A 54,741-nucleotide genomic window follows, 5' to 3' on the forward strand; every position below is an offset into this window, starting at 1 on the left:
TGATCGGTAGCCTGCTCGTCGGCTGGGGGCTGTTCAACCTCGTCGAAGGGCTGATCGACCACCAGTGGCTCGGCGTTCACCACGTCAACGAGCGGGTCGACCGCGCGCACTGGCTCGCCTGGGATCTCGGCTTCCTCGCCTGGGGCCTCGCCATGCTGCTGGGCGGCGTCGGGCTGCTGCGGACCGGGCGAGGGACGGTCGCGGACCCGCCCGCGGCGCTGCGGCGATGAGGCGGGCAGGGGAGGGCGGGCCGCAGCCGGTCCTGCTGCGGCAGGCCGCTCTTCAGGGTGCGCGTCGGGGCTTGCCCTGGCTTGTCCTCGCCATGGGCCTCGGTCTCGCGACGATGCCGGCCTGGCGCGTGCTGGCCTTCGGCGTCCAGGCGAGCGTGGAGGATCTGCTGCAGATCCGCTGCCTGCCGTGGTGAGGGCGCCCGCGCGACGCTGGCTCACGTCGTCGATTGTGCCCCGCGCTCCGCCTCCTTCGTGCCCGGCACCGGCCCCTTCGCCGCGACGTGCCGCACGAAAGCATCGACCCAGGCGTCGAAGCGGGCCATCGCCGCCGCCTCAAGGGCCATGTCGTCGGCCTGGTCGTCGGCGTAAGGGCGGCCGATCCCCGTCGCGGCATGGCTCCAGAGGGGGTCCGGCACCTCGATCCCGCTGTAGCGGCACTGCCAGACGAGGCCCTGATAGGCGAGGCGCTGGTCGCCGCCATAGGGTTCCCGATCCGGATCGAACCAATCCTTGTGTCGCAGGATCCTGGGACGTCCCGCCGCGTCGAGTTCGTTGCCGCCCTCGTTGCCGTAGCAGAAGAAGGCGGCGCTGCGCCCTTCCAGGTGATTTCTCGTCAGCTCGGGCCAGAGGGCGGAGCGCTCCAGCGCCTGCGCCTTGAGCGTACTCTTCTTGTCGATCAGGTCGGGCCGCGGATTGCCGCCGCTCATGCAGACGAGCCGGTCGAACAGCGCCTTGAGGTTCGTGGTCGGCCCGTACCACCAGACCGGACCGATGAAGGCCCAGGCATCCGCCCGGGCGAGCCGCGGATAGAGCCGCTCGTTCCACATCAGGTCGGGCTGGTGGTCGCTGTCCGGACCGTAGCAGTTGCAGGGCCAGACGCAGAGCGCCATCGAGGTGCCGACGCAGCCGTTGCAGCCCTGGATCTTCGGCTTGCCGTGCTCGTTGCCGAGATCGACGTGGTCGGCCTGCCATGCCGGCGGCAGCCGCGCCAGCATCCGGTGCATCAGGAAGCGCGCCTTGCCGTCGAGTCCGGGGCAGCCGTCGAGCCGCCGGGCGGAGCCCGCCACCAAGAGCACCTTGAGCGGGCGCTCTTCGAGCACGAGCGCTTCCGCGGCGGCGGCGAGATCATCCAAGGGGCGCCGGTCCTCTGGCCTGGGACATTGCGTCGAGGGTCAGGTGAGGGGTCGAACCTCGGTCGCCCGGCGCAGTTCCCGGCTGCGTGCATCCGCGCCGCCCTTCGCGCCCGGCGTCCGATCGGCTAAACGAGCCGTTGATCAGTGTCTCTCACGGGACTCGACTTCGCCGTCGCGGCCGACCGGCAGAGGGGCATCTCGTGAGACATTCCCGGACGGCAGGAAGCGGATCTCGATGACGGCAGGCGCGAATCAGGCGGCGCAGGCACAAGGGGCGCAGAGCGGCTTCACCGCGATCGTGCTCGCGGCGGGCAAGGGGACGCGGATGCGCTCCGACCGGCCCAAGGTGCTCCACGAACTCGCTCACCGCTCCATGCTCGGACACGTGCTGGCCGCCGTGCAGGAGGCCGGTGCCTCCCGCCTCGCCGTGGTGGTCGAGCCTGGCCGGGAGGACGTCGCGCGCGAGATCGAGCGCATGGCGCCCGGCGCCGGCGTCCATCCCCAGGCCGAGCGCCTCGGCACGGCGCATGCCGTACTCGCCGCCCGTGCGGCGCTGGAGGGCGGGCAGGACGTGATCGTCGCCTTCGGCGACACGCCGCTGATCACCGCCGAGACCTACGCGCGGTTGCGTGCGCCCTTGCGCGAGGGCGCGGCGGTGGCGGTGCTGGCCTTCGAGGCCGCCGACCCGACCGGCTACGGGCGGGTGCTGACGCGAGGGGGCCGCGTGCTGGCGATCCGCGAGGAGAAGGACGCCTCGGAGGCCGAGCGGACGGTGCGCCTGTCCAATGCCGGGCTGATGGCGCTCTCGGGTGCCCACGCCCTCGGCCTCTTGGAGCGGATCGGCAACGACAACGCCAACCGCGAGTACTACCTCACCGACGCGGTGGCGCTGGCCGTCGCAGACGGACTTTCCGTCGCCGTGGTGCCGGTGGCCGAGGCGGAGGCGCAGGGCGTCAACGACCGGGTGCAGCTCAGCCAGGCCGAGGCCACGATCCAGGCCCGCCTGCGCCGGGCGGCCCAACTCGGCGGGGCGACGCTGATCGCGCCCGAGACGGTGTTCCTGAGCGTCGATACGGTTCTCGGGCGCGACGTCGTCGTCGAGCCGCACTGCGTGTTCGGCCCCGGCGTGGTCGTCGGCGACGGCTGCACCATCCGCGCCTTCTCGCACCTGCACGACGCCCGGCTGATGGAGGGCGCCGATATCGGCCCGCACGTGCGCCTGCGCGCCGGCGCGGTGCTGGAGGCGGGCGTGCATCTCGGCAACTTCGTCGAGGTCAAGAACGCGACCCTGCACGCGGGCGCCAAGGCCTCGCACCTGAGCTATCTCGGCGATGCCGAGGTGGGGGCGGGCGCCAATATCGGGGCGGGTACCATCACCTGCAACTACGACGGCGTGTCGAAGCACCGCACGTTCATCGGCGCGGGTGCCTTCATCGGCTCGAACTCCGCCCTTGTGGCGCCGGTGAGCGTCGGCGCGGGGGCGCTGGTCGGGGCCGGTTCGGTCATCACCCGCGACGTGCCGGCGGACGCCCTCGCCGTGGCGCGGGGGCGGCAGGTCACCCGCGAAGGGGCGGCCAGGACGCTGCGCGAGACGCGGAAGGCGGCCAAGGCCGCCCGCGACGCTCGGACGAGCTGAGCGGCGGAGCGTCGAGACACGACGCGGCAGGCGCTGGTCTTCTCGCGCCGCGATCCGTACAAGCCCTTCCATCCGCGCCACGCTTCGGGCCGGGCTCTTGCATCGCAGGGCGCCGGCCCGGGCGGCCATCCCATCGTGGGATGGATCGGCGCATCTTCGATCGGGCGGCTTCAGGATCGGCCATGTGCGGAATCGTCGGCATCGTCGGGCGTGAGTCGGTCGCGGACGCGTTGATCGAGTCGCTGCGGCGACTTGAATATCGCGGCTACGACTCGGCCGGCGTCGCCACCCTGGAGCGGGGCCGGCTCGACCGCCGCCGTGCGGAGGGCAAGCTCTCGAACCTGCAGCGCAAACTCGTCCAATCGCCGCTGCCGGGCGCCATCGGGATCGGCCATACCCGCTGGGCGACGCACGGGCGCCCGAACGAGACCAACGCCCACCCGCACGCCACCGCGCGGCTGGCCGTAGTCCATAACGGCATCATCGAGAATTTCCGGGCGCTGAAGGGCGAGCTCGAGGCCGCGGGCGTACGCTTCGAGAGCGAGACCGACACCGAGGTCGTGGCGCAGCTCGTCACCCGGCTGATGGAGCAGGGGCTCGGGCCCGTGGCCGCCGTCGAGGCGGCGCTGCCCCGCCTGCACGGCGCCTTCGCCCTGGCCTTCCTGTTCGCGGGCGAGGAGGACTTCCTGATCGGCGCCCGCCACGGCGCGCCGCTGGCCATCGGCTACGGGCAGGGCGAGACCTATCTCGGCTCGGATGCCCTGGCCCTGGCGCCGTTCACCGACGAGATCACCTATCTCGAAGAGGGCGACTGGGCGATCCTGACCCGTGACGGCGCCGAGATCTGGGACCGGAGCGGCACCGTCGTCCGCCGGCCGCGCCAGAGAATCGCGACGCAAGCCTTCCTCGTCGACAAGGGCAATCATCGCCACTTCATGGCGAAGGAGATCCACGAGCAGCCGGAAGTCGTCGGCCGCACGCTCGCCCACTACATCGACATGGCGCGCGGTCAGGTGGTCCTGCAGGAGACCCTGCCCTTCGATTTCGCCCGGCTCTCGCGCCTCTCGATCACCGCCTGCGGCACCGCCTACTACGCCGGCCTGGTGGCCAAGTACTGGTTCGAGACCCTGGCGCGGCTGCCGGTCGAGATCGACGTCGCCTCCGAGACCCGCTACCGCGAGCCGCCGCTGGAGCGGGACGGGCTGACGCTGGTGATCTCGCAATCGGGCGAGACCGCCGACACGCTCGCCTCCCTGCGCTACGCCAAGGCGCAGGGCCAGCACACGCTGGCGGTGGTCAACGTGCCGACCTCGACCATCGCCCGGGAATCCTCGGCGGTGATGCCGACCTTCGCCGGTCCCGAGATCGGCGTGGCGTCCACGAAGGCCTTCTCCTGCCAGCTCACGGTGCTGCTCTGTCTCGCGCTCGCCGCGGGACGGGCCCGCGGCACGCTGGATGCGGAGCGCGAGCGCGCCATCGTCGATGCGCTCGTCACCGCCCCGGGCCTGATGGCCGAGGCGGTGAAGATGGAGGCTGAGGTGGAGACGCTCGCCCGCGAGATCGCCAGGGCCCGCGACGTGCTCTATCTCGGACGCGGCACGAGCTATCCGATGGCGCTGGAGGGCGCCCTGAAGCTGAAGGAGATCAGCTACATCCACGCGGAGGGGTATGCGGCGGGCGAACTCAAGCACGGGCCGATCGCCCTGATTGACGAGAGCGTGCCGGTGATCGTGATCGCCCCGCACGACGCGATCTTCGAGAAGACGGTGTCGAACATGCAGGAGGTCGCCGCCCGCGGCGGCCGGATCATCCTCATCGGCGACGCGAAGGGCGCGGCCGCCGCCGGGCTCGACATGATGGCGACGCTGACCATGCCGGACGTCGATCCGGTGATCGCGCCGATCGTCTACGCGGTGCCGATCCAGCTCATCGCCTACCACACCGCCGTCTTCATGGGCAAAGACGTCGATCAGCCGCGCAACTTGGCGAAGTCGGTGACGGTCGAGTGATTCGGTCGCGGTCTCGATCGGCCGCGGATCCCTGCCTTCGCGCGGCGCGCGCGGCAGGGAATGCCACTCGGCGCATCGATCCGGGATCCGGATCGATGCGCTTTTGAAAAAATCAGGTGCGCCAGGGGTGATCGGGCAGCTCGGTGTCGCCGATCGCGCTGGCGCCCGCGAGCGCCACCGCATCGTCGTTCTCCACCGACGAGCCGCTGACGCCGATGGCGCCCGACATCTCGCCGTCCGCATCGACGATCGGGATGCCGCCGGGGAAGGTGATCAGGCCCTGGTTGGAGTGCTCGATGCCGTAGAGCGAGCCGCCGGGCTGCGATAGCGAGCCGATCTGCCCCGTCTTCATGCCGAAAAAGACGGACGTCTTGGCTTTCTTCTGGGCAATGTCGATGGAGCCGACCCAGGCGCCGTCCATACGATGGAAGGCCTTCAGGTTGCCGCCGGAATCGACCACGGCGATACACATCTGCGTGCCGAGTTCGACCGCCTTGGCGCGCGCGGCTTGAATCGCTTTTTCCGCCTGCTCGATGGTGACGTGCATCGCGTCCACTCCTTGAAACTTGGCCACAACGGGCTGCATCGAGGTAAGTTTTCGCCGCCCTCGATCAAGTTGCCTCGCGCACCACTGATCCGAAACGGCGCGATCCCGTCGGGATGGCGGATTCGGACCCCGCGCAAATGGGACTTGCGCACCGGCCGCTCTTGAGCCGTTCGAGCGCAGCCGCTAGGTCTCTGCCCGGAGAGCCGGAGGCCGGGATGCGCCGTCCGCCCGCTCGTTCCGCCTCCCCGAGGTGCATGCGTGGCGCCGACCCTCTCGCCGATTCCGGACGCTCCGGAACCCGCCTCGTCCAAGACGCGCGTCAGCGCCCGCGGCCGGCTGCGGACCTACTTCCTCACCGGCGTGATCGTCGCGGGGCCGCTCGCGATCACGATCTACATCACGTGGTGGTTCATCGCCCTGATCGACGGCTGGGTGAAGCCGCTGGTGCCGGCGAGCTACCTGCCCGACCATTACCTGCCGTTCTCGATTCCGGGGCTGGGGCTCCTCATCGCCTTCGTGGCGGTGACCCTGCTCGGCTTTCTCACCGCCAATCTCGTCGGACGCTCGGTGGTCGAGTTCGGCGAGGTGCTGCTCGCCCGGACGCCCGTGATCTCCGGTCTCTATCGCGGCCTGCGCCAGATCTTCGAGACCCTGTTCTCGGCCAACGGCACCTCGTTCCGCACCGTCGGGCTCGTCGAGTTCCCGGTGAAGGGGACGTGGTCGGTGGTGTTCCTCTCGGCCCCCGCGGCGAACGAGGTGCAGGGGGCGCTCCAGGCCAAGGAGGGCGGCGCGCACGACTATGTCGGCGTCTTCCTGCCCTGCGCGCCCAATCCCACCACGGGGTTCTTCTTCTACCTGCCGCGGGCGGAGATCGTGGAGATCAATATCAGCGTCGACGACGCGGCCAAGCTCGTGATGTCGGCGGGCGTGATCCAGCCGGAGGATCCACGCGCCGGCTTCCACGCCATGGCCGCCTCCCTGCGGCAGGCCCAGATGGCGGAGGCCGACGTGGCCCCCGAAACGGAAAAAGCGCGCCGGGAACCGGCGCGCTCGGATCTCTGAGGCCGTTCTCGAGGCGCTCTCGCCTCAGTGGTGCAGCGAGGCCTTCTCGACCGGCAACGTCGGCGGGGTCGCGTCGGCGACCTGATGTCCGGTCACGGGCCGGGCGACCGGCGAGGACCAGTCGGTCGCGATCTGAGCGGTCAGCAGCAGCGCGAGACCCGCGCACAGCGCGTTGGCCGCGAGCCAGAGCCGGCGCGAGGATTGCCGCACGGCGCTGACGAGCGCGTCGGTCGTGGTCTCGTCGCGCGTCTCGCGATCCGTGATCGGCATGAGCCAGGGTTCGACGGAGAGCGCGTCGGCTCCCCAATTCTCGGAGGAACCCGGCAGGCGTTGGAACGGCGCGATCGACATCGCGATCCTCCTTTTTTCCAGTGACACCCCGGTCTACGAGGCCGTTTGTTCATCTCCAGTTAAGCGGCAATTGGGGCAGATACAAGGTATTTTCGACCACTCTGCCTGGCTCAGACCTCAAGTCTTGGCTCGGGTTCGGCTCTTAAGGTGTTGATTTTTCTGGCAAAACGCTGCGTCCTCGCGCAGCGTTGCCGCAGCCGTTCACCGTTTCGTGCCAAGGCGGGGTTTCTGAACGGGCCGTTCAGATTCGCGCCGTTCTCGAACGGAAATCTGAACGACCCGGTTTACCCCGCCTCGATCAGCCGGATCGCCGCCTCGCGCTCGAACAGGTAGAGCAGCACCCGGAGCGCCCGGCCGCGCTCGCTCTGGAGGCGCGGGTCACGCTCCACGATCAGCCGCGCATCGTCGCGGGCAGCCTCCAAGAGATCGCCGTCGCTCTCCAGCCGTGCGAGGCGGAAGGCGGCCATGCCGGATTGACGCGTGCCGAGCACCTCGCCCTCGCCGCGCAGGCGCAAGTCATCCTCGGCGATGCGAAAGCCGTCCTCGCTCGATCGCATCATCTCGAGCCGCGCCTTGGCGACCTGTCCCAGCGGACCGCGATAGAGGAGCAGGCAGGAGGAGGCCTTCGAGCCGCGGCCGACCCGGCCGCGGAGCTGATGCAGCTGGGCCAGCCCGAAGCGCTCGGCATGCTCGATCACCATGATGGTGGCCTCCGGCACGTCGACGCCGACCTCCACCACCGTCGTGGAGACGAGCACGCGGGTGCGGCCGGCGGCGAAGGCTTCCATCGCCGCATCCTTCTCCGGTCCCGGCATCTTGCCGTGGATCAGGCCGACCTCGTCCCCGAAATGCTTCTTGAGATCCTCGAAGCGCTCGCCCGCCGCGGCGAGATCGACATATTCCGACTCCGCCACCAGCGGACAGATCCAGTAGACCCGGTCGCCCGCCGCCAGCGCCCGGTGCAAACCCTCGACCACCTCGTCGATGCGCTCCACCGGTACGGTGATGGTCTTGATCGGCTGGCGCCCTGCGGGCTTCTCGTCGAGCACCGAGACGTCCATGTCGCCGAAGAAGGTGAGCGCGAGCGTGCGCGGGATCGGGGTCGCGGTCATCACGAGGATGTCGACCGCCTCGCCCTTGGCGCCGAGCGCGAGGCGCTGGTGCACGCCGAAGCGGTGCTGCTCGTCCACCACCGCGAGGCCGAGGTCGCGGAAGGCTACCGCTTCCTGAAACAGGGCGTGGGTGCCGACCACGATGTCGATCTCGCCCGCGGCGAGATTCGCCAGCGTCGCCCGGCGCTCGGCGGCCTTGTCCCGGCCGGTGAGCAGGCGCAGGCGCATGGCACCGGCCAGCGGCACCAGCCGCTCGTAGTGCTGGCGCGCCAGGATCTCGGTCGGCGCCATCAGCGCGGCCTGCCGCCCGGCTTCCACGGCGGAAGCCATGGCGAGCAGCGCCACCGCCGTCTTGCCGGAGCCGACATCGCCCTGGAGCAGCCGCAGCATCCGCCGCTCGGAGGCCATGTCGGCGCGGATCTCCTCCACCGCCCGCGCCTGCGCTCCCGTGAGCGCGAAGGGCAAAGCCGCCTCGACGCGCTCCTTCAGGTGCCCGTCGCCGGCATTGACCCGGCCGGGCTTGCGCCGCTGGCGGGCCCGCACCAGGGCGAGGGCGAGCTGCGAGGCCAGGAGTTCGTCGTAGGCGAGCCGCTTGCGCGCGGGGCTGGCGGGGGGCGCCTGACCCTCGACCGGGGGAGGGGGAGCCTCCTCCGGCCGGTGCTCGATGCGCAGGGCCTCGGCGAAGGGCGGGAAGCGGTTGCGGGTGAGATAGGACGTGTCCTGCCACTCCGGCAGGACGGGGAGCCGGTCGAGGGCGCCGTGGACGATGCGGCTGATCACCCGCGAGGTCAGTCCCTCGGTGGCGCCGTAGATCGGCTCGACCGCAGGCAAGCTGGCAAGCCCCGCCTCGTCGAGGATGCGCGAGGGATGCACCATCTGCCGATAGCCGTCCCATAGGTCGATCCGGCCCGAGACGTAGCGGTGGCTGCCGATCGGCAGCATCTTCTCGATGCGCCCCCGCGGCATGCCGAAGAAGACGAGGCTGATATCGCCGGTCCCGTCCTCGACCAGCACCCGGAAGGCGCGCTTGCCGAGCATCGGCGGCCGGTGGGCCACCACGGTGACGCCCAGCGTGACGGGCTCGCCCGTCGGCGCGTCGCGGATCGAGCCGCAGAGCGGCCGGGCGACGCCGCTTTGAGGTAAGTGGAACAGCAGGTCGGCGACGCGGGCCGGCCGCTCCTCGGAGCCGAGCAGTTTTTCGATGAGCGGCGCGATCTTCGGCCCGACCCCGGGCAGGCCGCGGGCGGGGGCGAAGAGCGGGTCGAGGATGCTGGGGCGAAGGCCGGGGGCGTCGTCCGCGCCGGAGCGGGGAGGGGCCGCATCGGCAGGGTGCCCGAGGGTCTGGCTGGTGTCCGAGGTCATGTGACCGGAAGCTTGGGCCTCAGAAGCGTGAGCGATACGCGGACACCGTATACCCCGCTTCACCCCTCGCCCACATCTGCGCATATGGCATCATGCGCGTGCTTCTCACCGGTTCCTCCGGCTGGCTCGGCCGGTTTCTCGCGCCGCAATTGCGGGCGGCGGGCCATGCCGTTACCGGCCTCGACGTGGCGCCCGGCGCCGAAACGCAGGTGATCGGCTCGGTGGCCGATACGGGCCTCGTGGCGAAGGTCTTCGACGCGCACGGCATCGAGGCGGTGATCCATGCCGGCGCCCTGCACAAGCCGGACATCGCCCGGTATCCGGCGCAACGATTCATCGACGTGAACGTGACCGGCACGCTCAACCTGCTGGAGGCGGCGGCGAGGGCCCGGCACGACCGCTTCGTCTTCACCTCCACGACCTCGCTGATGATCTCGCAGGCGATCCGCGACGAGACCGCCGACCATGCGGTCTGGCTCGACGAGGACTCGGGCCCGCTCGCCCCGCGCAACATCTACGGCGTGACCAAGCGCGCGGCCGAGGATCTGTGCCGGCTCTTCCATCTTGAGCACGGGCTCGCCTGTCTCAGCCTGCGCACCGCTCGCTTCTTCCCCGAGGAGGACGACACCCACCGCGACCTGTCGGGCGAGAACCGGAAGGCCAACGAATTCCTGCACCGCCGCCTCACCGTGGAGGATGCCGCCCGCGCCCACGTCGTCGCCCTGGAGCGGGCGCCGGCGATCGGCGCCGACACCTTCGTGCTCTCGGCTCCATCTCCCTTCGCGCGCGCGGACGCGCGGGCTTTGAAGGGGGATGCGGCCGGGGTGATCGCCCGGCTCTTTCCCGATGCGCCCGAACTCTACGCCCGGCGCGGCTGGCACCTGCCGAGGAGCATCGGCCGGGTCTACGACGCGTCGCGCGCCGAGCGGGTCCTGGGCTTCCGCTGCGAGACCGACTTCTCGCGCGTGCTCGATGCGCTGCGCACCGGTGCCCCGCTGCCCTTCGCTCACGACGCGGACTACGTTTCGCCGCAGGTGCGGGCCGGGGCGGGCGCTATGCGCTGACGCCGTTTGCCCGCGGCCGCACGCCCCTCTACATGCGGGTGCAGGATTACCAGGGGAAAGCCCATGTCCGGCACCACCCGCACCAGCGCCGATCTCGATCCGCGCCGCCGCCGTACGCTGTTCCGCGCGTGGCACCGCGGCATCCGCGAGATGGACCTGATCATGGGCCGCTTCGCCGATGCCGAGATCGGCGCGCTGTCCGAGGAGGAGCTGACGCAGTTCGAGGCGCTGATCGAGGTGCCCGACCGCGACCTGTTCCGCTGGCTCACCGGCGAGGACGCGACGCCGGAGAACTACGACACCGCCGTCTATCGCCGGCTCAAGGCGTTTCATCGCCACGACGCGCCGATTCATAACTGAACATCGTCGGCGAAATCCGACTTCCTTGAGCGCCGCGCCAGTTCCCTCTCCCCTCCTCAGGGGAGGGCATTCTTCCCTCGCCGCAAAAAACCGATGGCCAAGCCCCAGCCCAAGCCGCCCGCCCCCGCGCCGAAGCCGCAGACCGCCCGCTTCGCCCTGCCGAAATCGGCGCCGCTGACCAAGGCGCTCGACGCGATCCGCCGCGGCGACAGCCCGACGCTGGCCTCCGTGCCCGACGGATTCGACGCCCTGGTGGCGGCCGACCTCGCTCGCGCCCTGTCGGGCACCTTCGAGGGGCCGGCGGTGCTGGTCCACGTCGCCCGCGATTCCGGACGCTCCAACGCCTTCCAGAATGCGCTGAAATTCGTCGCCCCCGAGATCGAGGCGATGAGCTTCCCAGCCTGGGACTGCCAGCCCTACGACCGCGTCTCGCCCAACGCCGCCATCGCCGCGCAACGCATGACCGCGCTCTCGCGGCTGACCCGATCGCGCTCGTCCGAGGAGAAGCCGCGCATCCTCTGCACCACGGTGAACGCCCTGGTGCAGCGGGTGCCGCCCCGCGCCCGGGTCGCGGTCGAGACCTTCTCGGCGGCGATCGGCAACGTGGTGCCGATGGACAAGGTCGTGGCCTGGGTCGAGGCCAACGGCTTCCTACGCACGGGAACGGTGCGGGATACCGGCGAGTACGCCGTGCGCGGCGGCATTCTGGATCTCTCGCCGCCCGGCCTGCCGAACCCGATCCGCCTCGACTTCTTCGGCGACACCCTCGAATCGATCCGTGCCTTCGATCCCGAGACGCAGCGCACGGTGGGATCGCTCCGCTCCCTCGATCTCGTGCCGATGAGCGAGGTGCAGCTCACCACCGAGACGATCCGGCGCTTCCGCCAGGGCTACCTGTCGAGCTTCGGCGCGGCGACCCGCGACGATCGGCTTTACGAGACCGTGAGCGAGGGCCGCCGCTATGCCGGCCTCGAGCACTGGATGCCGCTGTTCTACGACGGCCTCGACACCCTGTTCGATTATCTCGGCGACGTGCCGATGCTGTTCGACCCGCAGGTCGAGGAGGCGGCGACCGAGCGGCTCTCCCTGATCCAGGATTACTTCCAGGCCCGCGAGGCGGCGCTGAAAAATCCGCAATCGGGTGTGGCGCCCTACAAGCCGCTGCCGCCGCGGGCGCTCTACCTCACGCCGAACGAGTGGAAGGGGAAGGTCGAGGCCGGCACGGTCGCCCGGCTCACCCCCTTCGCCCAGCCGGATTCGGATGAGCGCGCCGTCATCGATTGCGGCGCGAGGGCCGGCCGCAACTTCGCGCCCGAGCGGGCGGACGAAGCGGCCAGCGTGTTCGACGCCGCGGTGGCGCATATCCGCGACCTGCAGGCCTCCGGTCATCACGTGATCCTGGGATCCTGGTCCGACGGCTCGCGCGACCGGCTCTGCGGCGTGCTGACCGATCACGGCCTGAAAAAACCGATCGAGATCAACACCTTCGCCGCCGTGAACGCGCTCAAGCGCGGCACCGACGTGGCGGTCGCCGTCTGGGGCCTGGAATCCGGCTTCACCCTCGACAAGCTCGCGGTGGTGGCCGAGGGCGACATCCTCGGCGACCGGCTGGTGCGCCAGAAGCGCAAATCCAAGCGCCCGCAGGACATCATCCTCGAGGTCCAGGCGCTCCAGCCCGGCGACCTCGTGGTCCATGCCGACCACGGCATCGGCCGCTTCGTCGGCCTCAAGACGGTCACGGCGGCCGGCGCTCCGCACGATTGCCTGGAGCTGCAATATGCCGGCGGCCTGCTGCTGCTGCCGGTGGAGAATATCGAGCTTCTGACCCGCTACGGCTCGGAGGATTCGGAGGTCGCGCTCGACCGCCTCGGCGGCGGGGCGTGGCAGGCCCGCAAGGCCAAGATGAAGCGCCGCATCCTCGAGATGGCGGGCGAACTCATCAAGGTCGCCGCCGCGCGCTTCGTGAAGCCCGCCCCGAGTCTCAAGGCGCCGGAGGGGCTCTACGAGGAGTTCGCCGCGCGCTTCGCCTTCCAGGAGACCGAGGATCAGGCCAACGCCATCGACGCCGTGCTCGACGACCTCAATGCCGGGCGGCCGATGGACCGCCTCGTCTGCGGCGATGTCGGCTTCGGCAAGACCGAGGTGGCGCTGCGCGCCGCCTTCGCCGCGGCGATCTCCGGCAAGCAGGTGGCGGTGGTGGTGCCCACCACCCTGCTCGCCCGCCAACACTACCGGACGTTTGCCGAGCGCTTCAAAGGACTGCCGATCAACGTCGCCCAGCTCTCGCGCTTCGTCTCCGCCGGCGATCAGCGCCAGACCCGGGCGGGGCTCGCCGAGGGCAAGGTCGATATCGTGGTGGGCACCCACGCGCTGCTGGCGAAAAACGTCGCGTTCAAGGATCTCGGCCTCATCATCGTCGACGAGGAGCAGCATTTCGGTGTGGCCCACAAGGAGCGGCTGAAGGCGCTCCAGGCCGACGTCCACGTGCTGACGCTCTCGGCCACGCCGATCCCGCGCACGCTGCAGCTCGCCATGACGGGGGTGCGCGAACTCTCGATCATCGCCACGCCGCCGGTGGATCGGCTCGCCGTGCGCACCTTCGTGACGCCGTTCGACCCGCTGCTGATCCGCGAGGCGCTGCTGCGCGAGCGCTACCGCGGGGGGCAGGCGTTCTACGTCGTCCCGCGGATCGAAGACCTCGCTGAAGTCAAACGGTTCCTCGACCAAGAGATGCCTGAAGTCACCGTCGCGGTCGCCCACGGCCAGATGGCGGCGGGCCAGCTCGAAGACGTCATGACGGCCTTCTACGAGGGCAAGTACGACGTGCTGCTCTCGACCACGATCGTCGAATCCGGCCTCGACATCCCGACCGCCAACACGCTGATCGTGCACCGGGCCGACATGTTCGGTCTGGCCGCGCTCTACCAGCTCAGGGGCCGCGTCGGCCGCTCCAAGGCGCGGGCCTACGCCCTGTTCACGACGCCGGCCAACCGCCAGCTCACGGCGCAGGCCGAGCAGCGCCTCAAGGTGCTCCAGAGCCTCGACACGCTGGGCGCGGGCTTCCAGCTCGCCTCGCACGACCTCGACATCCGCGGCGCCGGCAACCTCCTGGGCGACGCCCAGTCCGGCCATATCAAGGAAGTGGGCTACGAACTCTACCAGCAGATGCTGGAGGACGCCGTCACCGCGCTCAAGGCCGGGATCGAGGAGCCGGTGGAGGAGGCGTGGTCGCCGACCATCGCCCTCGGCGCCCCCGTCACGATCCCGGAGGACTATGTCGAGGATCTCACCGTCCGCCTCGGCCTCTACCGGCGCCTCTCGACGCTGGAGAACGATGCCGAGATGGAGAGCTTCGGCGCCGAGCTGATCGACCGCTTCGGCCCGCTGCCGCCGGAGGTGGAGCAACTCCTCAAGATCGTCACCATCAAGATCCTGTGCCGCGAGGCGAATGTCGAGAAGGTGGAGGCGGGCCCCAAGGGCGTCGTCGTCCACTTCCGCGAAAAGTCCTTCGCCAACCCGCAGGGGCTCGCCGCCATGGTCGTGGAGCAGGGCTCCTTCGCCAAGGTGCGGCCGGACATGAGCCTCGTGTTCGTCCGCGAGCTCGACAGCATCCCGAAGCGCCTGAAGGAGACCACGCAGATCATGCGCGGGCTCGTCACCATCGCCAAGCGGGCGAAGAAGGCGGCGTGACAGGGCGCGAGAATCGGGTTCAACCCGCGACATCCCCTGAGCGAGGGCGCGTATCGGCAGGTCATCGCACGTGACCTGCCGATACGCCCGATGTCGCGAAAATAAATCCCTGCCTTGATAAAGCTGCGATGGAACTGCATATTGGTCTTCATCGATGCGAGGCCGGATTTTCTGGGCCGTGACGCCTCCGCAGGGCGGTTCCCATTTTCCTTCGTGATCGGTTGAACGACAAAGTCCCGTGCCGCGCGGCACAGGGCTTTTGACCTGTATCCTGCGGAGACAAGGACTTTTCATGAGCACCGGCACCGTCAAGTGGTTCAACGAGACCAAGGGCTACGGCTTCATCCAGCCCGAGGACGGCTCCAAGGACGTGTTCGTCCACATCTCCGCCGTCGAGCGCGCCGGCCTGCGCGGCCTCGCCGAGGGCCAGAAGGTGTCCTACGAACTCGAGACCGACCGCCGCTCCGGCAAGCAGTCGGCCGGACAGCTTCAGGTCGCGTGATCCGCGCCTGAGACCGACATGTCGAAGCCGCTCCCGTCGGAGCGGCTTTGCGCTTTTCCAAAGGCCGATGGCTCGCCCTTGAGCCCGGCACGATCAAGGATCCTCAGTGAGCTTCAGCAAACACAATTCCTTCGACGACCGTCGCCAGGATTCCGCCTCCGCCCGGGAGGCCATGCTCGCCCGCTTCCGCGCCCGTCCTTCCAATGATGATCCGGCCGTGCTGGCCCGCCAGGCGGAGCGCCGCGCGATCATCGTGGCCCGCGAGGAGCGGGCCAAGGAGCGCGAATTGCAGCGGCGTCTCGAGGCCGAGCGTCTGGCCGCGATCGCCGCCGCCGAGCGTGCGGCGGAGGCGGCGCGCAAGGCCGCCGAACTCGAGGCTGCCGCCGAGCGCGCCCGCCTCGCCCAGGCCAAGCAGAAGGAGGAGCGGGACGCCCGCTACGCCGCCCGCAAGGCCAAGATCAAGCTGCGCCGCTGATGTGACCCTGACCGCGAACCGGGCCGCCCGGTTCGCGCCTGCCCCGGCGCCGCGGTAGAATCGCTCTCGATCGGCTTCGTGACCGAGACCGTCTCACCCGTTGTCCTGAAGGGGCTATTTCTGCGCCGGAGCGGCATCTCGCTTCGGCGGACAGCGTTCGAGAAGACACCGACGATGCACAAGTTCAAGCTCGGCCAGCGCGTTCGCCGCGCTCAATCCTCGGCCCTCGATGAGCGCCTGGGTTTCGGCGCAGTCAGCGAGATCGTGCGCCTGATGCCCGACGATCCCACCGGCGAACCCTCCTACCGCATCCGCTCGGGCTCGGCGGAGCGCGCCGTCCGCGAGAGCGAGATCGTTGCGGCAGCCTAGCGTTCGACCGCGCACACGAAAAAAGGCGGACCTCTCGGCCCGCCGTCATTGTCCCGTTACGGGAAAGCCCTAAAGCTCGGGCTCGTTGAGGACGTAGGGTCCGATCCGGCTCTTGAGGTCGACGGGTGCACCGGCGCGGGGTCCCGCATCGTCCATCTCGATCACCGGGATGCCGCCGACCCGCATCTGCTCGCGCAGGCGATTGGCGAGCGCCGCGATGTGGGGATTCGGGCTGGCGGACAGCTGGAGGACGATCGCCGCGGGGCGGGCGATCACGGCGAGAACGTCGTCGGCCGCCTCGATCGAAGCGGTGACGCTCGCATAACCGAGCCCGGCAAGGTCGGCGGCGAGGGAGCGATCGACGGCACGGCGGCCATCGTCGACGACGAGCACTTGTTGCAGCGCACCCATAGGCTTAAGCGTTACCCCATGTCGCGCCTCGTGTGAAGAGGCACCCCGGATAACCCGCACGGCCAGGATTGGTTCGCCGGCCATGCAGATCAATCGAACATGGAATCGCGTGTCTGAAGGTGTGATGAACTGCGCTGCACCGAGTGTGGGCAGACGCGCCCCGCTGCACAGATATTCCGATTGATCCTTGATATTGCTACTGTTTTTCCTGCGGCGATGAGCGCGTGCGCGCCGCTGATGCCCGGCGCCGAGAGCCGGATTACGCAGGTGCAAAAATTTCCGGGAGAACGGCGGGTTCGGACCGCTCCACCGCCTCGATCGCGGTGGCGAGACCCGCGAACAGCACCGGCGCGTAGAAAGTCTCCTGCCAGCTTCCGTCCGGCGCCGCCGGCCGGCTTCCGCGCTGCAGCGTCGTCGCGGCGCAGGCCTGGCCGCGAAAGGCGAGGCGCCCATCCGCCTCGTGCCGCAGGGCCATCAGCGAGGCGGGGAGGGAGAGGCGCTCCGGCTTGCCGAGCACCAGCGAGATGTCGGCCGCGGTCCCGCGCCGGCCGGAGAGAAGCGCCGTCTCGTCGAAGACGACCGTGTCGATCACCGTCTCGAGCCGCAGGCTCTGCGGCCGGCCCGCGGCGCGGCTGCGGCCGGGGAGGCGCGTCGGTGCCCGGTGGATCAGAGCGACGGAGCGCAGATCCGCCGGCAGGTCGCGGCCGGCGAGATTCTTTTCGAGGAAGGCGGGAGCGACAAGGTGGGTCGGCTCCGGCCGACGCAGGGCGGCCGCGAAGGCGGCGCCGTCGAACAGGGGCATCGTCTCCAGGCTCGCGCCCGCCACGAGGGCGGCGGCGAGCCCGGTGGCGAGGCCGCGCAGGTCGTGCGGTCCGATCAGGCTGAGGATGCGCTCGCCGGGCGCGACCCGCATGGCCACGAGATGCGCGGCGGCGGCGGCCACCACCGATTCGCCGCTGCGGTAGACCGGCCGCTCGGGATCGCCGTCGACGAAGCTGACGATGCCGGCGGAAGCGGGCGCCGGTTCGGCCGGCTCCCCGGCGGGTCCGTCGAGAACGAACCGGTCGAGGTTGATCACCCCGTCCGGCACGTCGGGGCCGAAGGCGGCGAGGTAGCGCAGGCCGAAATAGCGCGCGGCGACGTTGCAGAGGCGCTGTGCCGGGGCGGCGGAGCCGACCCGCGCCTGGGTCAGCACCGCGCTGAGCGCCACGCCCTGCGCCGCGGCGAGCAGGCGCTCCTCGTCCCAGGAGACCGGCAGCAGGCAGGCGACGTGGCCGGCGGCCTCGACGGCGAGGATCGCCAGCGCGCTCTCGGCCGAGCCCGGCAGGCACAGGCCGATGCGGCTTCCCGGAGGCAGGCGCCAGCTCCGTAGGCCGCGGGCGAGGCGCTCGACGATCTCGGCGGCGGCGGCATAGGTCCAGGTGATGGCGGGTCGGTCGCTCCAGTCCGGCTTGTCGGCGGGATCGACCACCGCGATTCGGTCGGGATGGCGCCGGGCCGTGGCGGCCAGAAGACTGCCGAGGCTGATACGCCTCTGGGGAGCGGTGGCCGGGGCCGGATGCGAAGTCGTGTCGGGGAGCCCGTCGGGAGCGTCGTGCCGAATCTCGTCCCGAGCCTCGTCCCGAACCTCGTGCGACGGGTCCTTCTGAGCCTCTTGCAAAGCGCCTTGCAACGCTCCCTGCAAGGCCCGTTGCAGTGCCCCTTGCAGAGCGTCCTGCAAGGCCTGCGGCGAAGCCTCAGCCTGCGTGATAGCCCGTTGCGCCGACACTCGCGCCCGCCCTCGAAAACCACTCCGTTTGATGAACGAATAGGGTTAAGCAAGACTTAACGTTTGGTGGCCGCGGATGTCTCGCGGGGAGAGCCGGAGCCCGGAACGCCGCATGCGTCGGGGTGCCCGATTCCTGTTGAGCGCGTGGCCGCACGGTCTGTAGAATCGCGGACAGATGGGTCGGGGCCGAAGCGATGCTCGAACTTCTGCGGCGGCTGTGGGAGGTCGAGAATCTCTCACCCCACGGCATCTGTCTGCTCTGGCGCCCGGAACTGATCTGGACCCACGTCGTCTCCGACAGCCTGATCGCCTTCGCCTACTTCTCGATTCCCGTCGGGCTCGCCTACTTCGTATCCCGTCGCCGGGACGTGGTGTTCGGCTGGATGTTCTGGTCGTTCGCGGTCTTCATCACCGCCTGCGGCGCGACCCACCTCATGGCGATCTGGACGCTCTGGGTGCCGGATTACGGGCTGGAGGCGGCGGTCAAGCTCCTCACCGGCGCGGCCTCGATCGGCACGGCGGTGGCGCTCTGGGTCCTGATGCCGAAGGCGCTCACGCTGCCGTCGCCGACCCAGCTGCGCCAGGCCAACGAGGCGCTGCAGGCGCGCATCCGGGAGCGCGACGCGGCGCTCGCGGCCCTGAAAGCCGCCCATGCCGAGCGTCAACGCACCGAGGAATTGCTGCGTCAGAGCCAGAAGATGGAGGCGATCGGGCAACTCACCGGGGGCGTGGCCCACGACTTCAACAACCTGCTCAATGTGGTGCTGCTCAATCTCGACCGGGTCGAGCGCGGCCTTCCCGAGGAGAGCCCCCTGCGCAAGCGCCTGCGCGACGCGGTGAAGGGCGCCGAGCGGGCGGCGACGATGACGCACAAGCTGCTGGCCTTCGCCCGCCGCCAGCCGCTCTCGCCGGTGAGCACCGACGTCAACGCGCAGATCGCCGCCTTCGCCGAGTTCCTGCGCGGCACGATCGGCTCGCGGATCCGGCTCGAGACCGATCTCGCCCCGGACCTGCCGCGGGTAAACATCGATCCCAACCAGCTCGAGAACGCGATTCTCAACCTCGCGGTCAATGCCCGCGACGCGATGCCCGAGGGCGGGACCCTGACGCTTGCCACTCGTTCGCTGCCGGGGGGGAGGGGCTCGCCGTCGAGGTCTCGGATACCGGAACCGGGATGACGCCGGAGGTCGAGGCCCGGGCCTTCGAGCCCTTCTTCACCACGAAGCCTCTGGGCCAGGGGACCGGCCTGGGGCTCAGCCAGGTGTTCGGCTTCGCCCAGCAATCGGGCGGCAACGCCACCTTCGTGCGCGGCGACCGGGGCGGAACCACCGTGCGCCTGTCCTTCCCGGCACAGGGGCCGGCCGCGGAGCGTCCGGTGCCGACGCGCCCGTCCCCGGCCGCCGAGTCGGGCTTCGCCCCGCCGCGGCTGCCGCCGGTGGCGGTCGCGGGCTAGGGCCTCGTTGAAAAAAATCGCGGTGGCCGAGCTTTGGAGCGAGGCGAGGGGCTAAGGATATCTTCGCGGTTTTCGGCGCCTTCTGACTCTGGGCGCACGGCGACTGGCAGGACGACGAGAAGGGGGGAGCGGGGAGGAATGACCGACAAGCGGACGGTGCTCGTCGTCGAGGACGAAGAGATGCTGCTCAATGCCGTAACCATGGAGTTCGAGGATGCCGGCTTCGCCGTGCTCAGCGCGGGCACCGCGGAGGAGGCCTACGGCCTGCTTCAGGGGGCCCAGCGGGTCGATCTCCTGTTCACCGATATCCGTCTGCCGGGCCAGCTCGACGGCTGGGACCTTGCCGAGCGCGCCCGCCTGCTCCATCCGGCTCTGCCGGTGATTTACGTGACCGGCTACAGCACCGAGCAGCCCCGGCAGGTGAGCGAGAGCCTGCTGGTGATGAAGCCCTACCGCATGACCGCGATCATGAGCGCAGCGCAGCAATTGGGGGTGGCGTGAGCCGGCCGGCTCACTCCTCCCGTGCCTTCTCCCTCAACAGAAACTTCTGCACCTTGCCCGTCGAGGTCTTGGGAAGCTCGCCGAACACCACGTGGCGCGGCAGCTTGTAGGGGGCGAGGCGCTCGCGGCACCACGCCACCAGCTCCTCGGGCGTGACCTCCTTGCCCTCCTTCAGCTCGACGAAGGCGCAGGGCGTCTCCCCCCACTTCGCGTCGGGCTTGGCCACCACGGCGGCGGCCGCGACCGAGGGGTGCTTGAACAGGGCGTCCTCCACCTCGATCGAGGAGATGTTCTCGCCCCCTGAGATGATGATGTCCTTCGAGCGGTCCTTCAGCTGGATGTAGCCGTCGGGGTGCTTCACCCCGAGATCGCCGGAGCGGAACCAGCCGCCCTTGAAGGCGGCCTCCGTCGAGGCCGGATTCTTCAGGTACCCGCGCATCACCACGTTGCCGCGGAACATCACCTCGCCGAGGCTCGCGCCGTCGGCGGGCAGCGACTCCATCGTCTCGGGATCGCGCACGTCGAGCCCTTCCAGCACGGGGTAGCGCACGCCCTGGCGGGCCTTCTTCCGCGCACGCTCGTCCGGCGGCAGCGCGTCCCATTCCTCGTGCCACGCATTGACCACCGCCGGGCCGTAAGTCTCGGTCAGGCCGTAGAGGTGCGTGACGTCGAAGCCGGCCTCGCCCATGGCGGCGAGCACCGCCTCGGGCGGCGGCGCGGCGGCGGTAAGGAAGTGGACCCGGCGGGGGAGGGGACGTTTCTGTGCGTCGGGAGCGTTGAGCAGCGTCGACATCACGATCGGCGCCCCCGACAGATGGGTGACGCCGTGCTCGGCGAGCGCCGCGTACATCGCGGGCGCCCGCACCTGCCGCAGGCAGACATGGGTGCCGGCGACGACCGAGAGCGTCCAGGGGAAGCACCAGCCGTTGCAGTGGAACATCGGCAGGGTCCAGAGATAGACCGCGTGCTGCGGCAGCCCGGCGGTAATGACGTTGCCGAGCGAGAGCAGGGCCGCGCCGCGGTGGTGGTAGACCACGCCCTTCGGATCGCCGGTGGTGCCGGAGGTGTAGTTGAGCGAGATCGCGTCCCACTCGTCCGCCGGCATCGCCCAAGCGTAGTCGGGATCGCCGCCGGCGAGGAATGCCTCGTAGTCAATCTCGCCCAGGGCCGTGCCCTCGCCGGCGAAGTCCGGATCGTCGTAATCGATGACGAGAGGCGAGACGCCCGCCTTGTCGAGCGCCTCGCGGCCGATCTTCGCGAATTCGCGGTCGACGATGAACACCTTGGCCTCGCCGTGGTCGAGGCAGAAGGCCAGAGCCGCCGCGTCGAGCCGGGTGTTGAGGGTGTTGAGCACCGCTCCCGTCATCGGCACGCCGTAGTGGCACTCGATCATCGCCGGCGTGTTGGCCAACAGCACCGCCACGGTGTCGCCGCGGCCGATGCCGCGCGCCGACAGGGCCGCACCGAGACGGCGGCAGCGGGCATAGAGTTCGGCATAGGGCCGGCGCAGGGACCCGTGGATCACCGCGACCCGGTCCGGGAAGGTTCGGGCGGCGCGGTCGAGATAGGTCAGCGGCGTGAGCGGCTGGAAGTTCGCGGGATTCCGGTCGAGATCCCGATCGTACATCGTCGCGCGCGCCATCGCCCTCGTCTCCGTTTCCGCGACGAGATTAGCTGAGCCCGGCGGGCGATCAACGGCATCAAAAAGGCCCCGCGGGCGCGTGCCCGGGAGCCTTGTCTGTTCGAGGAGTGGAGGGCGAGAGCAGCCGGCGGCGGCTGATCAGCGCTCCCGGCCGCTGAGGAGCTTCTCCAGGGCGGCGAGCCCGCTGCGCTCGGCTGCCTCTTCCGTGGTCTGCACCCGGTCGGCGCGCTGGAAGAGCTTGCCGTTCCGGCGGATGGCCCAGGTGAAGTGCCCGGCGGGGCGCTCGCAGGCTTCGATTTCGAGGGTGTAGGGATTTGCGCTGTTGTTTGCCATGAGCGGGATATAGGGTCGCCCTCCCGGTCCGGCTACCCACCTCGCGCATGGTTGCGTTGCTTTCGGCGTGCGCCCCCGCGTCCGGCGGGGCTTCGCGGCGAAGCCCGGCCGGAGCCGTCGCGCAGGGCCCGGCCGCATTTGACAATCCGGGCGGGATCACCGACACGGCGCCCCGGCCGGATGCGGGCCGTCCACCGGCCTGAATCGTCCCGCGCGCCCGAGCCGCCGATGCCCGTACCCTCCCGCCCGAGCCAGACCGTGCCGAAAGCGGGCAGTCCCCACCGATGACGAGCCTCAGCGTCGGCCCGTCCGCTGCGCCGCGGACGGATTTTTTCCGGCCGCTTGCCGGTGCGCTGAGCCTTGCGGACCGGGTGCTGTCCTTCGGGGCGGCGAGCCATGTCCGGGCCTGCCTCCTGCTCCTGTGTCTCGGGCTCGCGAGCTTCCTGCCGGGCTTCGCCTCGCTCCAGCCGATGGACCGGGACGAGCCGCGCTTCGCGCAAGCCTCCAAGCAGATGCTGGAGACCGGCGATTTCGTCGATATCCGCTTCCAGGCCGAGGCGCGCCACAAGAAGCCGGTCGGGATCTACTGGGTGCAGGCCGCCGCTGTGGCGGTCGGCGAAGCGCTCGGGGTGCCGGCGGCCCGCACGCAGATCGGGCTCTACCGGATCCCCTCGCTCGTCGGCGCGCTGGCGGCGATCCTGCTGACCTACTGGGCGGGCTTGGCCCTGCTCGACCGGCGCCGGGCGCTGCTCGCCGCGGCGCTCTTCGGCGCCTGCATCATGCTCTCGGCCGAAGCCCGGCTCGCCAAGACCGACGCGCTCCTCACCGCCTGTTCGGTCGCCGCCCTCGGTGCGCTCGCCCGCGCCTGGCTCGGGCGGGCCCGGCTGGAGCGGCGGCGCGGCCCCGCCTCGCTCGGAACGGCGCTCGTCTTCTGGCTCGGTTTGGCGCTCGGTATCCTCGTGAAGGGGCCGATGGTGCCGCTGTTTGCCGGCCTCACCGCCCTCGTCCTCTGCCTGCGCGAGGGCTCGGTCCGCTGGCTCCTCGACCTGCGCCCGCGCCTGGGCCTCGTCCTCACCCTCGCCGTCGTGGCGCCCTGGTTCCTGGCGATCGCCTGGAAGAGCGGCGGCGCCTTCTTCGGCGAGGCGGTGGGGCGCGACATGCTCGGCAAGGTCGGCTCCGGCGCCGAGAAGCACTGGGGCCCGCCCGGCGCCTACGCGCTCGCCTTCTTCGCCACCTTCTGGCCCGGTGCCGCCTTCGCTGCCCTGGCCATTCCCTTCGCCTGGGCGCGGCGGGGGGAAGAGGCGGTGGCGCTGCTGCTCGCCTGGATCGTGCCGATGTGGCTGATCTTCGAGGCGGTGCCGACCAAGCTGCCGCACTACGTGCTGCCCCTGATGCCGGCGGTGGCGATCCTCACCGTACTGGCCCTGTCGCGCGGCGCGCTCGATCCGCGCCGTCCGGGGGCGCGCTGGGTGGCGGGTCTCGTGGTGCTGATTCCGGTGGGACTGACGCTGGGCCTGAGCCTCGCCGCGTGGCGCCTCGATCACGTGCTGCCGCTGGCCGCCCTGCCGCTGCTGCTGATCGCCTGCGCCCTCGCCGCCCTGGCCTGGGCCGCCTTCGCCCGCGGCGCCGGGGAGGGCGCTCTGGTCCTCGGCGTCGCCGCCTCGGTGCTGCTGTCGGGCGCCGTGTTCGGCCTGGCCCAGCCGGTGCTGCAGAGCCTCAAGGTCTCGCCGCGGCTCGCCGCGATCCGCGACGCCCTGCCCTGCGCGGAGGCGCGGGTGGCGAGCCTGGGGCTTCGCGAGCCGAGCCTCGTCTTCACCATCGGCACGGATCTGGCCATGCTGAATTCCGGCGCGGAGGCCGCCGCCTTCCTGCGTGAGGGCGGCTGCCGCCTCGTGCTGGTCGAGGACCGGTTCGCCGCCGAATTCACCGCCGCGCAAGGCGGGCAGCCGCTGAGCCCCGCCGGCCGGGTCACCGGCTTCAACATCAACGGCGGCAAGCCGGTCGGGGTCTCCGCCTACGCCGCGCGGCCGGGCGTCACACCATGAGCATGATCAGCGAGACCGAGCCGCCGCGCCTCAGCGTGGTGGTGCCGGTGAAGAACGAGGCCGGCAACATCGAGGCCCTGGTGGCCGAGATCGGCCATGCCTGCCAGAGCCTCGCGCCCTTCGAGGTCATCTACGTCGATGACGGCTCGACGGACGACACCCTGGCCACGCTCCAGGGATTGCGGCGAAAGCACCCCTGGCTCCGGGTGGTGCGCCATGACCGCAGCGGCGGCCAGAGCGGGGCGGTACGCAGCGGCGTGCTGCGCGCCCGAGCCCCCGTCATCGCGACCCTCGACGGCGACGGCCAGAACGACCCGTCCTTCATCCCCGTCCTCTACGCCGCCCTCGAACAGGGCGGCGCGGGCGTCGGCCTCGCGCAGGGCCAGAGGGTTGGCCGGAAAGGCGCCTGGAAGCAGTTCCAGTCGCGCATCGCCAACGGCGTGCGCGGAAAGATCCTGAAGGACGCCACCCGCGACACCGGTTGCGGGCTCAAGGTGTTCCGCCGCGAGGTCTACCTCGCGCTGCCCTATTTCGACGCGCTCCACCGCTTCATGCCGGCCCTCGTCACCCGCGAGGGGTTCGGCGTGGTCCACCGCGACGTGGTCGACCGGCCGCGCTTCACCGGCCGCTCGAATTACGGGATGTTCGACCGGCTCTGGGTCGGCATCCTCGATCTGGCCGGCGTCTGGTGGCTGATCCGGCGGAGGCGCCCGGCCCCGCGGGCCGAAGACGTGCCGCAGAGCGAGACCCGGTGACCCCATGCTGATCCAGCTCGCCGAGGATCTCCCGGCCTATTTCTACGACGTGTTCGTCACCCGCTTCGATTTCTGGCTGGTGTTCGGCATCGCGGCGCAACTCGTGTTCGGCTCGCGCTTCATCCTGCAGTGGATCGCCAGCGAGCGGGCGGGCAAGAGCGTGATGCCGCTCTCGTTCTGGTTCCTGTCGATCGCGGGCGGGCTGATGACCCTGGTCTACGGCTTCGTGCGCCGCGAGCCGGTGATCATCATCGGGCAGGGGCTGTCGACCTTCATCTACCTGCGCAACCTCGCCCTGATCTTCCGCGAGCGCCGCCGCGCCCGCAGGGCCTGAGGCGGTCCGACGGCATGTTCCAGACCGCGGCGGGCGATCCGGACAGCATCGCCCACATCATCCAGGTGGCGCTCGCCCCCGCCTTCCTGCTCTCGGCGCTGGCGACCCTGCTCAACGTGTTCTCGACCCGCCTCGGCCGCGTCGCTGACAAGGTCGATGCCCTCTCGGCCACCCTGCCCGGGGCGAACGGGGAGGGGCGGGCGGTGCTCGACCGGCGTCTCGCCTACCTGCGGCGGCGCTCGCTCCTGCTCGACCTCGCCGTGGTGCTGGCGAGCTTGGGCGGCGTGATGACGGGCGCCGCGGTGCTGACGCTGTTCGTCGGCGCGCTCAGGGATGCCTCCGCCGCCTCGGTGCTGTTCGCCTGCTTCGGCCTCGCGCTCGTCTGCACCATCCTGGCGATCCTGGCCTTCCTCGCCGAGATCCTTCTGGCCGGAAGGGGCGTGCGCCTGGAGGTCGAGCGCAAGCAGGATCGGGCGGGATAATCAGGGTTTCGAAAGGGCAAGCCCTTTCGCGGGTCCAGGGTGGAGCCCTGGAGGACCGACGAAGTCGTAATCCTCCGCCCGCAGCCGCTCGGTGCCGCGCACGTAATCGCCCACCGTCCCGGGCCAGAGCGTGCGGTTGCGGCCCGCACGGTCGAGATACCAGCTGCCGCAGCCGCCCCGCGTCCAGATACTGTCCCGCATCCGCGCATCGACCTCGGCGCGGAAGCGCGCCTGTGCCTGCGGGCGCACCTCCAGCACGCCGCCGGAATGGCCGTGCAGGCGCTGCAGCGCGTCGAGGACGTGAGCGACCTGCGCCTCGACCATCAGCAGCACCGAGTTGTGGCCGAGCCCGGTATTGGGGCCGAGCAGCAGGAAGAAGTTCGGAAAGCCCGCCACCGAGAGGCCGCGGAAGGCATCCGCCCCGTCCTTCCACGCCTGGATCAGGCTCACGCCGTCCCGGCCGATCACCTCGGTGCGCAGCAGGCTGCCGCCGGGGGAGAAGCCGGTGGCGAAGATGAGGACGTCGAGGGGGTGTTCGGCGCCGTCCGCAGTGACGATGCCGTGGGGCCGAACCGCGCGGATCGGCGCGGTGACGAGGCTCGCATTGGGGCGGGCCAGCGCCGGATAGTAGTCGTCGGAGAGCAGCACCCGCTTGCAGCCGAGGCGGTAGTCCGGCGTCAGCTGCCGGCGCAGATCCGGGTCGGCGACCGAGGCGGCGAGGTGGCGGCGGGCCATGGCCTCGGCGAGCGCGGTGACGCGCGAGACGCGGGTGAAACCGGCGAAGGCCGCGACCTCGCGGCGCCAGAACAGCGAGGCACGGTAGAGCCGGCGCAGGGGTGAAAGCCGCATGAGGCGTCGGCGCCCGTTCCCTACCGGGCGGTCGCCGCGGGGCAGGATCCAGGGGGCCGAGCGCTGGAACTGGGTGAGATGGGCGACGCGATCGACGATCTCCGGCACGAACTGGACCGCGCTCGCGCCCGTGCCGATCACGCCGACGCGCTTGTCCCGCAGATCGCAGGAGTGATCCCAGGTCGCCGAGTGGAAGGCGGTGCCGGCGAAGGTCTCCAGGCCGGGCAGGCGGGGCAGGGCCGGGTGGTGCAGGGCGCCCATCGCGCCCACGAGCACGCGCGCCGCGACCGTCCCTCGGTCGGTCTCGACCCGCCACAGGCCCGCCGCCGCGTCGAAGACGGCGCGCCCCACGCGGGTCTCCAGGCGCAGGAGCGGCGCGAGGCCGTGCTCGGCCACGAGGCCCTCGAGATAGGCCGCGATCTCGGATTGCGGCGCGAACAGGCGCGACCAGTCGGATTTCGGGGCGAAGGAGAGCGAGTAGAGATGCGAGGGGACGTCGCAGGCGGCGCCCGGATAGGTGTTCTCCCGCCACGTGCCGCCGACGCCCGCGGCCTTCTCCAGCACGAGGAGGCGCTCGAACCCGGCCTGCCGCGCGCGGATCGCCATGGCGAGGCCGGAGAAGCCGGCGCCGACGATGACGAGATCGAGGGGCGCCTCGTTCACGCCGCGTCCTCCGTTCGGTGGGCGCTGTCGGGCAGGGCGCGGCGCAGGAAGATCGCCGCCGCATCGAGGGAGCGGCGTGCCTCGGGCAGGAAGCTCTCGGCGAGTTGCCAGGCATGCGCCACCACGGGGAAGACGGTGAGTTCGACCGGCACGCCCGCGGCCTTAGCCTTCTCGGCCAGCCGCAGGGAATCGTCGCGCAGGAGCTCGCGGGCGCCGACATGGATCAGGAGCGGCGGGAAACCCGCGAAGTCGGCCTCGATCGGCGAGGCGCGCGGGTCGGCGGGATCGGCGCCGGAGAGATAGGCCGGCACGAGCCGCATCAGCGATTCCGGCCGGAACATCGCGTCGCGGCGGCAGTTCGCGCGGAACGAGGCGCTGCGGCCGATCAGATCGGTGGCCGGCGAGAACAGGGCCGCCGCCGCGGGCGGCCTCAGCCCGAGGCGGCGCGCCTCGATGATCGTGACCAGTGCCAGGGTGCCGCCCGCCGAATCCCCGGCGACGACCGCCGGCCCGGCCTGCGCCAGCGCGCTCCAGACGGCGGTGCAATCCTCGACCGCGGCGGGGAAGGGATGCTCCGGCGCCAGCCGGTAATCCGGCGTGAACACCCGGAAGCCGGCCCTGGCGAAGCGCCCGGTGACCGGACGATAGACCTGCGCCGAGCAGGCGATGAAGCCGCCCCCGTGGAGATAGAGCAGGGTGGGGCGCTCGCCCTCCCTTCCTTTGACCTGCGCCCACTCGCCGGGCACGCCGCCGACTTCGCCGGGGGTAAAGGCGACGCCGGGCGGCTCCGGGAACCGGGCGCCCTCGAAGGCGCGGCGGATCGCGTAGACATCGAGGGTGTTCCCGAGCCGCCGCTTCACCGCGAGGCGGATGGCGAGGTCGTAGATATGAGCGCGCAGGCTCGCCATGGTCACGATCCCGAAGTCACGTGTCTCGAACGGCGCGGCGGATCAGCGACCAGTAGCGCACCGGCATCAGGCGCTGGATCAGCAGGGCGCGGCGGGCGTCGGCGCCGATCACCACGCGGGGCGCCCGCGCCTCGATCCCGCGCAGGATCGCGGCGGCGGCCGCCTCCGGGCGCAGGGTCAGCAGGCGCTCGAAGGCAGCGAGCCCCTCGGCGGCGGCCCGCGGATCCATGGCGCGGGGCGTGCGGGCGTTGCGGGCGATGGCGGTGGCGACACCGCCCGGATGCACGAGCGTCACGCCGAGCCCGGTGCCCTCGAATTCGTGGCGCAGGGCCTCGGTGAAGCCGCGCACCGCGAACTTGCTCGCCGCGTAGGCCGCCTGCCCCGCCGGCGCGATGATGCCGAACACGCTCGACAGGTTGACGATCTGCGCCTGGGGCTCGGCCCGCAGCAGCGGCAGGCAGGCATGGGTCAGCCGCATCACCGCGTGCAGGTTCACGTCCATCAGCCAGTCGATATCGGCCGGATGCGTCTCCTCGAACCGGCCGCCGAGCGCCACGCCGGCATTGTTGACGAGAAGCTGCAGGCCGCCGTGACGGGTCCGGACCGCCTCCGGCAGGGCGAGCAACGCCTCGCGGTCGGCGAGATCGAGGACGTGCTCGCTGACCGCGACGCCGGCGGCGCGGGCGGCCCGCGCCGTCTCGGCGAGGCCCGGTGCGTCCCGGTCGGCGAGCGCCAGGGCGCAGCCGCGTTCCGCGAGCGCGAGGCTCAGCGCCGCGCCGATGCCGCTCGCCGCCCCCGTGACGAGGGCGATCCGGCCTCGCAGGACGAAGCGCTGCGCCATGCTCTCAGGCCTCCGGGGGCAGGGGGCGGGTGCCGTAGGCCCCGGCCATCGTCTCGATCTCGGCCAGCTTGGCGTGAAGCGCCGACCAGTCGTCGGCCTCCGCGATCGGCGCCCAGAGCGCCTCGACCTCGTCGATCAGCATCGTGCAGGGCTTTTCGCGGGCGAAGTAGGGATGGTCAAGGTTGGCCGTCGCGGACGGCCGCATCGCCTGCAGCGCGGCGTGGACCGGGCGGAAGGCGTCGCTGGCATAGTGCTCACCCGCCGGGCTCCGGGCCGCGCGGGGCTCGCTCGCCAAGCCGCCGCGCCAGTCGAAGAACACCTGCTCGAACGGGGCGCGGCTCTTCTCCAGGAAGGCCCAGAACGCGCCCACCAGCCGGTGGACCGCCCCCTCGCCCTCCCCGTCGATCGGTGTGACGCCGAGCCGGAGCAGGAGTGTCTCGGCGAAGGCGTCCTGGAGCGCCGGGCCGAAGGTCTTCAGCCCCGCCTCCAGCCGCTCCTTCGGCACGAGGCCGAGCAGACAGTCGGCCAGCCGGCTCAGGTTCCAGAACAGGGCCTCGGGCTGGCGGCCGAAGCTGTAGAGGCCCCATTCGTCGAAATAGGCGGCGGTGAAGGACGGGTCGTGATACGGCGCGAAGCGCCAGGGGCCGTAATCGAAGCTCTCGCCGGTGACGTTGATGTTGTCGGTGTTGAGCACGCCGTGAACGAAGCCCGCGGCCATCCACTGCGCGCCCATCCGCGCCACCCGCGCCGTCATCGCCTCGAAGAACCGGGCCGCCCGCTCGGCCGGCTCGGCCTCCCGGATGCCGGGATAGGAGGTCTCGACCACGTGGTCGACGAGGCGGGCGATCGCCTCGGGCTGTTCGAGGAACAGGAAGCGCTGGAAGGTGCCGATGCGCAGATGGGAATGCGAGAGGCGCACCAGCACCGCCGAGCGAGCCGGGGAGGGCTCGTCGCCCCGCTCCAGCGCCTCGCCGGTCTCGATCAGGCTGAACGACTTCGAGGTCTCGACGCCGAGCGCCTCCAGCATGGCGGTGGCGAGCACCTCGCGCACGCCGCCCTTCAGGGTGAGCCGCCCGTCCGCCCCGCGCGACCAGGGCGTCGTGCCGCTGCCCTTGGTGCCGAGATCGAGCAGCCGCCCGTCGCGCAGGTCGTGGAGTTGCGCGAACAGGAAGCCGCGCCCGTCGCCGAGATCGGGGTTGTAGGAGCGGAACTGGTGGCCGTGATACCGCAGCGCCAGCGGCCGCTCGAACGAGCCGGGCAGGGGGGTGAAGCGCGCGAAATGCGCGATCCATTGCGCGTCCGACAGATCGTCGAGCCCGATCCGCCGCGCCCAGGCCTGATTGCGGTAGCGCAGGATCGCCGATGGGAAGTCGGCGGGCGCCACGACGTCGGAGAAGTCGGGTCCGAGGTCGGCGTGGCGGCGCGAGGGGCGGTGCGTGGGCAGGGGTTCGGCTCCGGTGCGGTGGGAGGAGTCGGGCAGGCGAGGGGGTTACGTCAAGCCGACGAACGGGTGAACCCGTCGGCGGCGGGGGACGATCCCATCACGGAATGGGTGCCGTGCCCTCCCCCCGCTATCCCGGCTCCGTCCCGGCATGGCATCGGATCGCAACGAGCCCCGAGCACGGATTTCCCCGCGTGACCCAAGGCACCCCCGGCGCCCGCGCCTCCGCAGCGGCCTACCCGATCCTGACGCTGACCACCCTGCTATGGGCGGGCAACACGGTGGCCGGCAAATGGGCGGTCGGCGCGGTCTCGCCGCAGGTGCTGACCACCCTGCGCTGGGCCTTCGCCTTCGCGGTGCTGGCGGTGGTGGCGCGCCGCGCCATCCTGGCGGACCGGGACCGGCTGATGCAGCGCTGGCCCTACCTGTTCCTGATGGGGGCCTGCGGCTTCACGATCTTCGCGAGCCTGTTCTACGCCGCCAGCACCTATACCAGCGCGGTCAACGTCTCCCTGATCCAGGGGGCGATCCCGGTCTTCGTCATGGCGCTGAACTTCGTCGTGCGGCGGGTGCCGGTCCGGGCCGGGCAGCTGCTGGGCGCCGCAATTACGCTGGTGGGCGTCGCGGTGGCGACGACCCACGGCGATCTCGCGGTGCTGGCCCATCTTGGCCTCAATCTCGGCGACGGGCTGATGCTCGTCGCAAGCCTCGTCTATGCCGGCTACACCGTGGCGCTGGCCGGGCGGCCGGCGGTGTCGGGGCTCGCCTTCTTCACCGCTTTGGCGCTGGCCGCTCTCCTCACCTCGCTGCCGCCGCTGGCCGCCGAATGGGCGCTCGGCCGCTCGATCTGGCCCACCACCGCGACGGCCTGGGCCATCGTCGCCTTCGTCGCGCTCGGTCCCTCTCTGCTGGCGCAGCTCTCCTTCATCCGCGGCGTCGAGCTGATCGGGCCGAACCGGGCCGGACTGTTCGTGAACCTCGTGCCGGTCTTCGGTGCGGGGCTCGCCGTCCTGCTGGCGGGTGAACCCTTCGGCGGGGCCGAGACGCTGGCGCTGCTTCTCGTGCTCGGCGGCATCCTCATCGCCGAGACCGCCGGGCGGCGCCCGGCGCGGGTCGGGAGCCAGGGCAGGCGTCTTTGAGGGCAGAAGTCTTTGAACGCGGAGCAGGATCAGCGCAGGGGAGGGGGGCTGATCCGCCCGATCTGCGAGGAAGGATCGAAGATCATCTCAGCCGTTACTGTCCGGAGGGCGGCCGAAAAATCTGCGCAGGGTTGGATGGGTCACAGATCGGGCTTGAAAAACCGCTAGAGTTCTTTCGAATCACATCTGCGGATCTTTCTCGTCCACATGTCGTCTCCCCTCACCCCCGCCCTCGGACGGCGGCCCGTGCCGCTTTGGCTCGGCGACGTCGCCGCCCTGGGCGCGACGGGTGCCGCGGTGGCCCTGCGCCACGCCCTGGACGACGTGCTGCCGCCGGGCTTTCCGTTCCTGACCTTCTTCCCGGCGGTGATCCTGACGACGTTCTTCTTCGGCCTGCGGCCGGGGATCGTTTGCGCGGTGCTCTCGGGGCTCGCCGCGTGGTACCTCTTCATCGGCGAGGCCAACACCTTCCTGCTCGATGCGCAGACCGGGCTGGCACTCGCCTTCTACGCCTTCATCGTCGCCGTCGACATCGCGCTCATCCACCTGATGCGCGTCGCGGGCGAGCGCCTGGGCGCGGAGCGGGCGGTGAGCGCGCAGCTCTACGAGCAGCAGCGCACCATGTTCCAGGAGCTGCAGCACCGGGTCGCCAACAACATGCAGTTCGTGGCGGCCCTGCTCGCCCTGCAACGGCGCAAGGTCGTCGAGAACCCGCAGGAAGCGGTCGGCGTCTTCGACGAGGCGCAGACCCGGCTGGAGACGATCGCGCGCATCCATCGCCGCCTCTACGACCCGGCCCTGGTCGACCTGCCCATCGGCCAGTACCTGCAGGAGCTCTGCACCGACCTGCTCGACGCCACGGGGGCGCGCAACATCGTCTGCCTCGTCGACGTTCCGCCGGTGCGCCTCAATCTCGCCCGCCTCACCACCCTCTCGCTCCTCGTGGTCGAGGTGGTGACGAATGCCCTGAAGCATGCCTTCCAGGCGAGCGGGCGCGGCACCATCACCATCCGGCTGGAAACCCTCGAGGGCGGACAGGCGGCCCTCAGCATCGCCGACGACGGTCCGGGCATCCCCGCCGGTTTCGACCCGGCGGCGAGCCGCAGCCTCGGCTTCCGGATCGTCCAGGGCCTGGCCGCCCAGCTCGACGGCACGCTGACCTACGCCAACGAGGGCGGCACCGTGGTCCGCCTCGTCTTCGCCACCGGCCCCGCGCCGGCCGCGGCCTGACCGAGGGATAGGGTGTCCGCGTGAGGGCAGGGCACCTTCGATCGGCACGGGCGATACTGTTTCCGGTTGATTCCTTCGGTGCTGCTTCCCGTCATTCCGGGGCGCCGTAGGCGAACCCGGAATCCACGATTGGGCCGAACGCCATGTTCCAGCCGCGTATCGCGGGTGGATCCCGGGTTCCGCTGTGCGGCCCCGGGATGACGGGGGTGGGGCTGAACCGAAGCGATCAGCCGGAAACGGTATGAGACGGACGCCCGGGCGCCCGATCCGGCACCGATGCCTCGCCGCCCAAGCCTCAAGTGACTGCATCCGAGCTGTTCGCATAAGATATATTATGGAACATGAAGACGGGTGCAGGCCGCCTTTCGGGTTTCGTTAACTATAAATTCCCGGCATTTTCCCGGCCCTTCGCTCACGGTTGCCGACGCGACCGCCGATGCCGGTGCGGGACTTGCGGTGAATCCCTCGCAAACGTCACAATCGTCGGGCAACCGTTCGCCATGTCGTCCCGCATGCTGTCCTCACGCACGCTTCCCGGCCTGATCCTCGCCAGCGCCCTCGCCGGCCCGCTCGGCGTCTCCGGGGCCGGCGCGCAACCCGATGCGCCGCCCGTCTCGGCATCGCTCCCGGCGCTGCAGAAACCGACCTCCAGCGAGCGCCTGCCGGCCAAGCTCGCCCGGCTCGCCTCCCTGCTCGGACGGGACGGCGACGTGCGGATCGTGGCCTTCGGCTCCTCCTCGACGGAAGGGGCGGGCGCCTCGTCGCCGGCCATGGCCTACCCTGCCCTGCTGGAGCGCGACCTCGAGGAGCGCCTGCAGATCGGCGCGTCGAGCCGCCGCTCCATCACCGTGATCAACCGCGGCAAGGGCGGCGACACCTCCGAGGCGATGGCGCGGCGTCTGGAGCGCGACGTGCTGGCCGAGCGGCCGGATCTCGTGGTCTGGCAGACCGGCAGCAACGATCCGCTCGCGGGCGTCCCGCTCGAGCGCTTCGTCGAGCTGACCCGTGCGGGCATTCTGGCGATCCGAGCGACCGGGGCCGACGTGGTGGTGATGGACCAGCAATGGTGCCAGAAGCTCACGGGCGTGGCAGGTGCCGAGCGCTACGGCGAGGCGCTGCACGCCCTGGCCGCCGAACTCGGCGTGCCGGTGATCCGCCGCCGCGCCCTGATGCAGTCCTGGGTCACCCACGGCCTGATGACCCCGGCCCAGATGATCGGCCCCGACGGCCTTCACATGACCGATGCCGGCTACCGCCAGCTCGCCAAGGCCGCCGCTGCCCAGATCCTCGTCGGTGCCGGCCTGATCCAGCCCTCGCTCGCCCGGAACTGACACCGGGGCTGACACCGGAACTGACTGGGGCAGGGTGGCTTTTCCGTTCAGAAGGCCCCCTCCCCGCCTAATCGGGCCGTCCCATGAAGCAGGCCGAATTGACCGAGGCGGCGCTCGCCGCCTTCCTCGACGCGTTCTACGCCCGGGTGCGCCGCGACCCGCTGATCGGGCCTGTCTTCGCCCGAAAGATCCCGGACGAGGCGTGGCCGCGCCATCTCGCCACGATCCGCGACTTCTGGTCTTCGGTGCTGCTGAAGACCGGCCGCTACAAGGGCAACCCGTTCGGCCGCCATCTCGGCATCGAGGGAATCGACCCGGCGCATTTCGCGCGCTGGCTCGGCCTGTTCGAGGAGACCGTCAGGGAGGTCTTCGAGCCGGAGATCGCGGGCGCGATCGTCGAGCGCGCGCACCGCATCGGCGACAGCCTCAAGGCCGGCCTGTTCTTCCGGCCCGAGCTGCGCGGCGTTCGCGCCTGACGCCTCAGAGATCGACCGTCGCCGTCAGCCCGTCATGGGCCGGCACCACGTTCGCCGGCAGCTTCCTGGCCAGCGTCGCGTAGTCGAGGTCGGTGTGGAGGTTCGTCAGGATGGCGCGGCGCGGCGCGACCTCCTCGATCAGCGCCAGCGCGTCCGAGACCGAGTAGTGCGACGGGTGAGGGGTCTCGCGCAGGGCATCGATGATGAGCAGATCGAGGCCGTGCAGGCGGGCCTTGGCCGCCTCGGGCATCACGCTCACATCCGGCGCGTAGGCGGCGGGGCCGAAGTGGAATCCGTGGGCGATCTCGTTGCCGTGCTCCATGCTGAAGGCCTCCGCCTCGATCGGGCCGCCCGCGCCGGCGATGGTCAGCGGTTCGGCTGCCTGCAGTTCGTGCAGGTCGAGGATCGGCGGGTAGAGGCTGCCCGGCGGCGTCTCGAAGGCGTAGCCGAACCGCTTGATCAGCATGGCGCGCGTGAGGGGGTCGGCGTGGACCGGGATGCGCCGGCGCATGTGGATGACGAGCGGGCGCACGTCGTCGATGCCGTGGGTGTGGTCGGCGTGGGCGTGGGTGTAGAGCAGGGCGTCGAGGCGGGTGACGCCGGCATCGATGAGCTGCTCGCGCAGGTCCGGCGAGGTGTCGACCAGCACCGTGGTGGTCCCCTCCCCTTGCGAGTGGCCGTCTTGCTCACGACCGCTTCCCTGCCGCCGCTCGACCAGCAGCGAGCAGCGGCGGCGGCGGTTGCGCGGGTCGGCCGGGTCGCAGGCGCCCCAGCCGTAGCCGACCCGCGGCACGCCGCCGGACGAGCCGCAGCCGAGGATGCGCAGGCTCAGGCTCGGCATGCGCCCTCCCCCCTCCTCATGCGGCGACCCCGTCGATCGCCGCGGCCTTGGAGAACAGCCGGTAGAAGTTCGCCGTGCTGCGCGCGCAAAAGTCCTCGAAGGACAGGTCGAGGGTCCTGGCTAGGACCCGCGCGGTGTCGGCGGTGTAGGCCGGCTCGCAGCGCCGGCCGCGGTGCGGCTCGGGGGCGAGGAACGGCGCGTCGGTCTCGACCAGGATGCGGTCGAGGGGCACGGCGCGGGCGATGTCGCGCAGGGCGTCGGAGCGGCGGAAGGTGACGATGCCGGAGAAGGACACCGACAGGCCGAGCTCGACCCCGACCTGCGCCAGCCGCGCGCCCGACGAGAAGCAGTGCAGCACCGCCTTGAACGGTGTCCTGGCCATCTCGTCGGTGAGCACCGCCTCCATATGCGCATCGGCGTCGCGGGAATGGATCACCAGCGGCAGGCCGGAGAGGCGGGCCGCCTCGATATGGGCGCGCAGCACCCGCTCCTGCACCGCCTCCGGCGCGGCGTCCTCGTAATGATAGTCGAGCCCCGCCTCGCCGATGCCGACGCAACGCGGCGCGGCGGCGAGCGCGGCGATCGTGTCCGCCGGCACGTCCGGCTCCTCGGCGGCGCCGTGCGGATGGGTGCCGACCGTGTACCAGACCGCCGCGTTCGCCTCGGCGAGCGCGCGGTAGCTGTCCGCCTTGGCGACTCGCGTCGAGATGGTCAGCAGGCGCGTCACGCCGGCCTCAGCCGCGCGGGCGATCACGCCGGGGATGTCCTCGGCGAAATCAGGGAAGTCGAGATGGCAGTGGCTGTCGACCAGCATGGTCTGTTCGGCGGATTTCTTCTTCGGAGAGGAGCGATGCGGGGACGGCGGCCCGCGTCAGGCCGTCGCCTCCGGCTTCTCGAAACGGGGGAAGATCGGGGCCGGGGCAGGCAGCGCCGTGCCGGCCCGCAGACGGTGCTCGGCGCTGGTGAAGGCGAAGCTGCGCTGGTCCACCGGCACGGCGAGCAGGTCGAGCAGCGCCCCGCCCGCCGTCGGCACGAAGGGCTGCACCATCAGGCCGACCCGGCGCAGGGTCTCGACCGTGACGTAGAGCACCGTGCTCATCCGCGCCGGATCGCTCTTGCGTAAGCGCCACGGCTCCTCGGAGGCGAAGTACCGGTTGGCCTCGCCGACCACGGACCAGATCTCGGCGAGGATCGCGTGCAGGGCGAGATTCTGCATCAGCGCCCGCGCCGTCTCCGGCAGCGCCGCGGCGGCGGCGAGCAGGCGCTCGTCGGCCTCCGTGAAGGCACCCGGCTCCGGTACGGCGCCCTCGCAGTTCTTGGCGATCATCGAGAGCGAGCGCTGGGCGAGATTGCCGAGATCGTTGGCGAGGTCCGCATTGATGCGGTTGATGATCACCTCGTGGTCGTAATTGCCGTCGCTGCCGAACGGGGCCTCGCGCAGGAGGAAATAGCGCACCGGATCGACGCCGTAGGTGCCGACGAGATCAAGCGGATCGACCACGTTGCCGAGCGACTTCGAAATCTTCTCGCCGCGGCTGAGGAAGAAGCCGTGGCCGAAGATGCGCTTCGGCAGCGGCAAGCCGGCCGACATCAGGAAGGCCGGCCAGTAGACCGCGTGGAAGCGGACGATGTCCTTGCCGATGATGTGCAGGCTCGCGGGCCAGAACCGGGCGTTCGGCGCCTCCGCATCGGGAAAGCCCGTCACCGTCAGGTAGTTGGTGAGCGCATCGACCCAGACATACATGACGTGGCCCGGCCGGCCCGGCACCGGCACCCCCCAGTCGAAGGTGGTGCGGCTCATCGACAGATCCTTGAGGCCGGAGCGCACGAAGCTCGCGACCTCGTTCATCCGCGTCTCGGGGCCGAGGAAGTCCGGCTGCTCCGCGTAGAGCTTGAGCAGGCGGTCCTGGTAGTTGGAGAGGCGGAAGAGATAGTTCTCCTCCTCCATCCACTCGACGGGCGTGTCCGTCTTGATCGAGCGGCGGCCGCCGTCGGGACCGACCACGGTCTCGGCCTCGTCGTAATAGGCCTCGTCGCGCACCGAGTACCAGCCGGCATACTTGGCGAGATAGATGTCGCCGTTGGCCTCCATGCGCCGCCACAGCTCCTGCGCGGCGGCGTAGTGCTCGGGCTCGGTCGTGCGGATGAAGCGGTCGTAGGTGCAGTCGAGCCGGTCGGCCACCGCCTTGAAGCGCCCGGCCATGTCGTCGACGAAGGCGCGCGGCGTCACACCGGCCTTGGCCGCCGTCTGCTGGATCTTGAGGCCGTGCTCGTCGGTGCCGGTGGTGAACAGCACGTCGCGCCCGTCGAGGCGGTGGAAGCGGGCGATGGCGTCGGTGGCGATCACCTCGTAGGCGTGACCGATATGCGGCGCGCCGTTGGGGTAGGAGATCGCCGTGGTGATGAGGAAGGGCTCGTTCGCCTTCTCGCTCGCGCTCACGTCAGAAGATGTCCCGGGTGCGAAGGGTCAGTCGGACTCAGGAGCCTTGTGGCGCGAAAACGTCCCGCGACGCAACCGGACGGCCGAGCACCGAGGGCCCTTATACTGAGAGCTCTTGCCGAGAGTTTGCCGAGAGTTCTTGCCGAGAGCTCTTGCGACGTCTCGACGGATCCGCAGATGCGCGAAAGCCCCGCCGGGGATCCGGCGGGGCTTTCGCGTCGTGATGGGCTCGGAGAGTGCTCGGCCGAGCGTCGAGAGCGCTCAGGCGGCGCGGCGGGCGGCCAGCGGCGCGGCGTTCTCGTTGCCGACCTTGACGGCGCCGCGCTTGGCGGCGGGCGCAGCCCCCCCGATGGCGGCGAACTCGCCGGCGGAAGCAGTGCCGGCCTTCGGGCCGAGGCGGTCGGCCACCAGGGTGACCAGGGCGATGTTGGCCGCACCGGCGGCGACGGCAGCGAAGAGAGCCAGAGAGATCATGGGAGCGTCCTGTCCGGTCCGTGAAGCGTGTTGCGTTGCAGCGTATGTGCCACCGCGCTGCACGGTTTGGTATACCAGACACCAAATGCCAGACATTCGCTCAATGCATGGATGGGGGCTTGGCGGGGGCGAGCCCCGAGTTTTTTGCAATATGGTGCGCATTATCTCGCTGGTCTGATCTATTTTGCATGGACACGCCGCCGAATGTCGGTTTAATCCTGGCCCATGATGAGGCGGTCGAATAGTGTCGCTCCGGCTAGAACCATGAGCGTCAACCGCCCTTAGGCTTCTCCGAGGAAGGTTCGCATGTCCGTCGCCAAGATCCGCGAGTCCGACGAGCATTGGATCGAGCTTCCGGAGCCGGATCTTGAGCGCTATTTCCTGTGCTCGCGCGGCCAAGCTGCCAACGACAACCGTCGTTCCTCGGCGGAAACCTTGCGGGCCGTGCAGGTTTGTGCCTGCGTCGCCCTGATCGGGGCGGCCACGCTCATCGGTGCTCTGGTCTGACCGAAATCCTCGGGTCGAGCGCGCTGCACGAAGCTGAACACGAAAAAGGCGCCTCGCGGCGCCTTCTTCGTTTCGGCGGCCTGACGGCCGGCTTCACGCAGCCTTGCGACCGCCCTTGCCCTTGGCTTCGCCCTCACCGGCGCCCTGCGAGCCCTCGGCATTGAGGCTCTCGGCGATCTGGGTGAGCAGCTGGTCGGTCTTCTTCTCTTCCTGCAGGGTCTCGTCGAGCAGCTTGGCGGCGTCGGCGTAGCCGAGTTGGCTCGCCCAGGTCTTCAGCGTGCCGTAGCGGGCGATCTCGTAGTGCTCGACGGCCTGGGCACAGGCCGCGAGCACGGCATCGGCGGCGGGGCTGTCCTCGAAATCCTCAAGGTCCTCCTCCATCTCCGCGGTGAGGCCCTGCATCGCCTCGCAGGTCTTGGCGCGGGCCGCCTTGCCGATGATGTCGAACACCTGCTGCAGGCGCTCGACCTGGCCGGCGCTTTCCTCGGCATGCGTCTCGAAGGCTCGGCGCAGCTCCTCGTGCTCGGCCGCCTTGGCCGACTTCTTCAAGGCACGTACGGACTGCTTTTCCGCATAATAGACGTCTTTCAGCGTCTCGTAGAACGCATCATGCAAAGTCTTCTGCTTGGTCGCCATGGCGGTCCGTCTCCGGATTGTCGAACGTGGTGGCTGCGGTTGCAGTCGAGCCGGCAGCCTGTTCCGGAAAAACACCAAGCTCGGCCTTTGGGTCCTCAAATTATATCGGGGAAGATTCGAAATTTTCGGGAACTTTCGGCCTTCGACATCGCGCCGCGAACGAACCATCCTTGCGCAACCGAGGCCTGTCCCGCGGTGCCGTCCGTGTTGCCGCCGGAGCCCGGTACTTCGTCGAGCTGCTGCGGAGCGCCGAACCGGCTCCGCTCTCCGCGGCAGGACGCCATCGCGAGGCCGCGGCCCTTGTGGGCCGGCACCTCATCCCGTTCCTCGGCGGTTGCGGCGTTGAGATCGACCGTGGCTGTTTCCGGTCCGGACGGAACGTCAGGCTCGTTAGCCTGATCCGCCCTTCCGCCGCCGGCGGGCTGTTGCCGAATGGCAGCAGGCGCCGATGAAAGCCGTCGTCACACCAAAACGGCCCAAGTCTTTGTTACGGGTCGTATCCGAAGCCGGCGGAAATCCGTCGCGTCCGCCGGGGTCGGAAACGCAGCGTCATGCTTGCACGTCTTGCCAGGATGCTGCCCAAGCCGGCACGGACGGCGCCGCTGGTCGCCGGGCATCCGTCCTCCGGTGCCGGACCGGGAATCGCCCTGGAGGCCGGGCGCGTCCACGGCCCAGCCGGCAGCCGCGCGGCGGCGGGACTTGCCAATATCCAGATCCTGCGCGGGCTCGCGGCGGCGACGGTGCTCGTCCATCACGCGGCGGTCTACGCTCAGATCCTGCGCGGCGCGGACCCTCTGTTCCCGACCTTCGCCGCGATGCTGGGGCTATGGGGGGTCGCCGTCTTCTTTGCGATTTCCGGGACCCTCATGGCGGGGCTCGTGGTGCGCGACCGCCCCCTGCTGTTCCTGGCGCACCGGATCTCACGGATCTTCCCGACCTACCTCGCGGTCGTGGCCTTGTTCGCCGCGCTGTTCGCAGCCCTCGGCCTGAGCTTGGGCGGTCTCACTCCGCTCTCCCTATCGCTCGCGCCCGCGGGGCCGCGCAGCTATCCGCTCAATGTCGAGTGGACCCTCGCCTTCGAGACGAGCTTCTATGTCGGCCTGTTCCTGCTGGCGAGTGCCGGGCTTGCCCGCCGGATCGTGCCGATGGCCGTCCTCTGGCTGGCCCTGCTCGCGGCGGCCTTCCTGCTGCTGCCGGCGGCCTCGCGCGATCTGGTCCTGCCGCCGGCCTACATGCTGCCGGTGGCGGCGGCCTGCCTGCCCTTCGCAGGCGGCCTGCTTCTGCCCCGGCTGATCGCCTCCGGTCGGATGACACCGGCGGCCGGGTGGCTCGCTCTACCGCTGTTCGCCGCCTGCCTCATCGTCGAGCGCGATGGGGCGCGCTGGCTGGGCGGGATCGCGGCGGTGCTGCTCGTGGGGGCCGCGGCCTCGGGCCGTCAGGCCCGGGGCGAGGGCGCCGTGACGCGGGCGGCGCTCTCCCTCGGGGATGCGAGCTACGTGCTCTACCTCGTCCACGTTCCGGTGCTGGTGCTGACCGCCCGTGCCGTGCCCGCCCACTGGTCCGGGCTCGCCTACGGCGTCATCGCCGTCGTGGTCGCGCTCGGACTCGCCGCGCTGCTCGGGCCCGTCGACGTGGCGCTCTACCGCGCCCTGCGCCGTCGCATCGACGCGGCCGCGCCCGTCACCCTCAAGCGCTGGCTCGCCGCCTACCTGCTGACGTTTGCCGCTTGTGCCGCCTGGGGCAGCGGGGAGACCGCCCGCAACGACTGGCACGAGAGACGGGCGCGCGCGGCGCTCGCCGCCCTGCCCGCCGAAACGTGGGCCGGCGCAGAGGCAGCCACCGCGGCGATCGAGGGCCGGGGCCTCGCTCTTTCTCCCTCGATGCGGGGCGCGCTGGAGGGCATCGAGCCCGCCTCGCCGGTCGAGTCCGTGGTCTCAGGCTACGCCTTCGATCCGGCGCGCCCGAAGCAGACCTACCTGCTCGCCGTCTACTGCTCCGGCCGGCTGATCGGCCTCGATCGGCCGCGCCGGACGCGCAAGGACTTGGCCGCCGTGACCGGCCTGGGGCGTCCGGGCCGCCGGATCGGCTTCCTGATGCAGATTCCCGCCGCCGCCTGCGCGGCGGATCCTGCCCCGGTCGCGGTCGCCATCGATACGGAGGGGCGGATGGCCGTGCTGGCCGCGCCGAAGCGTTGAACCGCTTTCCATCCGCCTCGGCCGACCTTGCCGGATCGGCGGATGGCGCTTGTGCTCAAGCCCGGGCGGCCGCCGCGAGCTCGCGGAAGGCCCCGAGTACCAGCGGCCGGCGGTCGAGATTGTAGATCGCGGCCTCGCGGGCGGAGGCTGCGATGCGCTCGGCCGCCTCGACGAGCCCGATCAGACGGGCCGGACCCTCGCCCTGGCGGCGGTCGAGTTCGGCCGCGACGTGGCGCTGGATCGCCTCCAGGGCCGTGGCGAGCAGGGGTTCGGCGTCGCGGCCGGCCAGCGTCTCGGCAAGCTTGAGGACGCGCCGCCCATCGGGTTCGGGCAGGCCGGCCAGCAGGGCGGACACCTCGGCCTCGACCGCGGCGGTGGCGGGATCGAGCAGGGCCACGGCGCGGGCGACCGAGCCCTCGCAGAGCGCCGCCGCCCGTGCCAGAGCCGCCGCGTCGGGCCGGGCGAAGGGAGGCGGGAACCCCTCGATCACCGCGCGGATATCGGTCTCGGCCAGTGGGCGCAGCGCCAGGGCCCGGCAGCGGGAGCGGATCGTCGGCAGCAGGCGGCCGGGCGCGTGGGAGACGATGAGGAAGATCGCGCGCGGCGGCGGCTCCTCGATCATCTTGAGGAGCGCGTTGGCGCTGTTGGCGTTGAGGTCCTCGGCGCTGTCGACGATGCAGACGCGCCAGCCCCCCTCCCCGCCCGCGGTGGCGCCGAACAGGGCGAGCGCCTCGCGGGCGGCGTCGACCGAGATGCGCGTCGGCAGGGTCTTGGCGCCGGGCGCCTGGACCCGGCGCAGGGCGATGAGGTTCGGATGCGACAGGGCCGCCACCTGCCGCGCGGCCGGATGATCCTCCGGCACGTCGAGGGATTCGGGGGAGGGGAGCGTGCGCGGGTCGGCCACGAGCCGGCGCGCGACGCGATAGGCGAGCGTCGCCTTGCCGATGCCGGCGGGGCCGCCGATCAGCCAGGCGTGGTGGAGGCGGCCCGAGGCCAGGGCGGCGGCGAAGGCGGCCTCGGCCTGGGTCTGGCCGAGGAGCCGGGTCTGCTCGCGGGGGCGGGGGATGTTGGCGAGGTCGCCCGCCTCGGCTTCCGTGCGGGCGGTATCGCGGGCGCTGCTGCGGGCAGAATCAGGCCGCATGGCCCTGCCCTTCCCCCGGCGCCGGAACGCGCTGCGGAAGCAGATCCGGCCGCCACGCGGAGACGGCTTCGCGGATCCGAGCCTCGACCGCGTCGGGGCCGGGATCCGCATCGATGACGCGGCAGCGCTCCGGCTCGGCCGCGGCGATGGCGCGGAAGGCCGCCCGCAGCCGCTCGTGGAAGCGCAGGCCCTCCGCCTCGAAACGGTCGGCGGGTTTCCCCTCCCCGCGGCTGTGCGCCCGGGCGAGCCCGGCCTCGGGCGGCAGGTCGAGGATCAGGGTGAGATCCGGGCGCAGGTCCCCCAGCGTCACCCGCTCGAGGCTGGCGATCAGTCCCGGCGCCAGGCCGCCCGCCGCGCCCTGGTAGGCGCGGGTCGAGTCGGAGAACCGGTCGCACAGCACGATCGCGCCGCGGGCGAGTGCGGGGCGGATCAGATTCTCGATGTGGTCGATGCGGGCGGCGGCGAACATCAGCGCCTCGGCGAAGGGCCCGTAGGGCTTGGCCACGCCCCGCAGCAGCGCCGCGCGCAGCTCCTCCGCCCGCTTGGTGCCGCCGGGCTCGCGGGTGGTCACGACCTCACGCCCGCTCGCCTGCCTCAGGGCCTCGGCGAGACGTGCGATCTGGGTGGACTTGCCCGCCCCCTCCCCGCCCTCGAAGGTGATGAAGACGCCCGGCGGCGCATCGCTCGACATGGGATGCGGGCTAGCACAGCGCGAGGCGCGGCGCGACCGTGGCTCAAGCGCTTTCCCGCGAGGCGGAGGCCGGTTCAGCGAAGGACAGCGCGTTGAAAACAGAGGCCTGGAGACGCAGACGTGATGCGGTCCCGTCGGCGTCCCTAGGCCGCTGCCCCTCTGCGTCCCGTCAGCCAGGAGGCGGCGAGCACCACGAGCCCGACGGCGGCGATCAGCAGGGTCGAGGCGGCGTTGATCTCCGGGTTCACCCCGAGGCGGACCTGGCTGTAGATCCGCATCGGCAGGGTGGTGGCGCCGGGGCCGGAGACGAAGCTCGCGATCACGAGGTCGTCGAGCGACAGGGTGAAGGCGAGCAGGAACCCGGCCGCGACCGAGGGCGCGATCAGCGGCAGGGTGATGCCGAAGAAGACGCGGGCCGGCCCCGCGCCGAGATCGGCCGCCGCCTCCTCCAGCGAGCGGTCGAGGCCCTTCAGGCGGGCGCCGACCACGACCGCGACGAAGCCGGTGGCGAAGGTCGCGTGCGCGATGACGAGGGTACCGATGCCCCGGTCGAGGCCGATGCCGACGAACAGCAGGAGCAGCGACAGGCCGGTGATGACTTCCGGCATCACCATCGGCGCGTAGAGAAGTCCGGTATAGGCGCCGCGCCCCCGGAAGCGCCCGTGCCGGTCGAGGGCGAGCGCCGCGCAGGTGCCGAGCACCCCGGCGATGCTGGCCGAGAGCAGAGCGACCTTGAGCGAGACGAGGGCGGCGGCGATCAGCGGCCCGTCCCGGAACAGCACGCCGTACCACTCGGTCGAGAACCCGCCCCAGACCGTGACGAGCTTCGACGCGTTGAACGAGTAGACGATCAGCACCCCGATCGGCGCGTAGAGGAAGGCCAGCGCCAGGATCAGCACCGTGCGGGCGAAGAGACTCATCGCTGAGCCCCCTCCGCCGCTTCCTCGCGGCGCAGCTCCGCCTCGCGGAACAGCACCACGGGCCCGACCACGAGGATCAGCAGCAGCACGGCGACCGCGGAGGCGAGCGGCCAGTCGCGGTTGGAGAAGAACTCGCTCCACAGGACGCGCCCGAGCATCAGCGTGTCCGAGCCGCCGAGGAGATCGGGGATGATGAACTCGCCGACCATGGGGATGAAGCAGAGCAGCGCCCCGGCGGCGAGGCCGGGCAGGCTCAGCGGCAGGGTGACGGTGAAGAAGGCCCGCGCCCGCCCGGCGCCGAGATCGGCGGCGGCCTCGGTGAGCGCGGGGTCGAGCCGGCTCATCACCGCGTAGAGCGGCAGCACCATGAAGGGCAGGTAGGCGTAGGTGAGCCCGATCAGCACGCCGAAGGGGCTGTCGAGGATCGGCAGCGGCGCGGCGATCAGCCCGAGTTTGATGAGGGCGGCGTTGAGCAGCCCCTCGGGCTTGAGAATCGCGATCCAGGCATAGACGCGGATGAGAAAGCTCGTCCAGAACGGCACGATGACGAGCGCCACCAGGATCGGCTGCCAGCGCGCCGAGGCGCGGGCCATGGCGTAGGCCGTGGGCGTGCCGATCAGGACGAGGATCGCGGTGGCGAGCGCGGCGTAGCCCAGCGAGGAGAGAGCGGCGTCGCGGTAGAGCGCGTCGGCCGCGATCATCTGGTAGTTCTGGAAGTCGAGTGCCTCGAAGAACTCGCGCCAGCCCTCCAGGCCGCCGTCCCATTCGAGCACCGGCAGGTAGGGCGGCTGGGCGGTGGCCGGCGAGGAGAAGCTGATCTTCAGCGTCACCGCGAAGGGGACGAGGAAGAACAGCGCCAGCCACAGGAACGGCAGGCCCCGGACGAAGCCACGCCCCAAGCGCTGAGACAGGCGCCGCGACGGACCGCGCATGACAGCAGGGCTCATGCCGGCAGGATCCGCGCGGCGTCCGCGGGCACCGCGACGGCGACGGTCTCGCCGACGGCCGGGATCGGGCCGGACGCCGGCAGGGCGGCGGAGGCGCGCAGGGTCGAGCCGTTGGCCATCTCGACCCGATAGCGGATGCGGTCGCCGAGGAAGGTCGCCTCGGTCAATCGTCCCCGGAGACGACCGGACAGGTCATCCCCCTCTCCCTCTCCCTCCCCGCTCACGACGAGCCGCTCGGGACGGATCGCGACCACGACGGCGTTGCCCGCCTCGCCCTCGCCGCTCGCGCGAAGGAGGCCCAGAGCGGTCTCGACGCCGCGCACGCCGCCCGGTTCCGCCCGTCCGAGGCGGCCGTCGATCAGGTTCACGTCGCCGAGCAGGCCCGCGACGTAGCGGCTCGCCGGGCGTTCGTAGAGTTCGCGCGCCGGCCCGACCTGCACGAGGCGCCCGCGCTCCATCACGCCGATCCGGTCGGCGAGCGCCATCGCCTCCTCGGCGTCGTGGGTGACGACGACGAAGCTCGTGCCGAGCCGCCGCTGGATCGCCCGCAATTCCCCTTGTGTCTCCTCGCGCAGGGCCCGGTCCAGCGCGCCGAGGGGCTCGTCGAGAAGCAGGAGACGCGGCTCGCGGGCCAGCGCCCGGGCCAGGGCCACCCGCTGGCGCTGGCCGCCGGAGAGCTTGTCGGGGCGGCGCGCCTCGAAGCCTTCGAGGCGCACGAGCCGGAGCAGAGCCTTCACCCGCTCGGCGCTCCGGGTCCGGCCGAGCCCCAGCCCCTTGAGCCCGTAGGCGAGGTTGGCCGCCACGCTCATGTGCGGGAACAGCGCGTAGGACTGGAACATCATGTTGATCGGCCGCCGGTGCGGCGGCAGCGCCGTCAGGTCCGTCTCGCCGAGTCGGATCGTGCCGGAATCCGGCGTCTCGAACCCGGCCACCATCCGCAGCAGGGTGCTCTTGCCGCAGCCGGAGGGGCCGAGCAGGCAGAAGAACTCGCCGCCTGCGAGATCGAGGGAGACGCCATCGACCGCCATGTGCGGGCCGAAGCGCTTGGTGACCCGCTCCAGGCGGAGCCTCTGTTCCGGATGGGACGTGCTTGCGTGCAAGATTGATCTTCGGACCGGCGTCGCGGCGGATTCCCGGCGACTTGTCTGTTGAGAAGGGCGATTTCGAGAGAACGGTGCCGCGGGACGGATCACGCGTCCTCCCGCAGCGCCTCCTGGACCCGCGCCTCGAGGAGGTCGGGACGGCGGATGACGAGGGCACCGCGGGTGCGGTCGATCAGCCCCTCGCCCGCCATCACCGTGAACTCGCGGGTCACCTGCTCCCGGCGGCAGCCGATGCGGGCGGCCAGCACGTGGTGGTAGGGCGGCGGCGTCACCACCCGCTCGCCGTCCTGCCCGGCCCGGGGGACCGAAAGGCGCAGCAGCTCGGCGTAGAGCCGGTGGCGCAGGTCGAGCAGCGCGTGCTCCATCAGCCGGGTGTTCAGCTCGCGCACGCGCTTGGCGAGCAGGCGGAACAGCCGGTCGGCGATGACCTCGGAGGCGAACACGATCTGGCGGAAGACCGGGGCGGGCACCACGCAGACCTCGCCGCGGGTGAGTGCCGTGACGTTGGCCGAGCGGCCGATGCCGTCCAGCGCCGCAAGCTCGCCGAAGAAGGCGCCGGTGCGCATCTCGCCGAGGATGACTTCCTTGCCGGATTGAGACCGGTTGAGGATGCGTACTTCGCCCATGGCGAGGAAGTACACGTCGGTCGAGATGTCGTCGTAATCGACGAGCGTCTCGTTCTCGTCGAAGCGCCGCCAATGGCAGCGCGTCTCGAATGGGGAGAGATCGACACCCGGTTCCTTGAAGAACGGGATGCTCGCCAACCGGCCTGTCGCCACGCCTCTTGTACCTTAGTCTACGCGCGTAGACTGAATGGTGAGGCTCCCGCCGGGGCGGGTCAAGTCGCTGCGTGCGGCTGCGCGACGATTGGGGTGGACGGCGGGGACCCTCGGGTGCCTCCGTGCGCCGCGCCGGCGCTGCCTTCGAATTCGGCAGGTCATCGCGGGGCGGGAACTGATTCGGCCGTCCCGGCCGCTTGTAATGGCGCTAAAAGGCTAGACTGATAAGCACTTAGCCGGAGAACGAATAGGCCGGCTTCGATCGTCTTCCATGAAGTTGTCCGCCGCGCAACAGGTTTTTTGTACCGTTTGTAGCCATTTTCCGCGTGATTTTAGGAAGCATTAACCGTAACCTTTCGTTGCGGATCTGAGGCAATCGCGGAGTTAACCGATGTTGGAAGGTTACCGTGACTTATTTCTGCAGGACGCTTTCAAAGTAGGACTGATTTCATCTTCAGAGAGCCGTGGTGATATTGGATGCCTCGTTTGGGACGAGACACCCGATGGAGTCGATGTCGAGGTCGGTGCTGATGTCATCGTTCCTGATTCTGTGCGCTTATCCATCGCCTGTCTGAAGATCGACTGTCGCTGCGCCGTGGTCGAGCGTGAGGGCTGTCGACTTTATCTTGCATTCGTTCGCTGAGGCGGCACGGCTGCCGCATCCGCTGCTGACATCCAGCTCGGCCGTCATTTGCAAGACCGCGCGATCCATAGGATTCGTGGCGCAATGATTCACGAGCGTGTGAGCACCCGCACCCATACGGGCCGGGAACGAGGCTAGCTTCGCCGCTCTCGAAGCGGACGCTCGGCCTATGGACGATGGACTTTTCCTGAGTGCGGTGCTGATCGCGCTGGCGCTCGCCCTGTCCGGTCCGGCGGGCCTGCTGCTGGCGCTGCGGCAGCGGCACCGGGTTCAGGTTCTGGAGCGCCGCCTCGCCCTGGTGGAGGCGCGGCCGATCGCCGGCCCTGCGCCGATGCAGGCCCCGACCCTAACCTCCCCGCCGCCGGCCGCCGCGCCTGAGCCGCCCCGTCCGGAGCCGGCGTCCGAGGCTCCGGCATCTGAGTCTCCGTTGCCCGCGCCTCCGCCGCCGCGTGGAACCGTCCCGGCCGTGGCGCCGGGACGGACGGCATCCGCGCCCTCCCCCTCCCCTGCCCCATCCATCGAGGAGCGTTTCGGCACCCGCTGGACCGTCTGGGTCGGCGGCCTCGCCCTTGCCTTCGGCGCGGTGCTGCTCGTGCGGTACTCGGCCGAGCGCGGCCTGTTCGGACCGGGCGTGCGGATCGCCGGCGGTTTCGCCCTCGCCTTCGGCCTCATCGGGCTCGGCGAGTTTCTGAGACGGCGCCTGCGCGGGGCGGAGCCGATGCCCTCGATCTGGCCCGACGTGCCGGCCATGGTCACCGCCGCCGGCACCGTCGGCCTGTTCGGAGCGGTCTACGCCGCGCACGCGCTCTACGGCTTCATCGGACCGGGCCTCGCCTTCGCGGGGCTCGCCGTGACAGGTCTCGCCGCGATGGCGGCCGCCCTGCTGCACGGGCCGGCGCTGGCCGGGATCGGCCTCGTCGGGGCGCTGGCCACCCCGCTCCTCGTCGGCGGCGGGGGCACGAGCCTGTGGCCGCTCGCCCTCTACCTGCCGGTGGTGGCGGGCAGCGCCTACGCCTTCGCCTGGCTGAAGGGCTGGCGCGCGCTCGCGGTGTCGGCCGCGATCGGTGCCGCGGTCTGGGCCCTGTTCCTCACGATCCTGCCCGGAGAGGGCGCGGCCGTACACGCCCACCTCGTCTTGCAGCAGGCGCTGGCAGTGCTCGTCTTCGCCGTGCTGCCGGGGCGCGGCGTGCCCGATGAGCAGGCGCGGCTCGACCGCTTCGCCGCCGTGGCGCTGGCGCTCGCGGGCGGCGTGGCGCTGGCGGTGCTCGGCGGGACGGCGGCGAAAGGCGACGATCTGAGCTGGGCTGCCGCTGCCCTGGCCGCCACCGTACTGCCCGCGCTCGCGGGCCTGGTCGCCGCCCCCGCCGCCGCGGGCGGCGCCGTCGCGGCCCTGACGCTCGCGGGAGCCCTGGTGCTCTGGCCGCAGGCGGCGGATCCTGCGGGCACCCCCTTCTTCCTCCTCTGGTACGGAACCGTGAATCCCGGGCTGCTGATCGCGCTGGCCACCATCGGCTCGCTGATGGTCACCGCCCTCGGCGCGCTGCGGCTCCTGGGCGGCAGCCGGCTCCCCTACGCCACGGCACAGAGCTTCGCGGCCGGCGCGGCGGCGGCTCCGCTCGCCGCACTCGCGATCGCGGATCTGCGGATCGCGGGCGGGGCGGTGGCCCCGGGCTTCGCCGCCGCCGCGGGTATCCTGGCGGCGGGCTTCTGCGGGCTCGCCGCCCTCTGCCGACGCCAGGGCGAGGAAACCCCCTCCCCGGCTCTGGCGCTCGGCCTCGGCGCCTTCGCGGCGGCGGCGGTGGCGAGCCTGTGCCTCGGCCTCGTCTTCGCCCTCTCGGGCGGATCGCTGACGCCGGCCCTGGCCGGGGCGGCCCTCGCCACGGCCCTGATCGCGCGGCGGCTCGATATCCCGGCCCTGCGCTGGTGCGTGGCCGGGCTCGCCGTCATCGTCGCCGCCCGGCTCGCCTGGGATCCGGCCCTGATCCGGGGGGAGCTGTCGCGCACGCCCATCCTCAACGGGCTCGTGACCGCCTACGGCCTGCCGGCCCTCTGCTTCGGCCTCGCCGCCCGGGCAATCCGCTGGCCGGCGCGCCCGGCGGATATCCCGCAACAGGTGGCACAGGCCCTGAGCCTGCTGCTCTCGGCTCTGTTCGTCTTCCTCGAGATCCGTCACGCGCTCCATGGCGGCCGCCTGTCCGAGCCCGGCACGAGCGTGCTGGAACAAGGACTGACGACCTTGACCGCCCTCGGCTTCTCCCTGGTGCTGACGCGGTTCTCCGGCCCCTCGGCCTCGCCGGTGATCCGCTTCGGCGGCCTCGCCTTCGCCTGTCTCGCCCTGCTCCAGGGCGCGCTCGGCCTCGGGCTCGCCGCCAACCCCCTCCTGACCGACGAGCCGGTGGCGGGCGGGATCGTCCTGAACGACGCCGTGCTCGCCTACGCCCTGCCGGCGGCGGCGACCTTCGCCCTGGCGCGGGCGGCGCGGCGCGACGGGCGGCCCACCTGGTTTGTGCGGATGACGGGGGGCCTCGGATTGGCCCTGAGCTTCCTCGCCCTGTGCCTCGCCGTGCGGCACGGCTTCCAGGGCGAGCGGCTCGGGCTCGACCGCGAGACCGGACAGGCCGAGTGGTACGCCTACTCGGCGGCGTGGCTCGGCCTCGGCCTCGCCGCCCTCGGCTACGGCATCCTGAAGGGCTCGGCCACCGCGCGGCTCGCCTCCGCCGTGCTCGTCGGGTTGGCCACGCTCAAGGTGTTCCTGCTCGACCTCTCGGGACTGGAGGGACCGTTGCGGGCGCTGTCCTTCCTCGGGCTCGGCGCCTGCCTGATCGGCATCGGCCTCGTCTACCAGCGCCTCGTCTTCGCACCGGCATCCAGGCGTGCCGCGCCCGAACTCTGAAGCGGTCCCGTTCCGGAACGGCGCCCGATCCCGGCATTGACCTTCGGCTAACCGGTCGCGGTCATTCTGCGGGGGAGCCAAGTTGCGTATCGGCTCGGTCGTGCGAACGACGCGCCCCGCCGTCCCGACTCGGACGGCGGGGCCGCGACGCCGCTCCAGGGCGCGGCCCCGATCCGCCGCAGCGGCGGGCGCGGCGAGTCCCTGCCGGTCGCGCCGGGTGTCCCATCATGCAGCCTCCTCCGGCTCCGGCGCGCCCGACCGCGGCCCGCCTCGGCCGGCGACGCGGCGGGGCGTCGCGGAGCGGAACAGGGCCGAGGGCTGGCTTCTTCCCCCGATGAGTCGGCGCCCTCGCGCGGCCGTATCGTCCGGACCGCGCCGTCCCGAACGGGCGGCTGCCGTCGCGAAGGCGCCGTGGACCCATTGCGAAGGATCCCTGCATGTCCCATCGTTCGACCCGCCTGCGCATCCCGGCCATCCTGCTCGCCGCCGTGACCGGCCTCGCGCTGCCGGCCGCCGCGCATGCGGAGGGCCAGGCGGGGGGAAAGCCGCTGCCGCCGCCGGCCAGCGATGCGATGCCGCCGGTCGAGCTGACCGTCGAGATGCGCGACGGCCATCCCGTCTGCCAGCCGGCGGAGCTGCGTCTGCCGGCGGACACCAACGTGGCGCTCAACGTGGTGAGCCGGGCCGACCAGCCGGTGACGATCACCATGCCGGGCCAGTTCGAGAACGGCCGCGTGCTGCACGCCGACGGCGATCTCGTCCACGTGGCGAGCGAGAAGGGCTACACGGTCAAGCGGGAGGGGCGCGGGCAGTTGCGCCTGCGCACGGTCGCGGCCGGCGAGAAGACCTTCGCCTGCACCGGCGCCAACAGCCGGAGCAACCCCTTCGAGGGCAAGGTGATCCTGACCCCACCCGCGGGCTGAGACCGCCTTCCGGCCGCGTGGGGCAGGATCGAGGCGGCCTGCGGATCTGATTTGCCTCCGCTCGATCGCAGCGAAGACCGTATCGGCAAGATCTGCCATCCCGCCCGGTGCATGAGCGAAGCCCGAATTGTCCATCCCGAAAGAATCGGGCGGGTCCGGTACGCGAGCGCATCCGGCAAGTCTTGACCACGTGACCTGACCACGCGGCACGGCGTTGAGGTTGACGATGAGATCTGCGATGAGGCTGAGACGGCCTCTCGCAAAACTCCCGATCCCTCACCTTCGTCGCTCTGGCGACGACCGTGCGCCGGACGTTTTGCGAGAGACACCGAGCAGGCCCCATCCCCCATCCACCCGTGGGAGCGGCGATCCCGTCCCCCTCGTTGCGGCGAGGACGTGGGGCGGATCAGAGGACAGAGGACGCATGGCGAAGTCGGGGGACGAAGACGAGCAGGCCATCGACCGCCTGACCCTGTACATGCTCAAGGAGACCTATTGCGCGGCCGCGGGCGCCTTGATGCGGATGAATCCGTCGGCGGCCGATGCGCTGTTCCAGGCCTTCGAACGGCAGATCGCCGAGGCGCTCCAGCGCATGCACGCCCAGCGTTCCGAAGGCCCGGATTCGACGGCCATCGCCCTGGCGGTCGGCGACCGGATCGCCGAGATCCTCGAACAGGCCCACCGCCGCCAGTTCGAGCCGGCCACCGCGCCGGGACCCGAGGATCGCAGCCTCAAGGCCGTGCGGGAGGCGGGCATCTCCAGCGAGGCGGTCGAGATCCTGGCAGACCTCCAGCGCCGCTTCCCCTCCCCTTGAGCCCTTCCCGTCCCCTCCGCAGGGCAAACGCGTAAGCCGGCTCGGATCGCGGGTTCCCGCAGGCGGGCACCGGCGCCGCCTGCAGGGGCGGTTCGCTTGCCGCGAAGCCGCGCGCTCGTACGATCGGGACGTGGGGGGCGACGCCCTGTCCTGTTCACGCGTGGCGCGAGACTCCCGCGCCGGAGGCCTGCGCGCTCGCGGACATCGACCGTTTCGACGGGGCGATACGGGCCTCGAACGCCGCGGCGCCCCTGCAACTCGCCCTTCTGAACGAGGCCGCCTTGATACGGCGCTGGCCGTCCGATCGTCCCGCCGCCGTCGCGCCCGCGGCCGTCTTCGACGGCGTCGCAGGGAGCAACCGCCCGTCGCCGACGTTCGGACGGGCGTCCGGGTCGGCGCCGGGCAACGCCCGGCCCTGTCGCCGCCCGAGGACGGCGACGGGATCCGCCCTCACTCCGCCGGCACCGGTCGGGGCGTCAGGGGCGCGGGCTCGTCCTCGAACGGGCGCTCGGGATGCATCGTGAAGGCGAGGCCCGCGCCGAGGAGCAGCAGACCGACAGAGCCGGCGAACGGCAGGATCCAGTTGCCGGTGAGATCCACGATCAGGCCGAAGGTCAGCGGCGAGACGATCGCGGCGAAGGCCGAGCCGAAGTTCATCAGCCCGCTCGCCGTGCCGGCATATTGCGGGGCGATGTCCATCGGCACCGACCAGATCGGCCCGATCACCAGTTCGAGGAAGAAGAAGCCGCCGCTGAGCAGCAGCGCCACCAGGGTGAGGTCCTTGGTGAAGAACACCCCCGCGAGGCAGGCGGCGGCGCCCAGCATGCCGAGGCAGATGACGTTGCGGCGCGCCTTCTGCAGGTCGCCGGTCTTCTTCAGGATGCGGTCGGACATCACGCCACCGAGCGTGTCGCCGACGACGCCCGCGAAGAACACGCCCGAGGCGAACAGGGCCGAGTTCTTGATGTCGAGGCCGTAGCCGTCCTTGAAGAACGAGGGCAGCCAGTTGAGGTAAAGCCACAGCGACCAGCCGTAGCAGAAATAGGTCAGCGTGACGGGCGCCATGCGCGGCACCAGCCGCCGCCACGGCACCGGGGGCTTCGCCGCGGGCTTGGCCGTGCGGTCGCGGATCGCCAGGCGCTCCAGATCCTCCCCGGTGATGCTCTTATGCTCGCGCGGGTCGTCCCGGTAGTAGAACACCCAGACCAAGACCCAGGCGAAGCTGACGATGCCGAGCACGACGAAGGCGCCGCGCCAGCCGACATAGGCCATCATCAGCACCACCAGCGGCGGCGTGATCGCGTTGCCGAAGCGGGCGAACGAGTGGGTGATCCCCTGAGCGAAGCCGCGCTGGTCCTTGGCCACCCAGGACTGCATGGCGCGGGTCGCGGTGGGGAAGGTGGCGCCCTCGCCGAAGCCCAGCGCGAAGCGGGCCAGGAACAGCGAGACCACGCCGCCGACGAAGCCGGTGGCCACCGTCGCCGCCGCCCAGATCAGGCCGCAGATGAACAGGGTGCGCCGCGCGCCCCATTTGTCGGCCATGGCACCGCCGACGATCTGGAACACCGCGTAGGGGTAGGCGAAGGCCGAGAAGACGAGGCCGAGTTCGGTGTTGGTGAGGCCGAGCTCGCCCTTGATCGCCGGGCCGGCGGTGCCGACGTTGACCCGGTCGACATAGGTGATGAAGTACATCAGGCAGAGCAGGAACAGCACCATGCCCGGCGCCGTCACGCGGCGTGGGATCGTGATCATCGGGGTTTCCTCCGGATTTCATGAGCAGGCGCCCCGGGCCCCACATCTGACGCGCGGCTCGGCCCAGGGCGCGGGCGTTCGTGAGAGAATCAGGCGTCGAGGCCGGAGCGCAGGCTCGCCATGGCGGCGAGCACGCCGCCGCGCTGGTGCGGCACGCCGGCCGCCGCCAAGCCCATCTCGACGCCGGACAGGGCGCCCATCAGCGTCAGGTCATTGGTCTCGCCGAGATGGCCGATGCGGAAGATCTTGTCGGCGAGCTTCGACAGGCCCGCGCCGAGCGACATGTCGAACTTTTCCAGCACCAGGGCGCGGAAGGCGTCCGCGCCCTTGCCGTCGGGCATCATCACCGCCGTGAGCACCGGCGAGTACTCGTCCGGGTTCTGGCACAGCACTTCGAGCCCCCAGGCCTCGACCGCGGCGCGGGTCGCCGCGGCCAGCCGCTGGTGACGGGCGAAGACGTTGTCGAGCCCCTCCTCCAGCATCATCGCCACCGCCTCGCGCAGGCCGTAGAGCAGGTTGGTGGCGGGCGTGTAGGGGA

53 protein-coding genes (2 of these 53 only partly in view) are annotated in these 54,741 nt (G+C 70.9%); 28 read left to right on the forward strand and 25 right to left on the reverse strand.

The window, feature by feature from the left end:
• Both HNR01_RS06335 and HNR01_RS06340 read left to right on the forward strand, forming a co-directional pair.
• Nucleotides 1–230: the 3' portion of a DUF2243 domain-containing protein gene (locus HNR01_RS06335; protein ID WP_183667148.1), read on the forward strand. It extends 304 nt beyond the left edge of the window; only the last 230 of its 534 coding nucleotides appear in the window; the start codon falls outside the window, past its left edge; its stop codon occupies nucleotides 228–230.
• On the forward strand, nucleotides 227–424 hold the full coding sequence (locus HNR01_RS06340) for a hypothetical protein (protein WP_017483970.1): 198 nt from the start codon (nucleotides 227–229) through the stop codon (nucleotides 422–424). Before HNR01_RS06335 ends, HNR01_RS06340 begins: the two co-directional genes overlap by 4 nt.
• Nucleotides 425–445: 21 nt before the next feature.
• Here HNR01_RS06340 and HNR01_RS06345 read toward each other — a convergent pair whose 3' ends face one another.
• A complete protein-coding gene (locus HNR01_RS06345) occupies nucleotides 446–1,363 on the reverse strand; it encodes an NAD(P)H-dependent oxidoreductase (protein WP_017483969.1) in 918 nt (305 codons plus the stop codon).
• Between the two features lie 235 nt (nucleotides 1,364–1,598).
• On the opposite strand from HNR01_RS06345, the gene glmU reads away from it, so the two are divergent.
• Both glmU and glmS read left to right on the forward strand, forming a co-directional pair.
• Nucleotides 1,599–2,999, forward strand: a complete 1,401-nt coding sequence (gene glmU / locus HNR01_RS06350; RefSeq protein ID WP_183667149.1) for a bifunctional UDP-N-acetylglucosamine diphosphorylase/glucosamine-1-phosphate N-acetyltransferase GlmU — start codon at nucleotides 1,599–1,601, stop codon at nucleotides 2,997–2,999.
• 182 nt (nucleotides 3,000–3,181) lie between these two features.
• Entirely contained in the window at nucleotides 3,182–5,008 is a 1,827-nt protein-coding gene (glmS, locus tag HNR01_RS06355; RefSeq protein ID WP_183667150.1) for a glutamine--fructose-6-phosphate transaminase (isomerizing), read from the forward strand.
• 112 nt (nucleotides 5,009–5,120) lie between these two features.
• On the opposite strand, the gene HNR01_RS06360 is transcribed toward glmS, so the two are convergent.
• Complete coding sequence (locus HNR01_RS06360) at nucleotides 5,121–5,555, reverse strand: GlcG/HbpS family heme-binding protein (protein ID WP_153874319.1); 435 nt, start codon at nucleotides 5,553–5,555, stop codon at nucleotides 5,121–5,123.
• A 258-nt stretch (nucleotides 5,556–5,813) separates the two neighbouring features.
• On the opposite strand from HNR01_RS06360, the gene HNR01_RS06365 reads away from it, so the two are divergent.
• Entirely contained in the window at nucleotides 5,814–6,617 is an 804-nt protein-coding gene (locus tag HNR01_RS06365; RefSeq protein WP_017483965.1) for a DUF502 domain-containing protein, read from the forward strand.
• A gap of 24 nt (nucleotides 6,618–6,641) precedes the next feature.
• Here HNR01_RS06365 and HNR01_RS06370 read toward each other — a convergent pair whose 3' ends face one another.
• Both HNR01_RS06370 and recG read right to left on the reverse strand, forming a co-directional pair.
• Nucleotides 6,642–6,968: a hypothetical protein gene (locus tag HNR01_RS06370; RefSeq protein WP_017483964.1), complete on the reverse strand. Its 327-nt coding sequence runs from the start codon at nucleotides 6,966–6,968 to the stop codon at nucleotides 6,642–6,644.
• A 284-nt stretch (nucleotides 6,969–7,252) separates the two neighbouring features.
• Nucleotides 7,253–9,442, reverse strand: coding sequence for an ATP-dependent DNA helicase RecG (gene recG, locus HNR01_RS06375; RefSeq protein ID WP_183667151.1), 2,190 nt, complete (start codon nucleotides 9,440–9,442; stop codon nucleotides 7,253–7,255).
• A gap of 92 nt (nucleotides 9,443–9,534) precedes the next feature.
• Here recG and HNR01_RS06380 point away from each other — a divergent pair, with 92 nt between their 5' ends.
• From HNR01_RS06380 to HNR01_RS06405, 6 genes are all read left to right on the forward strand, one after another.
• Complete coding sequence (locus HNR01_RS06380) at nucleotides 9,535–10,506, forward strand: NAD-dependent epimerase/dehydratase family protein (RefSeq protein ID WP_183667152.1); 972 nt, start codon at nucleotides 9,535–9,537, stop codon at nucleotides 10,504–10,506.
• 63 nt (nucleotides 10,507–10,569) lie between these two features.
• Nucleotides 10,570–10,866: an FAD assembly factor SdhE gene (locus HNR01_RS06385; protein ID WP_017483961.1), complete on the forward strand. Its 297-nt coding sequence runs from the start codon at nucleotides 10,570–10,572 to the stop codon at nucleotides 10,864–10,866.
• Nucleotides 10,867–10,959: 93 nt separating this feature from the next.
• Nucleotides 10,960–14,556, forward strand: coding sequence for a transcription-repair coupling factor (gene mfd / locus HNR01_RS06390; RefSeq protein WP_183667153.1), 3,597 nt, complete (start codon nucleotides 10,960–10,962; stop codon nucleotides 14,554–14,556).
• 292 nt (nucleotides 14,557–14,848) lie between these two features.
• Nucleotides 14,849–15,058 carry a cold-shock protein gene (locus HNR01_RS06395; RefSeq protein ID WP_017483959.1) on the forward strand — a complete coding sequence of 70 codons (210 nt, stop codon included), beginning with the start codon at nucleotides 14,849–14,851 and terminating at the stop codon, nucleotides 15,056–15,058.
• A 106-nt stretch (nucleotides 15,059–15,164) separates the two neighbouring features.
• Nucleotides 15,165–15,533: a DUF6481 family protein gene (locus HNR01_RS06400; RefSeq protein WP_183667154.1), complete on the forward strand. Its 369-nt coding sequence runs from the start codon at nucleotides 15,165–15,167 to the stop codon at nucleotides 15,531–15,533.
• A 174-nt stretch (nucleotides 15,534–15,707) separates the two neighbouring features.
• Entirely contained in the window at nucleotides 15,708–15,902 is a 195-nt protein-coding gene (locus HNR01_RS06405; protein WP_026105446.1) for a hypothetical protein, read from the forward strand.
• Nucleotides 15,903–15,971: 69 nt separating this feature from the next.
• Here HNR01_RS06405 and HNR01_RS28000 read toward each other — a convergent pair whose 3' ends face one another.
• Complete coding sequence (locus tag HNR01_RS28000) at nucleotides 15,972–16,313, reverse strand: hypothetical protein (protein ID WP_017483956.1); 342 nt, start codon at nucleotides 16,311–16,313, stop codon at nucleotides 15,972–15,974.
• Between the two features lie 259 nt (nucleotides 16,314–16,572).
• Nucleotides 16,573–18,081: an AMP-binding protein gene (locus tag HNR01_RS06415; protein ID WP_375373179.1), complete on the reverse strand. Its 1,509-nt coding sequence runs from the start codon at nucleotides 18,079–18,081 to the stop codon at nucleotides 16,573–16,575.
• Between the two features lie 194 nt (nucleotides 18,082–18,275).
• On the opposite strand from HNR01_RS06415, the gene HNR01_RS06420 reads away from it, so the two are divergent.
• The 3 genes from HNR01_RS06420 to HNR01_RS06425 all read left to right on the forward strand — a co-directional run bounded on the left by HNR01_RS06420 (nucleotide 18,276) and on the right by HNR01_RS06425 (nucleotide 20,035).
• Complete coding sequence (locus HNR01_RS06420) at nucleotides 18,276–19,259, forward strand: hybrid sensor histidine kinase/response regulator (RefSeq protein ID WP_246417403.1); 984 nt, start codon at nucleotides 18,276–18,278, stop codon at nucleotides 19,257–19,259.
• Nucleotides 19,256–19,534 carry an ATP-binding protein gene (locus tag HNR01_RS27505; protein WP_246417404.1) on the forward strand — a complete coding sequence of 93 codons (279 nt, stop codon included), beginning with the start codon at nucleotides 19,256–19,258 and terminating at the stop codon, nucleotides 19,532–19,534. The genes HNR01_RS06420 and HNR01_RS27505 overlap by 4 nt, the downstream gene beginning before the upstream one ends.
• A 138-nt stretch (nucleotides 19,535–19,672) precedes the next feature.
• Nucleotides 19,673–20,035 carry a response regulator gene (locus HNR01_RS06425; protein ID WP_183667156.1) on the forward strand — a complete coding sequence of 121 codons (363 nt, stop codon included), beginning with the start codon at nucleotides 19,673–19,675 and terminating at the stop codon, nucleotides 20,033–20,035.
• Nucleotides 20,036–20,045: 10 nt separating this feature from the next.
• Here the strand turns inward: HNR01_RS06425 and HNR01_RS06430 are convergent, their stop codons facing one another.
• On the reverse strand, nucleotides 20,046–21,677 hold the full coding sequence (locus HNR01_RS06430; RefSeq protein WP_183667157.1) for an acyl-CoA synthetase: 1,632 nt from the start codon (nucleotides 21,675–21,677) through the stop codon (nucleotides 20,046–20,048).
• A gap of 138 nt (nucleotides 21,678–21,815) precedes the next feature.
• Complete coding sequence (locus HNR01_RS06435; RefSeq protein ID WP_003599068.1) at nucleotides 21,816–22,010, reverse strand: hypothetical protein; 195 nt, start codon at nucleotides 22,008–22,010, stop codon at nucleotides 21,816–21,818.
• Between the two features lie 284 nt (nucleotides 22,011–22,294).
• Between HNR01_RS06435 and HNR01_RS06440 the strand changes: the two genes are divergently transcribed.
• The 4 genes from HNR01_RS06440 to HNR01_RS06455 are packed head-to-tail and all read left to right on the forward strand — an operon-like array spanning nucleotide 22,295 to nucleotide 25,626.
• Entirely contained in the window at nucleotides 22,295–24,055 is a 1,761-nt protein-coding gene (locus tag HNR01_RS06440; RefSeq protein WP_183667158.1) for an ArnT family glycosyltransferase, read from the forward strand.
• Complete coding sequence (locus tag HNR01_RS06445; protein WP_096486921.1) at nucleotides 24,052–24,810, forward strand: glycosyltransferase family 2 protein; 759 nt, start codon at nucleotides 24,052–24,054, stop codon at nucleotides 24,808–24,810. Before HNR01_RS06440 ends, HNR01_RS06445 begins: the two co-directional genes overlap by 4 nt.
• A gap of 4 nt (nucleotides 24,811–24,814) precedes the next feature.
• On the forward strand, nucleotides 24,815–25,144 hold the full coding sequence (locus tag HNR01_RS06450) for a lipid-A-disaccharide synthase N-terminal domain-containing protein (RefSeq protein WP_012456382.1): 330 nt from the start codon (nucleotides 24,815–24,817) through the stop codon (nucleotides 25,142–25,144).
• A gap of 14 nt (nucleotides 25,145–25,158) precedes the next feature.
• Nucleotides 25,159–25,626: a DUF2721 domain-containing protein gene (locus tag HNR01_RS06455; protein ID WP_153874327.1), complete on the forward strand. Its 468-nt coding sequence runs from the start codon at nucleotides 25,159–25,161 to the stop codon at nucleotides 25,624–25,626.
• On the opposite strand, the gene HNR01_RS06460 is transcribed toward HNR01_RS06455, so the two are convergent.
• From HNR01_RS06460 to HNR01_RS06475, 4 genes are read right to left on the reverse strand one after another with little or no spacing between them, the layout of a single operon-like run.
• Nucleotides 25,627–27,138: a flavin-containing monooxygenase gene (locus HNR01_RS06460; protein ID WP_183667159.1), complete on the reverse strand. Its 1,512-nt coding sequence runs from the start codon at nucleotides 27,136–27,138 to the stop codon at nucleotides 25,627–25,629. It lies immediately after the preceding gene.
• Complete coding sequence (locus HNR01_RS06465; protein WP_183667160.1) at nucleotides 27,135–28,046, reverse strand: alpha/beta hydrolase; 912 nt, start codon at nucleotides 28,044–28,046, stop codon at nucleotides 27,135–27,137. The genes HNR01_RS06460 and HNR01_RS06465 overlap by 4 nt, the downstream gene beginning before the upstream one ends.
• A gap of 16 nt (nucleotides 28,047–28,062) precedes the next feature.
• On the reverse strand, nucleotides 28,063–28,887 hold the full coding sequence (locus tag HNR01_RS06470; RefSeq protein ID WP_183667161.1) for an SDR family NAD(P)-dependent oxidoreductase: 825 nt from the start codon (nucleotides 28,885–28,887) through the stop codon (nucleotides 28,063–28,065).
• 4 nt (nucleotides 28,888–28,891) lie between these two features.
• Nucleotides 28,892–30,331: a protein adenylyltransferase SelO gene (locus tag HNR01_RS06475; protein ID WP_026105443.1), complete on the reverse strand. Its 1,440-nt coding sequence runs from the start codon at nucleotides 30,329–30,331 to the stop codon at nucleotides 28,892–28,894.
• Nucleotides 30,332–30,522: 191 nt separating this feature from the next.
• Between HNR01_RS06475 and HNR01_RS06480 the strand changes: the two genes are divergently transcribed.
• The 4 genes from HNR01_RS06480 (at nucleotide 30,523) to HNR01_RS06495 (ending at nucleotide 34,504) form a co-directional block, all read left to right on the forward strand.
• Nucleotides 30,523–31,467 carry a DMT family transporter gene (locus tag HNR01_RS06480; protein WP_183667162.1) on the forward strand — a complete coding sequence of 315 codons (945 nt, stop codon included), beginning with the start codon at nucleotides 30,523–30,525 and terminating at the stop codon, nucleotides 31,465–31,467.
• Nucleotides 31,468–31,674: 207 nt separating this feature from the next.
• Complete coding sequence (locus HNR01_RS06485; protein WP_183667163.1) at nucleotides 31,675–32,697, forward strand: sensor histidine kinase; 1,023 nt, start codon at nucleotides 31,675–31,677, stop codon at nucleotides 32,695–32,697.
• Between the two features lie 512 nt (nucleotides 32,698–33,209).
• Complete coding sequence (locus HNR01_RS06490; protein WP_246417406.1) at nucleotides 33,210–34,028, forward strand: SGNH/GDSL hydrolase family protein; 819 nt, start codon at nucleotides 33,210–33,212, stop codon at nucleotides 34,026–34,028.
• An 83-nt stretch (nucleotides 34,029–34,111) separates the two neighbouring features.
• A complete protein-coding gene (locus HNR01_RS06495) occupies nucleotides 34,112–34,504 on the forward strand; it encodes a group III truncated hemoglobin (RefSeq protein ID WP_183667164.1) in 393 nt (130 codons plus the stop codon).
• A gap of 4 nt (nucleotides 34,505–34,508) precedes the next feature.
• On the opposite strand, the gene HNR01_RS06500 is transcribed toward HNR01_RS06495, so the two are convergent.
• The 4 genes from HNR01_RS06500 to HNR01_RS06515 all read right to left on the reverse strand — a co-directional run bounded on the left by HNR01_RS06500 (nucleotide 34,509) and on the right by HNR01_RS06515 (nucleotide 38,259).
• Nucleotides 34,509–35,345 carry an MBL fold metallo-hydrolase gene (locus HNR01_RS06500; RefSeq protein WP_183667165.1) on the reverse strand — a complete coding sequence of 279 codons (837 nt, stop codon included), beginning with the start codon at nucleotides 35,343–35,345 and terminating at the stop codon, nucleotides 34,509–34,511.
• A gap of 16 nt (nucleotides 35,346–35,361) precedes the next feature.
• Nucleotides 35,362–36,159, reverse strand: a complete 798-nt coding sequence (locus tag HNR01_RS06505; protein WP_183667166.1) for a TatD family hydrolase — start codon at nucleotides 36,157–36,159, stop codon at nucleotides 35,362–35,364.
• A gap of 57 nt (nucleotides 36,160–36,216) precedes the next feature.
• Entirely contained in the window at nucleotides 36,217–37,785 is a 1,569-nt protein-coding gene (gene metG, locus HNR01_RS06510) for a methionine--tRNA ligase (RefSeq protein WP_183667167.1), read from the reverse strand.
• Nucleotides 37,786–38,046: 261 nt separating this feature from the next.
• Nucleotides 38,047–38,259, reverse strand: a complete 213-nt coding sequence (locus tag HNR01_RS06515) for a hypothetical protein (RefSeq protein ID WP_017483935.1) — start codon at nucleotides 38,257–38,259, stop codon at nucleotides 38,047–38,049.
• Nucleotides 38,260–38,565: 306 nt separating this feature from the next.
• Between HNR01_RS06515 and HNR01_RS06520 the strand changes: the two genes are divergently transcribed.
• A complete protein-coding gene (locus tag HNR01_RS06520; protein ID WP_017483934.1) occupies nucleotides 38,566–38,766 on the forward strand; it encodes a hypothetical protein in 201 nt (66 codons plus the stop codon).
• A gap of 93 nt (nucleotides 38,767–38,859) precedes the next feature.
• Here the strand turns inward: HNR01_RS06520 and HNR01_RS06525 are convergent, their stop codons facing one another.
• Nucleotides 38,860–39,402, reverse strand: coding sequence for a YciE/YciF ferroxidase family protein (locus HNR01_RS06525; protein WP_017483933.1), 543 nt, complete (start codon nucleotides 39,400–39,402; stop codon nucleotides 38,860–38,862).
• A 551-nt stretch (nucleotides 39,403–39,953) separates the two neighbouring features.
• Between HNR01_RS06525 and HNR01_RS06530 the strand changes: the two genes are divergently transcribed.
• Nucleotides 39,954–41,597 carry an acyltransferase family protein gene (locus HNR01_RS06530; RefSeq protein WP_246417407.1) on the forward strand — a complete coding sequence of 548 codons (1,644 nt, stop codon included), beginning with the start codon at nucleotides 39,954–39,956 and terminating at the stop codon, nucleotides 41,595–41,597.
• Nucleotides 41,598–41,652: 55 nt separating this feature from the next.
• Here the strand turns inward: HNR01_RS06530 and HNR01_RS06535 are convergent, their stop codons facing one another.
• The 6 genes from HNR01_RS06535 to HNR01_RS06560 all read right to left on the reverse strand — a co-directional run bounded on the left by HNR01_RS06535 (nucleotide 41,653) and on the right by HNR01_RS06560 (nucleotide 47,178).
• The gene (locus HNR01_RS06535; protein WP_183667168.1) at nucleotides 41,653–42,738 is read right to left on the reverse strand and encodes a DNA polymerase III subunit delta'; all 1,086 of its coding nucleotides are present in this window, start codon (nucleotides 42,736–42,738) and stop codon (nucleotides 41,653–41,655) included.
• Nucleotides 42,728–43,429, reverse strand: coding sequence for a dTMP kinase (gene tmk, locus HNR01_RS06540; RefSeq protein ID WP_017483930.1), 702 nt, complete (start codon nucleotides 43,427–43,429; stop codon nucleotides 42,728–42,730). The genes HNR01_RS06535 and tmk overlap by 11 nt, the downstream gene beginning before the upstream one ends.
• 143 nt (nucleotides 43,430–43,572) lie before the next feature.
• The gene (locus HNR01_RS06545; protein WP_017483929.1) at nucleotides 43,573–44,349 is read right to left on the reverse strand and encodes an ABC transporter permease subunit; all 777 of its coding nucleotides are present in this window, start codon (nucleotides 44,347–44,349) and stop codon (nucleotides 43,573–43,575) included.
• On the reverse strand, nucleotides 44,346–45,281 hold the full coding sequence (locus HNR01_RS06550; RefSeq protein ID WP_183667199.1) for an ABC transporter permease: 936 nt from the start codon (nucleotides 45,279–45,281) through the stop codon (nucleotides 44,346–44,348). The genes HNR01_RS06545 and HNR01_RS06550 overlap by 4 nt, the downstream gene beginning before the upstream one ends.
• A gap of 11 nt (nucleotides 45,282–45,292) precedes the next feature.
• A complete protein-coding gene (locus HNR01_RS06555; protein WP_183667169.1) occupies nucleotides 45,293–46,396 on the reverse strand; it encodes an ABC transporter ATP-binding protein in 1,104 nt (367 codons plus the stop codon).
• Between the two features lie 89 nt (nucleotides 46,397–46,485).
• Nucleotides 46,486–47,178, reverse strand: coding sequence for a Crp/Fnr family transcriptional regulator (locus tag HNR01_RS06560; protein WP_026105439.1), 693 nt, complete (start codon nucleotides 47,176–47,178; stop codon nucleotides 46,486–46,488).
• Nucleotides 47,179–47,569: 391 nt separating this feature from the next.
• On the opposite strand from HNR01_RS06560, the gene HNR01_RS06565 reads away from it, so the two are divergent.
• From HNR01_RS06565 to HNR01_RS06580, 4 genes are all read left to right on the forward strand, one after another.
• Complete coding sequence (locus HNR01_RS06565) at nucleotides 47,570–47,821, forward strand: hypothetical protein (protein ID WP_153874336.1); 252 nt, start codon at nucleotides 47,570–47,572, stop codon at nucleotides 47,819–47,821.
• Between the two features lie 169 nt (nucleotides 47,822–47,990).
• Entirely contained in the window at nucleotides 47,991–50,714 is a 2,724-nt protein-coding gene (locus tag HNR01_RS06570) for a DUF2339 domain-containing protein (protein ID WP_183667170.1), read from the forward strand.
• Between the two features lie 437 nt (nucleotides 50,715–51,151).
• On the forward strand, nucleotides 51,152–51,637 hold the full coding sequence (locus HNR01_RS06575; RefSeq protein WP_017483924.1) for a hypothetical protein: 486 nt from the start codon (nucleotides 51,152–51,154) through the stop codon (nucleotides 51,635–51,637).
• Nucleotides 51,638–52,061: 424 nt separating this feature from the next.
• A complete protein-coding gene (locus tag HNR01_RS06580; RefSeq protein WP_017483923.1) occupies nucleotides 52,062–52,451 on the forward strand; it encodes a hypothetical protein in 390 nt (129 codons plus the stop codon).
• 450 nt (nucleotides 52,452–52,901) lie between these two features.
• On the opposite strand, the gene HNR01_RS06585 is transcribed toward HNR01_RS06580, so the two are convergent.
• Together HNR01_RS06585 and HNR01_RS06590 are read right to left on the reverse strand one after the other, a co-directional pair.
• Complete coding sequence (locus HNR01_RS06585) at nucleotides 52,902–54,203, reverse strand: MFS transporter (RefSeq protein WP_017483921.1); 1,302 nt, start codon at nucleotides 54,201–54,203, stop codon at nucleotides 52,902–52,904.
• Between the two features lie 89 nt (nucleotides 54,204–54,292).
• Nucleotides 54,293–54,741 carry the final stretch of a pyridoxal-phosphate-dependent aminotransferase family protein gene (locus HNR01_RS06590; protein WP_183667171.1) on the reverse strand. 727 nt of this gene lie beyond the right edge of the window, so only the last 449 of its 1,176 coding nucleotides appear in the window; its start codon lies off the right edge, out of view; its stop codon occupies nucleotides 54,293–54,295.

Source organism: Methylorubrum rhodesianum (assembly GCF_014199985.1).
In the GTDB taxonomy this organism is placed as follows: Bacteria; Pseudomonadota; Alphaproteobacteria; order Rhizobiales; family Beijerinckiaceae; genus Methylobacterium; species Methylobacterium rhodesianum.

Excerpts from the sequence above, each read along its gene's own strand:
- HNR01_RS06340 (WP_017483970.1), top strand. The coding sequence starts at position 227 with ATGAGGCGGGCAGGGGAGGGCGGGCCGCAGCCGGTCCTGCTGCGGCAG.
- glmU (WP_183667149.1), top strand. The coding sequence starts at position 1,599 with ATGACGGCAGGCGCGAATCAGGCGGCGCAGGCACAAGGGGCGCAGAGC.
- glmS (WP_183667150.1), top strand. The coding sequence starts at position 3,182 with ATGTGCGGAATCGTCGGCATCGTCGGGCGTGAGTCGGTCGCGGACGCG.
- HNR01_RS06360 (WP_153874319.1), bottom strand. The coding sequence starts at position 5,555 with ATGCACGTCACCATCGAGCAGGCGGAAAAAGCGATTCAAGCCGCGCGC.
- HNR01_RS06370 (WP_017483964.1), bottom strand. The coding sequence starts at position 6,968 with ATGTCGATCGCGCCGTTCCAACGCCTGCCGGGTTCCTCCGAGAATTGG.
- recG (WP_183667151.1), bottom strand. The coding sequence starts at position 9,442 with ATGACCTCGGACACCAGCCAGACCCTCGGGCACCCTGCCGATGCGGCC.
- HNR01_RS06380 (WP_183667152.1), top strand. The coding sequence starts at position 9,535 with ATGCGCGTGCTTCTCACCGGTTCCTCCGGCTGGCTCGGCCGGTTTCTC.
- HNR01_RS06385 (WP_017483961.1), top strand. The coding sequence starts at position 10,570 with ATGTCCGGCACCACCCGCACCAGCGCCGATCTCGATCCGCGCCGCCGC.
- mfd (WP_183667153.1), top strand. The coding sequence starts at position 10,960 with ATGGCCAAGCCCCAGCCCAAGCCGCCCGCCCCCGCGCCGAAGCCGCAG.
- HNR01_RS06395 (WP_017483959.1), top strand. The coding sequence starts at position 14,849 with ATGAGCACCGGCACCGTCAAGTGGTTCAACGAGACCAAGGGCTACGGC.
- HNR01_RS06405 (WP_026105446.1), top strand. The coding sequence starts at position 15,708 with ATGCACAAGTTCAAGCTCGGCCAGCGCGTTCGCCGCGCTCAATCCTCG.
- HNR01_RS28000 (WP_017483956.1), bottom strand. The coding sequence starts at position 16,313 with ATGGGTGCGCTGCAACAAGTGCTCGTCGTCGACGATGGCCGCCGTGCC.
- HNR01_RS06420 (WP_246417403.1), top strand. The coding sequence starts at position 18,276 with ATGCTCGAACTTCTGCGGCGGCTGTGGGAGGTCGAGAATCTCTCACCC.
- HNR01_RS27505 (WP_246417404.1), top strand. The coding sequence starts at position 19,256 with ATGACGCCGGAGGTCGAGGCCCGGGCCTTCGAGCCCTTCTTCACCACG.
- HNR01_RS06425 (WP_183667156.1), top strand. The coding sequence starts at position 19,673 with ATGACCGACAAGCGGACGGTGCTCGTCGTCGAGGACGAAGAGATGCTG.
- HNR01_RS06430 (WP_183667157.1), bottom strand. The coding sequence starts at position 21,677 with ATGGCGCGCGCGACGATGTACGATCGGGATCTCGACCGGAATCCCGCG.
- HNR01_RS06435 (WP_003599068.1), bottom strand. The coding sequence starts at position 22,010 with ATGGCAAACAACAGCGCAAATCCCTACACCCTCGAAATCGAAGCCTGC.
- HNR01_RS06440 (WP_183667158.1), top strand. The coding sequence starts at position 22,295 with ATGACGAGCCTCAGCGTCGGCCCGTCCGCTGCGCCGCGGACGGATTTT.
- HNR01_RS06445 (WP_096486921.1), top strand. The coding sequence starts at position 24,052 with ATGAGCATGATCAGCGAGACCGAGCCGCCGCGCCTCAGCGTGGTGGTG.
- HNR01_RS06450 (WP_012456382.1), top strand. The coding sequence starts at position 24,815 with ATGCTGATCCAGCTCGCCGAGGATCTCCCGGCCTATTTCTACGACGTG.
- HNR01_RS06455 (WP_153874327.1), top strand. The coding sequence starts at position 25,159 with ATGTTCCAGACCGCGGCGGGCGATCCGGACAGCATCGCCCACATCATC.
- HNR01_RS06465 (WP_183667160.1), bottom strand. The coding sequence starts at position 28,046 with ATGGCGAGCCTGCGCGCTCATATCTACGACCTCGCCATCCGCCTCGCG.
- HNR01_RS06470 (WP_183667161.1), bottom strand. The coding sequence starts at position 28,887 with ATGGCGCAGCGCTTCGTCCTGCGAGGCCGGATCGCCCTCGTCACGGGG.
- HNR01_RS06485 (WP_183667163.1), top strand. The coding sequence starts at position 31,675 with ATGTCGTCTCCCCTCACCCCCGCCCTCGGACGGCGGCCCGTGCCGCTT.
- HNR01_RS06490 (WP_246417406.1), top strand. The coding sequence starts at position 33,210 with ATGCTGTCCTCACGCACGCTTCCCGGCCTGATCCTCGCCAGCGCCCTC.
- HNR01_RS06495 (WP_183667164.1), top strand. The coding sequence starts at position 34,112 with ATGAAGCAGGCCGAATTGACCGAGGCGGCGCTCGCCGCCTTCCTCGAC.
- HNR01_RS06500 (WP_183667165.1), bottom strand. The coding sequence starts at position 35,345 with ATGCCGAGCCTGAGCCTGCGCATCCTCGGCTGCGGCTCGTCCGGCGGC.
- HNR01_RS06505 (WP_183667166.1), bottom strand. The coding sequence starts at position 36,159 with ATGCTGGTCGACAGCCACTGCCATCTCGACTTCCCTGATTTCGCCGAG.
- HNR01_RS06515 (WP_017483935.1), bottom strand. The coding sequence starts at position 38,259 with ATGATCTCTCTGGCTCTCTTCGCTGCCGTCGCCGCCGGTGCGGCCAAC.
- HNR01_RS06520 (WP_017483934.1), top strand. The coding sequence starts at position 38,566 with ATGTCCGTCGCCAAGATCCGCGAGTCCGACGAGCATTGGATCGAGCTT.
- HNR01_RS06525 (WP_017483933.1), bottom strand. The coding sequence starts at position 39,402 with ATGGCGACCAAGCAGAAGACTTTGCATGATGCGTTCTACGAGACGCTG.
- HNR01_RS06530 (WP_246417407.1), top strand. The coding sequence starts at position 39,954 with ATGCTTGCACGTCTTGCCAGGATGCTGCCCAAGCCGGCACGGACGGCG.
- HNR01_RS06535 (WP_183667168.1), bottom strand. The coding sequence starts at position 42,738 with ATGCGGCCTGATTCTGCCCGCAGCAGCGCCCGCGATACCGCCCGCACG.
- tmk (WP_017483930.1), bottom strand. The coding sequence starts at position 43,429 with ATGTCGAGCGATGCGCCGCCGGGCGTCTTCATCACCTTCGAGGGCGGG.
- HNR01_RS06545 (WP_017483929.1), bottom strand. The coding sequence starts at position 44,349 with ATGAGTCTCTTCGCCCGCACGGTGCTGATCCTGGCGCTGGCCTTCCTC.
- HNR01_RS06550 (WP_183667199.1), bottom strand. The coding sequence starts at position 45,281 with ATGCGCGGTCCGTCGCGGCGCCTGTCTCAGCGCTTGGGGCGTGGCTTC.
- HNR01_RS06565 (WP_153874336.1), top strand. The coding sequence starts at position 47,570 with ATGTTGGAAGGTTACCGTGACTTATTTCTGCAGGACGCTTTCAAAGTA.
- HNR01_RS06570 (WP_183667170.1), top strand. The coding sequence starts at position 47,991 with ATGGACGATGGACTTTTCCTGAGTGCGGTGCTGATCGCGCTGGCGCTC.
- HNR01_RS06575 (WP_017483924.1), top strand. The coding sequence starts at position 51,152 with ATGTCCCATCGTTCGACCCGCCTGCGCATCCCGGCCATCCTGCTCGCC.
- HNR01_RS06580 (WP_017483923.1), top strand. The coding sequence starts at position 52,062 with ATGGCGAAGTCGGGGGACGAAGACGAGCAGGCCATCGACCGCCTGACC.
- HNR01_RS06585 (WP_017483921.1), bottom strand. The coding sequence starts at position 54,203 with ATGATCACGATCCCACGCCGCGTGACGGCGCCGGGCATGGTGCTGTTC.